This window comes from Cupriavidus sp. 05L310 (assembly GCF_056398185.1).
This window is the reverse complement of record NZ_JBFTOX010000012.1, coordinates 1-57671: the sequence shown is the minus strand read 5'-3', so window position 1 is coordinate 57671 and position 57671 is coordinate 1. Positions and strand designations below refer to the sequence as shown.

50 protein-coding genes and 2 pseudogenes (1 of these 52 running past the window's edge) are annotated in these 57671 nt (G+C 66.1%); 11 read left to right on the top strand and 41 right to left on the bottom strand.

Features of this window, described 5'->3' with window-relative positions; translation table 11 throughout:
• Positions 1-530: the 5' portion of a haloacid dehalogenase type II gene (locus AC1DS6_RS11050; RefSeq protein WP_045241533.1), read on the bottom strand. It extends 172 nt beyond the left edge of the window; the window shows 530 of its 702 coding nt (coding positions 1-530); the start codon lies at positions 528-530; the stop codon falls past the left edge of the window.
• 242 nt (positions 531-772) lie between these two features.
• Here AC1DS6_RS11050 and AC1DS6_RS11045 point away from each other — a divergent pair, with 242 nt between their 5' ends.
• Positions 773-1723, top strand: a complete 951-nt coding sequence (locus AC1DS6_RS11045) for a LysR family transcriptional regulator (protein WP_441634659.1) — start codon at positions 773-775, stop codon at positions 1721-1723.
• A gap of 111 nt (positions 1724-1834) precedes the next feature.
• Positions 1835-2269, top strand: coding sequence for a universal stress protein (locus AC1DS6_RS11040; protein WP_035864994.1), 435 nt, complete (start codon positions 1835-1837; stop codon positions 2267-2269).
• A 116-nt stretch (positions 2270-2385) separates the two neighbouring features.
• Here the strand turns inward: AC1DS6_RS11040 and loiP are convergent, their stop codons facing one another.
• From loiP to AC1DS6_RS10900, 28 genes and pseudogenes are all read right to left on the bottom strand, one after another.
• Positions 2386-3138, bottom strand: a complete 753-nt coding sequence (loiP, locus tag AC1DS6_RS11035; protein WP_441634656.1) for a metalloprotease LoiP — start codon at positions 3136-3138, stop codon at positions 2386-2388.
• A gap of 360 nt (positions 3139-3498) precedes the next feature.
• Positions 3499-4794, bottom strand: a complete 1296-nt coding sequence (gene aceA / locus AC1DS6_RS11030) for an isocitrate lyase (RefSeq protein WP_441634654.1) — start codon at positions 4792-4794, stop codon at positions 3499-3501.
• 430 nt (positions 4795-5224) lie between these two features.
• Complete coding sequence (locus AC1DS6_RS11025; protein WP_477102496.1) at positions 5225-5644, bottom strand: gamma-glutamylcyclotransferase family protein; 420 nt, start codon at positions 5642-5644, stop codon at positions 5225-5227.
• A 2-nt stretch (positions 5645-5646) separates the two neighbouring features.
• Positions 5647-6144: a ribonuclease E activity regulator RraA gene (gene rraA / locus AC1DS6_RS11020; RefSeq protein WP_477102495.1), complete on the bottom strand. Its 498-nt coding sequence runs from the start codon at positions 6142-6144 to the stop codon at positions 5647-5649.
• Positions 6145-6205: 61 nt separating this feature from the next.
• Positions 6206-7948, bottom strand: coding sequence for a thiamine pyrophosphate-binding protein (locus AC1DS6_RS11015; protein ID WP_477102494.1), 1743 nt, complete (start codon positions 7946-7948; stop codon positions 6206-6208).
• 91 nt (positions 7949-8039) lie between these two features.
• Positions 8040-9299 (bottom strand): MFS transporter, encoded by a 1260-nt coding sequence (locus AC1DS6_RS11010; protein ID WP_441634646.1) that lies wholly within the window; start codon positions 9297-9299, stop codon positions 8040-8042.
• 122 nt (positions 9300-9421) lie between these two features.
• Complete coding sequence (locus AC1DS6_RS11005; protein WP_441634644.1) at positions 9422-10252, bottom strand: LytR/AlgR family response regulator transcription factor; 831 nt, start codon at positions 10250-10252, stop codon at positions 9422-9424.
• Positions 10253-10324: 72 nt separating this feature from the next.
• Positions 10325-11512, bottom strand: coding sequence for a sensor histidine kinase (locus tag AC1DS6_RS11000; RefSeq protein WP_441634683.1), 1188 nt, complete (start codon positions 11510-11512; stop codon positions 10325-10327).
• 115 nt (positions 11513-11627) lie between these two features.
• A complete protein-coding gene (locus AC1DS6_RS10995) occupies positions 11628-12062 on the bottom strand; it encodes a terminase (RefSeq protein WP_441634642.1) in 435 nt (144 codons plus the stop codon).
• Complete coding sequence (locus AC1DS6_RS10990) at positions 12059-12265, bottom strand: LiaI-LiaF-like domain-containing protein (protein WP_441634641.1); 207 nt, start codon at positions 12263-12265, stop codon at positions 12059-12061. Before AC1DS6_RS10990 ends, AC1DS6_RS10995 begins: the two co-directional genes overlap by 4 nt.
• 208 nt (positions 12266-12473) lie before the next feature.
• Positions 12474-13421: a CysB family HTH-type transcriptional regulator gene (locus AC1DS6_RS10985; RefSeq protein WP_477102493.1), complete on the bottom strand. Its 948-nt coding sequence runs from the start codon at positions 13419-13421 to the stop codon at positions 12474-12476.
• Positions 13418-14566 (bottom strand): sulfate/molybdate ABC transporter ATP-binding protein, encoded by a 1149-nt coding sequence (locus AC1DS6_RS10980; RefSeq protein WP_477102492.1) that lies wholly within the window; start codon positions 14564-14566, stop codon positions 13418-13420. The genes AC1DS6_RS10985 and AC1DS6_RS10980 overlap by 4 nt, the downstream gene beginning before the upstream one ends.
• Complete coding sequence (cysW, locus tag AC1DS6_RS10975; protein WP_477102491.1) at positions 14563-15501, bottom strand: sulfate ABC transporter permease subunit CysW; 939 nt, start codon at positions 15499-15501, stop codon at positions 14563-14565. The genes AC1DS6_RS10980 and cysW overlap by 4 nt, the downstream gene beginning before the upstream one ends.
• A gap of 1 nt (position 15502) precedes the next feature.
• Positions 15503-16447, bottom strand: coding sequence for a sulfate ABC transporter permease subunit CysT (gene cysT, locus AC1DS6_RS10970; RefSeq protein ID WP_035865018.1), 945 nt, complete (start codon positions 16445-16447; stop codon positions 15503-15505).
• Between the two features lie 191 nt (positions 16448-16638).
• A complete protein-coding gene (locus AC1DS6_RS10965; RefSeq protein WP_441634633.1) occupies positions 16639-17349 on the bottom strand; it encodes an RBBP9/YdeN family alpha/beta hydrolase in 711 nt (236 codons plus the stop codon).
• Complete coding sequence (locus tag AC1DS6_RS10960; RefSeq protein ID WP_441634631.1) at positions 17346-18263, bottom strand: EAL domain-containing protein; 918 nt, start codon at positions 18261-18263, stop codon at positions 17346-17348. Before AC1DS6_RS10960 ends, AC1DS6_RS10965 begins: the two co-directional genes overlap by 4 nt.
• Before the next feature lie 41 nt (positions 18264-18304).
• On the bottom strand, positions 18305-18520 hold the full coding sequence (locus AC1DS6_RS10955) for a TOBE domain-containing protein (protein WP_006161487.1): 216 nt from the start codon (positions 18518-18520) through the stop codon (positions 18305-18307).
• A 241-nt stretch (positions 18521-18761) separates the two neighbouring features.
• Positions 18762-19637 (bottom strand): ATP-binding cassette domain-containing protein, encoded by an 876-nt coding sequence (locus AC1DS6_RS10950; protein WP_477102490.1) that lies wholly within the window; start codon positions 19635-19637, stop codon positions 18762-18764.
• 25 nt (positions 19638-19662) lie between these two features.
• Positions 19663-20472, bottom strand: coding sequence for an aliphatic sulfonate ABC transporter permease SsuC (gene ssuC, locus AC1DS6_RS10945; protein WP_276290180.1), 810 nt, complete (start codon positions 20470-20472; stop codon positions 19663-19665).
• 11 nt (positions 20473-20483) lie between these two features.
• Positions 20484-21647 carry an FMNH2-dependent alkanesulfonate monooxygenase gene (gene ssuD, locus AC1DS6_RS10940; RefSeq protein WP_441633767.1) on the bottom strand — a complete coding sequence of 388 codons (1164 nt, stop codon included), beginning with the start codon at positions 21645-21647 and terminating at the stop codon, positions 20484-20486.
• 12 nt (positions 21648-21659) lie between these two features.
• Complete coding sequence (locus AC1DS6_RS10935; protein WP_441633769.1) at positions 21660-21860, bottom strand: hypothetical protein; 201 nt, start codon at positions 21858-21860, stop codon at positions 21660-21662.
• 26 nt (positions 21861-21886) lie between these two features.
• Positions 21887-22114, bottom strand: coding sequence for a hypothetical protein (locus AC1DS6_RS10930; RefSeq protein WP_441633770.1), 228 nt, complete (start codon positions 22112-22114; stop codon positions 21887-21889).
• Between the two features lie 216 nt (positions 22115-22330).
• A pseudogene (locus AC1DS6_RS10925) lies at positions 22331-22609 on the bottom strand (NAD(P)H-dependent oxidoreductase); the annotation flags it as partial.
• Positions 22610-22670: 61 nt separating this feature from the next.
• Positions 22671-23678 carry a sulfate ABC transporter substrate-binding protein gene (locus tag AC1DS6_RS10920; protein WP_441633772.1) on the bottom strand — a complete coding sequence of 336 codons (1008 nt, stop codon included), beginning with the start codon at positions 23676-23678 and terminating at the stop codon, positions 22671-22673.
• 329 nt (positions 23679-24007) lie between these two features.
• On the bottom strand, positions 24008-24490 hold the full coding sequence (locus AC1DS6_RS10915; protein ID WP_441633774.1) for a hypothetical protein: 483 nt from the start codon (positions 24488-24490) through the stop codon (positions 24008-24010).
• Positions 24491-24653: 163 nt separating this feature from the next.
• Positions 24654-24941: a hypothetical protein gene (locus AC1DS6_RS10910; RefSeq protein WP_441633776.1), complete on the bottom strand. Its 288-nt coding sequence runs from the start codon at positions 24939-24941 to the stop codon at positions 24654-24656.
• 143 nt (positions 24942-25084) lie between these two features.
• Positions 25085-34027 carry a hemagglutinin repeat-containing protein gene (locus tag AC1DS6_RS10905; RefSeq protein WP_477102489.1) on the bottom strand — a complete coding sequence of 2981 codons (8943 nt, stop codon included), beginning with the start codon at positions 34025-34027 and terminating at the stop codon, positions 25085-25087.
• A gap of 54 nt (positions 34028-34081) precedes the next feature.
• Positions 34082-35797 (bottom strand): ShlB/FhaC/HecB family hemolysin secretion/activation protein, encoded by a 1716-nt coding sequence (locus AC1DS6_RS10900; RefSeq protein WP_477102488.1) that lies wholly within the window; start codon positions 35795-35797, stop codon positions 34082-34084.
• Positions 35798-36121: 324 nt separating this feature from the next.
• Here AC1DS6_RS10900 and AC1DS6_RS10895 point away from each other — a divergent pair.
• Positions 36122-36256 (top strand): annotated as a pseudogene (locus tag AC1DS6_RS10895) (IS4 family transposase); the annotation flags it as partial.
• 427 nt (positions 36257-36683) lie between these two features.
• Positions 36684-37079, top strand: a complete 396-nt coding sequence (locus AC1DS6_RS10890) for a cupin domain-containing protein (protein WP_428180459.1) — start codon at positions 36684-36686, stop codon at positions 37077-37079.
• 314 nt (positions 37080-37393) lie between these two features.
• Here AC1DS6_RS10890 and AC1DS6_RS10885 read toward each other — a convergent pair whose 3' ends face one another.
• From AC1DS6_RS10885 to AC1DS6_RS10830, 12 genes are all read right to left on the bottom strand, one after another.
• Positions 37394-38029: a glutathione S-transferase family protein gene (locus AC1DS6_RS10885; protein WP_441633781.1), complete on the bottom strand. Its 636-nt coding sequence runs from the start codon at positions 38027-38029 to the stop codon at positions 37394-37396.
• Positions 38030-38075: 46 nt separating this feature from the next.
• On the bottom strand, positions 38076-38705 hold the full coding sequence (locus AC1DS6_RS10880) for a glutathione S-transferase family protein (protein WP_477102487.1): 630 nt from the start codon (positions 38703-38705) through the stop codon (positions 38076-38078).
• A 119-nt stretch (positions 38706-38824) separates the two neighbouring features.
• Positions 38825-39664: a universal stress protein gene (locus AC1DS6_RS10875; RefSeq protein ID WP_441633784.1), complete on the bottom strand. Its 840-nt coding sequence runs from the start codon at positions 39662-39664 to the stop codon at positions 38825-38827.
• Between the two features lie 233 nt (positions 39665-39897).
• Complete coding sequence (locus AC1DS6_RS10870) at positions 39898-41247, bottom strand: phosphoribosyltransferase family protein (RefSeq protein WP_477102486.1); 1350 nt, start codon at positions 41245-41247, stop codon at positions 39898-39900.
• A 211-nt stretch (positions 41248-41458) separates the two neighbouring features.
• A complete protein-coding gene (locus AC1DS6_RS10865; RefSeq protein WP_441633787.1) occupies positions 41459-41614 on the bottom strand; it encodes a DUF3309 family protein in 156 nt (51 codons plus the stop codon).
• Between the two features lie 183 nt (positions 41615-41797).
• Positions 41798-42499, bottom strand: a complete 702-nt coding sequence (locus AC1DS6_RS10860) for a VIT1/CCC1 transporter family protein (protein WP_441633789.1) — start codon at positions 42497-42499, stop codon at positions 41798-41800.
• Between the two features lie 114 nt (positions 42500-42613).
• The gene (mgtA, locus tag AC1DS6_RS10855; protein ID WP_477102524.1) at positions 42614-45196 is read right to left on the bottom strand and encodes a magnesium-translocating P-type ATPase; all 2583 of its coding nucleotides are present in this window, start codon (positions 45194-45196) and stop codon (positions 42614-42616) included.
• A gap of 107 nt (positions 45197-45303) precedes the next feature.
• Positions 45304-46767: an efflux transporter outer membrane subunit gene (locus tag AC1DS6_RS10850; protein ID WP_441633791.1), complete on the bottom strand. Its 1464-nt coding sequence runs from the start codon at positions 46765-46767 to the stop codon at positions 45304-45306.
• Complete coding sequence (locus tag AC1DS6_RS10845; protein WP_441633793.1) at positions 46767-47864, bottom strand: HlyD family secretion protein; 1098 nt, start codon at positions 47862-47864, stop codon at positions 46767-46769. The genes AC1DS6_RS10850 and AC1DS6_RS10845 overlap by 1 nt, the downstream gene beginning before the upstream one ends.
• On the bottom strand, positions 47861-48559 hold the full coding sequence (locus tag AC1DS6_RS10840; RefSeq protein ID WP_477102485.1) for an ABC transporter ATP-binding protein: 699 nt from the start codon (positions 48557-48559) through the stop codon (positions 47861-47863). Before AC1DS6_RS10840 ends, AC1DS6_RS10845 begins: the two co-directional genes overlap by 4 nt.
• A gap of 2 nt (positions 48560-48561) precedes the next feature.
• Entirely contained in the window at positions 48562-49698 is a 1137-nt protein-coding gene (locus AC1DS6_RS10835; protein WP_441633811.1) for an ABC transporter permease, read from the bottom strand.
• A 160-nt stretch (positions 49699-49858) separates the two neighbouring features.
• Entirely contained in the window at positions 49859-50326 is a 468-nt protein-coding gene (locus AC1DS6_RS10830) for a CBS domain-containing protein (RefSeq protein WP_441633797.1), read from the bottom strand.
• A 343-nt stretch (positions 50327-50669) separates the two neighbouring features.
• On the opposite strand from AC1DS6_RS10830, the gene AC1DS6_RS10825 reads away from it, so the two are divergent.
• From AC1DS6_RS10825 to AC1DS6_RS10795, 7 genes are all read left to right on the top strand, one after another.
• Entirely contained in the window at positions 50670-51005 is a 336-nt protein-coding gene (locus AC1DS6_RS10825; RefSeq protein WP_045241564.1) for an ElaB/YgaM/YqjD family protein, read from the top strand.
• 27 nt (positions 51006-51032) lie between these two features.
• On the top strand, positions 51033-53333 hold the full coding sequence (locus tag AC1DS6_RS10820; RefSeq protein WP_477102484.1) for a heavy metal translocating P-type ATPase: 2301 nt from the start codon (positions 51033-51035) through the stop codon (positions 53331-53333).
• A gap of 136 nt (positions 53334-53469) precedes the next feature.
• Complete coding sequence (locus AC1DS6_RS10815; protein WP_441633801.1) at positions 53470-53967, top strand: hypothetical protein; 498 nt, start codon at positions 53470-53472, stop codon at positions 53965-53967.
• 169 nt (positions 53968-54136) lie between these two features.
• Complete coding sequence (locus AC1DS6_RS10810; RefSeq protein ID WP_441633803.1) at positions 54137-54340, top strand: YgaP family membrane protein; 204 nt, start codon at positions 54137-54139, stop codon at positions 54338-54340.
• Between the two features lie 31 nt (positions 54341-54371).
• On the top strand, positions 54372-54881 hold the full coding sequence (locus tag AC1DS6_RS10805) for a hypothetical protein (protein ID WP_477102483.1): 510 nt from the start codon (positions 54372-54374) through the stop codon (positions 54879-54881).
• Positions 54871-55653, top strand: a complete 783-nt coding sequence (gene phbB, locus AC1DS6_RS10800; protein WP_477102482.1) for an acetoacetyl-CoA reductase — start codon at positions 54871-54873, stop codon at positions 55651-55653. The genes AC1DS6_RS10805 and phbB overlap by 11 nt, the downstream gene beginning before the upstream one ends.
• On the top strand, positions 55650-57437 hold the full coding sequence (locus tag AC1DS6_RS10795; protein WP_441633807.1) for a PHA/PHB synthase family protein: 1788 nt from the start codon (positions 55650-55652) through the stop codon (positions 57435-57437). The genes phbB and AC1DS6_RS10795 overlap by 4 nt, the downstream gene beginning before the upstream one ends.
• Positions 57438-57671 lie beyond the last annotated feature (234 nt).

The following is a 57671-nucleotide window of genomic DNA, read 5'->3' as shown; positions in this document are numbered from 1 at the left end:
AAGAGGATTTCCCCGGCCGGTACGCCGAAGGCCTTGGGGCCCAGCGCGTAGGCGTCGGGCGCGGTCTTGTACATGCGCACCGCATCCACCGACAGCACGTGGTCGAACAGCCCGTGCATGCCGGCGCTCTTGACCGAGATGTCCAGCATCTCGGGATTGCCGTTGGACAGGATGCCCAGCGGCAGCCCGGCGGCCCGCAGGCGCTTGAGCGCCCCGAGATTCTCCGGGAAGGCAGACAGGCAGGCATATTCCTTGAGCAGCTGCGCCTCCGCGGCGGGGTTCAGCACCAGTTGCAGGCGCTCGGCGGCATAGCGCAGCGCGTCCACCGTGATCGCCCAGAACGGCTTGTAGTATGCGCCGTCGGGCGCGGCCAGCGAGCGGATGCGGGTGTAGTCGATCTGCCGCTCGCGCCACAGCAGCGCCAGCGCTTCGCCCTTGCCCGGAAACAATTGCTCCGCGCGCGCGGTGACGGAATACACGTCGAACAGCGTGCCGTAGGCATCGAAGACGACTGCGCGGATCTTTTGCATGAGCTGAAGCGGTTCCCCTGGGCAAACCCGGCAGGCCAGCGCATTGCGTGGGCCTGTACACCAATGAATGCATGCATTGTAGGGAGACGTTGCGGTGCGGCAAAGTCGGCCCGGGTCACTTGATCTTTTACTTTTACCCCACTAATCTTTGCGAACGCTGTAAAGAATAGGCACCAAATCCACCCCATTGCTTCAAGCCCCCCGATTTTTGGGCGGAATGAGGCACAAAACTGGCGAATACCGTGGATCATTTCAAGCAATTGGAGACGTTCGTCTCCGTGGCCGCGCGGGGCAGCCTGTCGGCGGCGGCGGCGGCGGAGGGCGTGGCGCCTGCCATCATCGGGCGCCGCATCGATGCGCTGGAAGAGCGCCTGGGCGTCAAGCTGCTGCTGCGCACCACCCGCAAGATCAGCCTGACCTTCGAGGGCTCGGCGTTCCTGGAGGACTGCCAGCGCATCCTCAACGACCTGCACAACGCCGAAGCCAGCGTCTCGGCCGGCGGCGTCAAGGCCAGCGGCCACCTGCGCGTGACCGCGCCGGCTGGCTACGGGCGCAAGCATGTGGCGCCGCTGGTGCCGCTGTTCATCGAGTCGCATCCGGATGTGACCATCACCCTGGACCTGTCCGACCGCGTGGTCGACCTGGTCAACGAGGGCTTCGACTGCGCCATCCGCCTGGGCGACCTGCCCGATTCCAGCCTGGTCTCGATCCGCCTGGCCGAGAACCGGCGCGTGGTGGTGGCCTCTCCCAATTACCTGTCGCGTCACGGCGTACCCGCCCTGCCCGAGGACCTGACCCGCCACAATTGCCTGGCCTTCGGCGCCAGCGCCAATGTGCAGCGCGGCTGGGCCTTCCAGCAGGAAGGACGCCCTCTCACCGTCAAGGTCGGCGGCACCATGGAATGTTCCGATGGCGCGGTGCTGCACGCCTGGTGCCTGCAAGGCCACGGGCTGGCCTGGCGATCATGGTGGGAGGTGGGGCAAGAGATCGCGAGTGGCCGGCTGGTCACCGTGCTGGATGAGTTCCAGGCGCCGCCGATCGGCATTCATGCGGTCTTTCCGCAGCGCAAGCACTTGCCGCTGCGCGTGCGGCTGTTTATCGACCATCTGAAGAACACCTACGGGAATCCGGCGTACTGGCGGCGCGCGGAACAAGCTTCCGCCGCCAGGCAGCAACTGGCGGTCAATCAGTAATTTGATATAAGGCAATGACGCATGAGCCACCCCTGCCTACAATGAAATCCGACAGGTGCCGTGCGGCCTGCCCCCCACCACCCGTTAAACCGCGTCCCTAAGGAGTCCAGCATGTTCAAGCACATCCTGCTACCCACCGACGGTTCGGAGCTGTCCAAGAAAGCCATCGACGGCGCGCTGGAACTGGCCAAGACAATCAATGCGCGGGTCACCGCCTATGTCTGCCTGGAGGAATATCCCTACACGCCCTTCAGCGAGATCGTGGTGGAAGCGCCCCAGGCCTTCAAGGACCGCATCGAAAGCCAGGCCAAGCTGTACCTGAAGGAAGTGGAAACCGCAGCCAGGGCCGACGGCATCAGTTTTGACGCCGACATGAGCACCTTTGCCGTGCCCTACCTGGGCATCATCGACGCGGCCGAGCGCCATGGCTGCGACGTGATCTTCATGGCATCGCATGGCAGGCGCGGTCTCTCCGGCCTGTTGCTGGGCAGCGAAACACAGAAGGTACTCACGCACACAGACATTCCGGTCATCGTGTATCGCTGAGCGCCGGCACGCGCCATGGCATGAGGCGGTGGAATTCAAAAAGGCTGGCTGCCCGTCGGGGCAGCCAGCCTTTTCATCCTTCCGTCCTTCCGTCTAACCGGCTGCGCCGGTTGAGATCAGCTGGCCGACTTGATGCGGTCTTCGATATGCTTGGCGCGGTCTTCCGAGCCAGGGTGCGACGAGAACATGCCCGACTTGCCGCCGTCCAGCTTGGCCAGCTTCTGGAACGCCGAGACCAGGCCGCGGGTATTGGCCTTATTCTTGGTCAGCAGGTCGTACGAGTAGTCGTCGGCGGCGCTCTCCTGCGTTTGCGAGAATTGCGCGTTGATCAGCTGCTCGCCCAGTTCGCCCAGTTGCGATGCCGACAAGGCAGCCACGGCGCCATTGCCGCTGGCGGCCAGCGCGCCGCGCGCCGCCATGGCGGCGTATGCCACCTGCATCTTGTTCTTGGTGTGGCCCAGGGCCACGTGACCCAGTTCGTGGCCAACCACGCCGCGCACTTCGTCGTCGGTCATCATGTCCATCAGGCCGCTGTACACGCGCACGCAGCCGTTTGCCATGGCCCAGGCGTTGACGTCCTTGGTCAGGTAGACCTTGGCATTGACGTTCGGCACGCCGGGCGACTGCAGGCCGGCCATGATCTTGGTCAGGCGCTTGGCGTAGTTGCTGCTGGGCGCAGCTATCTTGTTGGTGCTGTCGAGCTCGGCGCACGACTTGTCGGACATGGTCTTGACGTCGCCGTCGCTCAGGGAGGCCGCCTTGAACAGCGACGTGCCGGCACCCATCATGCCGTCGACATTGGTGCCGGCGCAGCCGACCAGAATGGCGGAAAGACCGGCGATGGCCGCCAGGGAGAGTTTGTGCTTCATGCTTGGTTTTCTTCTTGGAATGTGCACCGGCTGGATTGCCGCCAGTGATCTTTATGGATATGCGCCGGTGACTAACCGGCAACCCTGCTGTGTGCCTCTTTTGACACACGGGTGGAATCATATCGCTGAAATCATTCCAAGTGAACGACAAATGTCTGAATCGCTACAGTCACAATTTTTGACATTTCTCACTCATCGACCCCGACTCCCCTGCCGGTCCGGGCATCGGCCAGGCGCCAGAAAGCAAAAAACCGCGCCGTCCCTGAGAGAGACACGGCGCGGCGCCTAAATGAAGGGCGTGATGGTCGCACGCCCTCCAGGTGACCAGCTATTGATCTGCAGATCCGAAGATCCGAAACATCAGGCCACTTTCTTGTCGTCGAAGAACTGTTCGTCTTCGGTCGAACCCTTGAGCGCGGTAGTCGACGACTGGCCGCCTTCGATGGTCTGGGTCACTGCGTCGAAGTAGCCGGTGCCGACTTCGCGCTGGTGCTTGACGGCGGTGAAGCCCTTCTCGGCCGCCTTGAACTCGTTTTCCTGCAGTTCGACGAAGGCGGTCATCTGGTTGCGGGCATAGCCGTAGGCCAGGTTGAACATCGAGTAGTTCAGCGAGTGGAAGCCAGCCAGCGTGATGAACTGGAACTTGTAGCCCATGGCGCCCAGTTCCTTCTGGAACTTGGCGATGGTGGCGTCGTCCAGGTTCTTCTTCCAGTTGAACGACGGCGAGCAGTTGTAGGCCAGCAGCTTGCCAGGGAACTTGGCGTGGACGGCTTCGGCAAACTTCTTGGCGAATTCCAGGTCCGGCTTGCCGGTTTCGCACCACACCAGGTCGGCCACTTCCGCGTAGGCCAGGGCGCGGGAGATCGATTGCTCGATGCCGGGCTTGGTGCGGTAGAAGCCTTCCACCGTGCGCTCACCGGTGCAGAACGGGCGATCGCGCTCGTCCACGTCGGAAGTCAGCAGGTCGGCGGCTTCAGCGTCGGTACGGGCGATCACCAGGGTCGGCACGCCGGACACGTCGGCAGCCAGGCGCGCGGCGGTCAGCTTGGCGACAGCTTCACGCGTCGGCACCAGCACCTTGCCACCCATGTGGCCGCACTTCTTGACCGAAGCCAGCTGGTCTTCGAAGTGAACGCCGGCTGCGCCCGCGTCGATCATGGACTTCATCAGTTCGAAGGCGTTCAGCACGCCGCCGAAACCGGCTTCGGCATCGGCCACGATGGGCGCGAAGTAGTCAGTGTCGCCCTTGCCTTCGCTCCACTGGATCTGGTCGGCGCGCTGGAAGGTGTTGTTGATGCGGCGGACCACTTGCGGCACCGAGTTGGCCGGGTACAGCGACTGGTCGGGATACATTTCGCCGGCCAGGTTGGCGTCGCCAGCGACTTGCCAGCCCGACAGGTAGATGGCCTTGAGGCCAGCCTTGACCTGTTGCATGGCCTGGTTGCCCGTCAGCGCGCCCAGCGTATTGACGAACGGTTCGGTGTTAAGCAGGTGCCACAGCTTTTCGGCACCGCGGCGGGCCAGGGTATGCTCGATCTGCACGGAGCCGCGCAGGCGCACAACGTCATCGGCGGTGTAGTGACGCGCGACGCCCTTCCAGCGGGGGTTGGTATCCCATTCTGTTTGCAAGTTCTTTGCTTCGGTTTCGCGGGACATTTCACTCTCCTAGTGATGATGACGGGTATGGCATAAGCAACTTGCGACAGGCTTGCCGGACCACGGTGCCGAGCTTGCCGACCGGTGCGCTTAGGGGGACGGTTTGGAGGCCAGGTCCTGCTGCCTCGCCACCCCTGTTTTTCACGCCTCAGGTCATGTGTCTTATATAAGAGTGTAGGGAAACGTCCCGCGTCGCAACAGCACGGAATGCAGTCGCTGCTGAGTTTTTTTACTGTTTTAAATCAATAACTTACGAAACATATTTCACAATACGGCAAACGGTTCTCCATCATGAGAAACGGCAGTTGTGCTTCGCATCTACATTTTTTGCCGCGCAAAACATCTTTCCGCATTGTGAAAAACAAACGGCCGGCAGTGCCGGCCGCGATGCTGCTCAAGGAGGAACGCATCCAGCACCCCCCGTGCGGTCCTACGCAGGCGGATTTGCCTCGCGCTCACGCCGGTAGGCCACCCAGTCACCGGAGGCAATGCGCGGCAAACCCGTCACCGCGTCCTCCCCCACCGGGTACAGCAGGCAGCGTACGGCCTGGTCGCCAGCCGTCACCACCTGCTCCTCGCGAACGAACAGCGTGGCCTGGCCCGGATAAACCTCTTCGATTTCATCGAGCACCGGCACCAGGGCGGCATCCACCTCGTACAAATCGCCAGCCACGCCGGGGGCGCCGGCATCCAGCACCAGGCCGGGATAGGTGCCGAAGTCATAGAGCCGGCCCGGCACGGTGGCGCAGCCGAGCAGGCGCGGCGCGGCAATGCCGTGCTTGCGCGCGGCCGCGTTGAGGTCGTTGACTTCGCCCGCGCGCAGGGTGCCGTAGACAAATACCACCGGCATGCTCAGCCCTCCAGCTTGCTGTCCGCCACCAGCACGCCATCGGCGTCGGCATAGATCCAGTTGCCGGGCCGCACCACGGCGCCGGGCATCTGCACCGTGACCTCGCGCTCGCCCACATTGCGCTTCTGGCTTTTCTGCGGATGCAGTGCCAGGGCGCGCACGCCGATATCGCAGACCGCAAGCTCAGCGCTATCGCGCACGCAGCCATTGACGATGATGCCGGCCCAACCGTTTTTCTCGGCCAGCACGCCAAGGTTGCCGCCCACCAGCGCGCAGCGCAGCGAGCCGCCGCCATCCACCACCAGCACGCGGCCGTTGCCGGGCGACTCGACCGCTTCGCGCACCAGCGAATTGTCCTCGAACAGCTTCAGCGTGGCAGCCGGGCCGGAAAACGCGGCGCGTTTGCCGAAATGGTGGAATACCGGCGCCAGCACGCGCAGCGAACCGTCGGCCAGCCGTGCCTCATTGGCGTCGCAGAGATCGGTGGTAGCAAAGCTCATGAAGAACTCCCAAATCAGAAAGGTGGAAAGAACACGTTAGACGAGGCGATGGCGGCCTGCCTCAGGACGCGCCCCGCGCGGCCAGCGCCTGGTCGCGAATGGCCTGCAGCGTGGTGCGCGGCGTGATCTGTTCCGGATCGATGCGGATCTCGATCAGGCTGGCAACCGGTGCGGCCAGCGCCTCGCGCAATGCCGGCTCGAACGCTTCGTTGCGGGTCACGACGGCGCCACGCGCGCCATATGCCCGCGCCAGCGCGGCGAAATCCGGGTTGTGCAGTTCGGTGCCGCTCACATGGCCGGGATACTCACGCTCCTGGTGCATGCGGATGGTGCCGTACATGCCATTGTTGACGACGATGATGATCACGGCCGCCCCGTACTGCATCGCGGTGGCAAGTTCCTGGCCATTCATCAGGAAGCAGCCATCCCCGGCCAGCGCCACCACCGTGCGCCCTGGAAAGGCGATCTTGGCGCCCACTGCCGCGGGCACCCCGTAGCCCATGGCACCGCTGGTCGGCGCAAGCTGGCCGCGGCCGCCGCCGGCAAAAGGGCGATAGCGGAAATAGCGGTGCAGCCAGCTAGCGTAGTTGCCCGCGCCGTTGGTCACAACGGCATCGGCCGGCAGCACGGTATCCAGCGTGCGCACGATGGCGGCCATGTCCACGCCCTGCCCGGTATAGGTCGGCGGTGCCAGGTAGGCTTCGTAAACGGCGTGCGCTGCGGCGGTCCATGCCTGCCAGCGCGGCGTGGCGGGGGCATCGAGCTGGGCCAGCCGTTTCGCGATGGCCGGCATCGAGGCCTGCACCATCAGGTCGGCCTGGTAGACGCTGCCCAGTTCCTCGGCGCCCGCATGGACATGGATCAGGGCCTGCGCCGGCCGCGGCGCGGCCAGCAGCGCATAGCCCCCGGTGGTCATCTCGCCCAGCCTCGGGCCGATGGCAAGCACCAGGTCGGCAGCGCGGATGCGTTCGGCCAGTTGCGGGTTGATGCCGATACCGACATCGCCCGCATAGCTGGCGTGGCGGCTGTCGAACAGGTCCTGGAAGCGAAAGGCGCAGCCCACCGGCAACTGGAAGCGTCCGGCAAAATGCTGCAGGTCCTGGCAGGCCTCGGGCGTCCAGCCGCTGCCGCCGGCAATCACGAAAGGCCGCTCGGCGCTGCCCAGCATACTGGCAAGGCGGGCCAGATCGCCCTCGCCCGGCCAACTCATGACGCGCTGGTAGTGCGCCAGCTGCGTTACGGCAACCTGCTGGGTCAGCATGTCCTCCGGCAGCGCCAGGACCACGGGGCCGGGCCTGCCCGAGGTAGCGGTCTGGTAGGCGCGGGCGATGTATTCGGGAATCCGCTCGGCCCGCTCGATCTGCGCCACCCACTTGGCCATCTGGCCGAACATGCGGCGGTAGTCGATCTCCTGGAAGGCCTCGCGATCGGCAAAATCGCTGCCGACCTGGCCGATGAAGAGAATCATCGGCGTGGAATCCTGGTACGCCGTATGGACGCCGATGCTGGCATTGGTGGCGCCGGGGCCGCGCGTGCAGAACGCCAGGCCGGGCTGCCCGGTCAGCTTGCCGTAGGCTTCGGCCATGACCGCCGCGCCCCCTTCCTGCCGGCAGATCACGAAGCGCAGGCGGTCGCGCCGCGCGTGGAAGCCATCGAGCACCGCCAGATAGCTCTCGCCGGGAACGCCGAAGGCCAGTTCGGCGCCGTGCGCCAGCAGCGCATCGACCAGGATATGGCCGCCCGGCTGGAGCGGCGGTGCCCCGTCGGGGGCGGCATGGGACGGCGTGGCGGCAGGATTGACCATGGGCAGTGGACAAGTTGATGGTTCCGTGCGGAACCGTGGATCAGGAATTTGGTATCAGCACAGGGCGTGGGCAGTCCGGGCCGGCAGCGTGTCAGCTGGCGGCCGCGCGGTTGCCCCCCGCATCACGGCGCGAGCGGTTGCCATTGCCTACCGTGACGGCGGTGAAGATCGCCAGCATCTGGAAAGCGCCGATCATGAAGAAGACCCAGCTCGGCCAGTGCGCATCCATCAGCATGCCGAAGAACAGCGGTCCGCTGGCCAGCCCGATATCCAGCCCGGAGTAGACCACGCCATAGACTCGCCCGGTGGCCCCGGCCGGCGCGGCGGCGCGCACCAGCAGATCGCGCGAAGGCCCGGCCGTACCGGCGCCGAAGCCGATCACGCCCATCAGCACCGGCACCATCACGGCCGGCAGCACGCCCAGCCCCACCACGATGGCGACAAGGCCCGACAGCGTGAAGCTCATCGCAATCAGGCGGTCGTGGTTGCTGGTGCGTCCCGCGGCGAAGCCGCCCACGATCATGCCGCCGGCGCTGCACAGCATGTAGACGGTGTAGGACGCCGTGGCCAGCGTCAGCGGCATGCCGTAGAGCTGGGTCAGTGCGGTCGGCGCGAAACTCTGGATGCCGGAGAACGAAAAGGTAGTGACCAGGAAGAAGGCCCAGCAGATCCACACCTGCGGCAACTTGAGAAACGCCAGCATGCTGCCGCCCGCCTTGGCCGCGGCCGGCCTGGGCGCCGCGCCGGCGGTGCCGCGCGGGTCGAGCACGTGCCGGAAGGCCAGCAGCACCGCCAGCACGCCGAAGGCCACGGCCGAAGCGCAGGCGAGCGCGGTGCGCCAGGTGCTGAACTCGGCAATGGTCACCAGGAAGATCGGCGCGGCGGCCCAGCCAAGGTTGCCCGAGATGCCGTGCACCGAGAACGCATGGCCCAGCCGCGGCTGCGACACATGTTTATTGAGCAAGGTGAAATCGGCGGGATGGAACACGCCATTGCCGATCCCCGCCACGCCGGCGCCAAGCAGCAGCATCGCGTAGCTGGGGCTGACCGACAGCAGCAGGGCCGCCGTGCCCAGCAGCCCAAGGCCGCCGAACAGCACCGGCTTGGCACCGAAGCGGTCGACCACGAAGCCAGACGCCGTCTGCACCACGGCCGAGACGGCGAAGAACACCGTCATCAGCAAACCCAGTTCGGCATAGCTCAGGCCAAACTCGGCCTTGATCCATGGGAACAGGGGCGCCAGCAGCAGGTGGAAAAAGTGGGAAACGCCGTGGGCCAGCCCGACCAGGCCAATGACCTGGGCATCGTGGCGCAACGGATTGCGAATGGGATCGAGAGCGGCGGCAGTCATCGGGCGTATCGTGCTGAACCTGGCGCGCCGGCCACTGCTGCCTGGCCCGGTCACGGACCAGGGGCGCGCTGCGAATATCGCATCATAGAGTAAAACCGCCCTCGGCAGGGGTGCCCTGCCCGCTACATCTGCTTGAACAGGTAGGCGTACTGGCGCGCCACCGGCAAGGTCTCCGCGCGATTGCGCAGCTTGAGCGCGAGCCGGCCGAGCGACTGGTTCACGGCACTGGCCACGCAGTCGATATTCACCACCGTGCCGCGATGGATCTGCCAGAAGCGTTCCGGATCGAGTTGCTGCGACAGTTCGCGCAGGCTGGTGCGGATCAGCGCTTCCCCGCTGGCGGACACGACGTTGACGTACTTGTCGGTCGCCTCCAGGTAGATCACTTCATCCACCGGGATGATGCGGATTTCCTGCCCGACCAGCGCCTTGATGAACCGCAGGTAGCCATGCTGGGGCGAGCCCGCCGGGGCCTGCTGCGCTGGCGCGCCACCGGGCTCCAGGGTCTCGAGGCGGGCCAGCAACTGCGCCAGGCGATCGGTGTCGAGCGCGGAGCCGCCCTCCTCGCTCGCCTGCGCATGGGCCGCCAGCCTTGCCTTGAGGCGGTGCACAGTGGCCTCCAGCCGGTCGGGCTGCACGGGCTTGAGCACGTAGTCGACCGCCTCGCGCTCGAATGCTTCCAGCGCGAACTGGTCGTACGCCGTGACGAACACCACCAGGGGCGGCGGATCGAACGCCATCAGCTCGCGCGCCACGTCCATGCCGCTCATGCCCGGCATGCGGATATCGAGAAACGCAACCTGGGGCGCGTGCTGCCGGGCCGCCTCCAGCGCGGATACGCCGTCGTGCACCACGGAGACGATCTGCGCCTCGGGCCAGAGACTGGACAATTCGGCATGCAAGGCGCGCGCGAGCAGCGGCTCGTCGTCAGCGATCAACAAGGTCGGGGACATGGAAGCGGCAGTAATGAAGCGGATCGTTCGGAACGGCGGTTGAAACCGGGGCGGCTGTGGCAGTCAGCCGCCTCAGGGATGAGAAACGCCATGCGCGGCACGGGTAACGGGGGCCATCCCGAGTCCGGCAGGGGCGCTGGCCGGCGCCGGCGCTGGCGCCGGCACGGGCACTGGCGCCGCCAGCCGCACGACGGGCAAGGTCAGCCGGACGATCACGCCGCGCGGCGTGTTTTCTTCCATCTGCATGCTGGCCGACGCCCCGAAAATACGCGCCAGCCGCTCGCGCACATGGGTCAGGCCCAGGCCGGAGCCCTTGGTCACGGCATGCCCGAACCCCACCCCGGTATCCTGGATCACCACCTGTACCGCGTTCTCGCCCTGCGCGCGCGCCGACAGCACGATGCTGCCGCCACGCATGCATGGCTCGATGCCGTGGGTGACCGCGTTCTCCACCAGCGGCTGGATCAGCATGGGCGGGATCTCCACTTCCGCCAGCTCGGGCGGCAGTTCGATCTGATAGCTCAGGCGCGTGCCGAAACGCAGGGCCTGGATGTCGAGATAGCTGCGCAGCAACTCGAACTCCTGGCGCAGCGTGCATTGCTCGGCGCGCGTATGCGACAGCGACATGCGCAGGAAGCCGATCAGCCGCTGCAGCAGCCGCCGGGCGGCCTGCTGGTCGGTGGCGATCAGGCAATCCAGGTTGGCCAGGGAGTTGAACAGGAAGTGCGGCTCGATCTGTGCCTGCAAGGCCATGAGCTGCGCGCGCACCAGTTGCTTTTCCGCCTCCTCGCGCTGCAGGGCGTCGAGCGCGGCCTGCCGTTCCAGGTGGGCGAGCTTCTCCCGGGACCAGTAGAAATAGATCATGCTGGCCGAAGCGAGCATGCCGACCACCAGGCACATGCGCAGCGTGTCGGCGGCTTCCTCGAAGGACTTCGCCGGCTCGTTAAGGAGGATGCGCGTCGCCCAGCTGCCCATGATCACGCCAAGCGGCACGGCAATGGCGGTCAGGCACAGGAAGGGCCAGCGCCTGGGCCGCTCGTTCCACCAGATCAGCACGCGGGCGACATCGATCAGCAGCCAGATCGACAGGCCGATCAGGTGGCTATAGACGAAGTTGTGCCACAACGAGCCACCGGTACGGAAGCCATAGTTGAGGCTGACGGCGATCAAGGTGTTGATGCACAGCACGAACAACAGGTCGCGTGCGAGGATCGAGATCCGGGAAGGAATGGCGGCGGGGCAGCGATCTAGCCGATCCAGCGATTTCATGTGGGCAAGGCCTCCCTGCGCGACGGGGAAAATGGCGCCGGTCCTGCCGGCGCTACCGCAGCCGCAGGACAAGTCGGGGATGACTGATCGCTATTGTAATAGCCGCTCATAAGCTCTGGCACCCTTTGCCCGGCCCGCATGTACGCTGGGCCACCTTGCCGCCGGCTTCGCTACCGTCATCGCCGGCCGCACGGCCATGCAACGCGGCCCACCATTGGCCCGACAGGACAAAGCGCGGAAACGTGATCCACTGCTCGGCCAGGATGCGCAGCGCGATATCGAGCGGGCCGGCGAACGGTTCGGGCCTGACAGCCTCAAGCCGGTGGGCGCGGCCTTGCAGCATCATGGACAAGGCCATGCACAGCACGCCAAGCGCCACCGCCGGGACGGAAAGCGCCAGCGCGCCGTAGACGAACAGCACATTGCCGGCCATGAACATCGGCACGGCGACGATGTGCAGCAGCAAGCTGCGCGGGTGATTGTGATTGCGGGCGTAGCCGCGCCACTGCCAGCGCAGCAGCCCTTCCGGGCGCGCGCTCATTGCTCCGGCCCGCGCCGGTCGACACGGCGCCAGGCGAAACGGCGCACGAGCAGGATCGCACCTATGGCGATCAACAGCACCGGCCATCCTTCGCGCACGATATGGGCGGGCAGGATGCCGCTGTTCTGCGCCAGAAAGATCGCGCCCAGCGCAATCAGGATGATCGGGACAATCAGCCCCCTGCCGCTACGGCCTCGTTTCATTGCCCTCTCCTCGTGCGGGACTCGCGCACCGTCGATAGTGCGGTGCATCATCGCCATGTGACGGCATGTGTATTCCGCCACGGACTGTAGCGACTTTACGCCGACAAAGTACGCGACGGAAGTGGCGTGCGACGAATGGAGAGCGGACGGCGCGAAACGCGGGGATGCGGCGCCACCGGCACCGCGGGGCCCCGTGTCCCCGAGGTCTTCAGGCCTCGACCACCTGCACGCCCGCGGGTTCGGACAGGGCGCTGGTGAGGGTGTCGCGCGACAGATGCGGCGCGAACATGTTGATAAAGGCATGGGCGTAGCCACGCAGGTAGGCCCCGCGCCGCACCGCCACGCTGGTGGTATTCGGCTCGAACAGGTGGTCGGCCGCAATCCGCACCAGGCCGGCGTCCTTGCGCTCGTCGTAGGCCATCGAGGCAACGATGCCCACGCCCAGGTCCAGTTCCGCGTAGGTCTTGATCACGTCCGCGTCCATGGCGGTGAGCACGATCTCCGGCTGCAGGCCGGCGGCCGCAAAGGCGCCGTCGATCTTGCGGCGCCCGGTGAAGCCGGCGTCATAGGTAATGATCGGGAAGCCGGCGATATCCTCCAGCGTCGGCTCCGGCAGGTGCGTCAGCGGGTGGTCCGGCGATACCACCAGGACATGCCGCCAGGTATAAGCCTCGAAGGAAGTCAGGCCCGCCTCGCTGGCCACCGCCTCGGTGGCGATGCCGATATCGGCCTGGCCGGTCAGCAGCAATTCGACAATGTGCGCCGGCGAGGCTTCCTGCAACGCCAGCGTCACATGCGGATAGGCGCGGCGGAAGCTCTGCACCACCTTGGGCAAGGCGTAGCGGGCCTGGGTGTGGGTCGTGGCCACCGTCAGGCGGCCGGTATGCCGGCCGGCGAATTCGTCCCCGGCCTGGCGCAGGTTCTCCGCCTCGAGCAGCAGCCGCTCGACGATGCGCACGATTTCGCGGCCGGGCTCGGTCAGGCCGGTCAGGCGCTTGCCATAGCGCTCGAAGATCTCGACCCCGAGTTCTTCCTCCAGCTCGCGGATCTGGCGCGACACGCCGGGCTGCGAGGTGTAGAGGGCATTGGCAACCTCGGTCAGGTTGAACTGGCGGCGAACCGCCTCGCGGATCGAACGCAGTTGCTGGAAATTCATAGTGCGGCTCCCGCCGGGGCAGCATTGGCCCTGGCTTGTGATTGTGTTGGTGTATTTGCCTGTGCTGCGGGTTGAGGCTGGACGAAGACACGCAACTGGCGCGGCCGCACCGCCAGCAGCTCGCCTTCGCGGAAGCCCTGGTGGCGGAAGCGTTCGAGAGGCAGCGCCACTTCAATCACTTCCTGGGTGTCTTCGCGCTCCAGTTCGAGCTGGGCCACGGGGCCCAGCGTCAGCGCGCGGCGCAGCGTCACGGCGATGCCGTCGGCGCCGGGCGCGTAGCGTTCCAGGTCGAGATCGTGCGGGCGGACATAGGCCACGGCATCGCCGGCGGTTTCATGGCCGCTGCCGATGACAGGCAGGATCGAATCGCCGGTGTGCAGCAAGCCGCCCCGCTCGCCCACTTCCAGCCGGCCGTGGAACAGGTTGACGTTGCCGAGGAAGCCGAACACGAAGGGCGTGGCCGGATGGTTGTAGACCGCCTCCGGCGTGCCCGCCTGCTCGACGTGGCCGCGATTCATCAGCACGACCTGGTCGGCGACTTCCAGCGCCTCTTCCTGGTCGTGGGTGACGAATACGCTGGTCACGTGCAGTTCGTCATGCAGGCGCCGCAGCCAGCGGCGCAGTTCCTTGCGCACCTTGGCGTCGAGCGCACCGAAAGGCTCGTCGAGCAGCAGCACGCGCGGTTCCACGGCCAGCGCGCGGGCCAGCGCGATGCGCTGGCGCTGCCCGCCGGACAACTGCGGCGGATAGCGGTCGGCCAGCCAGTCGAGCTGCACCAGCTCCAGCAGCGAGCGCACCTTCTCCCGGATCTGCGCCTCGCTCGGCCGTTCGGCGCGCGGCTTCACGCGCAGGCCGAAGGCCACGTTCTCGAACACCGTCATATGCTTGAACAGTGCGTAGTGCTGGAACACAAAGCCGACCTGGCGCTGGCGCACATGCTGGTGCGAGGCATCGCGCCCTTCCAGCAGGATCTGGCCATCGTCCGCCCGTTCAAGACCTGCGATGATGCGCAGCAAGGTAGTCTTGCCGCAGCCAGAGGGCCCCAGCAGCGCCGTCAGCTGGCCTTCGTCGAAATCGAGCGTGACATCGTCCAGCGCGACGAAATTACCGAAGCGCTTCTGCACATTCTTGACCTGGATGCTCATGATGCCTGTCCTTGCAATTTGCCAGCGACCGGATTCTCGGGCGCAAAATTGTCGTCTTCCCTGTGCTCGCCGCGCGCCCGGTATTCCACCAGCGTCTTGATACCGAGCGTGACCAGGGCCAGCAGCGTCAGCAGCGACGCCACCGCGAAGGCTGCCGCGAAGTTGTACTCGTTGTAGAGGATCTCCACGTGCAGCGGCATGGTGTTGGTAAGCCCGCGGATATGGCCCGATACCACCGAGACCGCGCCGAACTCGCCCATGGCCCGCGCATTGCACAGGATCACGCCATACAGCAGGCCCCAGCGGATATTGGGCAGCGTGATGCGGCGGAAAGTCTGCCAGCCGGAGGCGCCCAGCACGATGGCGGCCTCTTCTTCCTCGCTGCCCTGCGCCTGCATCAGCGGAATCAGCTCGCGTGCGACAAAGGGAAAGGTGACGAAGATGGTGGCCAGCACGATGCCCGGCACCGCGAACATGATCTTGATATCGTGTGCCTCCAGCCACGGACCCAGCCAGCCCTGCGCGCCGAACAGCAGCACATAGACCAGGCCGGAGATCACCGGCGACACCGAGAACGGCAGGTCGATCAGCGTGATCAGCAGGTTCTTGCCGCGGAAATCGAACTTGGCGATGGCCCACGCCGCCGCCACGCCGAACACCACGTTGAGCGGCACTGCGATGGCCGCCACCAGCAGCGTGAGCTGGATCGCGGCCACGGCATCGGGCTCGACCAGCGAATCGAAATAAGTCTGCACGCCCTTGCGCAGCGCTTCGTAAAAGACCGAAGCCAGCGGAATAAACAGGAACAGCGCGAGGAACAGCACCGCAACGGTAATCAAGGTGTAACGCACCCACGGCGCTTCGCCCGTGGCATCCCGAAAACGCGCGGCGGGGGCGGAACGGCCGCCCAGGCCCTGGGTAACAACGCCGGCCATTTCAGTTCTCCTTGCCCGGCGCCACGGAGGCGCGCACGGCCTGATGGTGGCGGCGCGTCCACGCTTGCAGCAGGTTGATCAGCAGCAACAGGGCAAAGGAGATCACCAGCATCACCACCGCCACCGCGGTGGCGCCCGCGTAGTCGTATTGTTCCAGCTTGGAATAAATCATCAGCGGCGCGATCTCGGAGATCATCGGCATGTTGCCGGAGATAAACACCACCGAACCGTACTCGCCTGTGGCCCGTGCGAACGACAGCGCAAACCCGGTCAGCAGCGCCGGCAGGATGGTCGGCAGGATCACGCGGAGAAACGTCTGCAGACGGGTGGCGCCCAGGCTGGCGGCGGCCTCCTCCAGCTCCTGCTCGGCATCCTCCAGCACCGGCTGCACCGTGCGCACCACAAAGGGCAGCCCGATGAATGTCAACGCCACCACCACGCCCAGCGGCGTGAAGGCGACCTTGACGCCCAGCGGCTCCAGGTAGCGGCCGAGCCAGCCATTGCCGGCATACAGCGCGGTCAGCGCGATACCGGCCACCGCGGTGGGCAAGGCGAACGGCAGGTCCACCAGTGCGTCAACCAGGCGCTTGCCGGGAAAGCGGTAGCGCACCAGCACCCAGGCCACCACCAGTCCGAACACGGTATTCACGATGGCGGCGATCAGCGAGGCGCCAAAGCTGAGCTGCAGGGAAGCGACGACCCGCGGCGCGCTGATTGCGCTCCAGAAGGCCTCCCAGCTCATCGTAAAGGTCTTGAGGAAGGTGGCCGACAGCGGGATCAGAACGATCAGCGTCAGGTAGAACAGCGTGAACCCCAGCGAGAGGCCAAAGCCCGGCAGCACGGTAAAGCGCTGCTTGCTTGGCCTGGCGGGCGCGCGCTTGCGCGCCTGCGGGGCATCCGGCCTCGCCGGGGGCGGAGTGTCCGCCAGGGAAATCGAGGGTGGCATGTTGTCTCGTCTGTGCCGTCAGTGTCGCATTCACCACCCGGAGAAGGATTCAGGCGAAGGCTCGGGCCAGGAATCCGGGAAACGGGGGGGCTTCTTTATGACGCCGGCGCATAACGCACCGGCCTACGAGACAAATTCTGCAGATCCCGCCTTATAAACAGAACGAATCTTTACGTATGTTCTTAGGCGTTTTAGATATAAGGGAACGTCGACGACACCTCGACACCCGTTTCCCAAGGCTCCGAGCGGTCGTCAGACGGTCCGGCGCTGCCGTCTGCTTCAATGCGCTGTATCAATGTGGCAAGCAAGCCCAGCCCTTCGGGCCACTGGTCCAGCCCGGAATCGGCATTGATGTGGCCTGCCAGGCCCGCGTCGTGCAGTTCGCTCCCCCAAAGCGTGCCCCAGCTGAAGGCAGTGCGCTGCTGCATCCAGGGATCGTTGCGGCTGGCGATGAGGATGGTGGGAAACGGCAGCCGGCGGGCCGGCAGCAATGCCGCCACGCCGAACTTGTCGGGGTCGGCCGGCGCCACCAGGAGGGCGCCCGCAATGCCCTCGGCGTCCAGCGCCGCCTGGCGCAAGGTGGCCAGGCAGCCGAAGCTGTGCGCCACCAGGATGGCCCCGCGCGATGCCACGCGCTGCGCCCGCATCACGCTTTCCGAGACGCGCTCGGCCCACAGCGGCAGGCTGGGGCGCGACCAGTCGTGCTGCTCCACGCGCTGCCAGTCCGGAAAGCGCTGTTCCCAGCGGCTCTGCCAGTGGCCCGGCCCGCTGCCGTGCAAGCCCGGCACCGTCAGGATCTGCAATCCCTTGGGCACCTTCAGCCGCACGTCGGCGGCGCGCCCGCCGGCGCCCGCCTGCCCGCCGCGCTGGTGCGGCGCGGCAGGCCTCTTCGTCTGCGTCATATCGGCTCCTTGCTGAACGCCATCGGGACGCGGCCGGATCCGTTCCGGGCCGCCCCGCCCTCGAATTCCTCATTGCCCGCGTCACCGCCGCCAGGCCCCGCTTGCGGCACGCGCAGGTCGCGCGCGCTCACGGCCGCGCCGGTGAAACTGCCCTGCCCCAGCACGATGCCGGCCGCCTGCAGCCGCTCGGCGTTCTCGGCATTCTCCAGCCGGCGCCCGATCAGGGTCACGCCGGCGCTGTCCGCGCTGGCCTGCAACCCGGCAAGCTGCCGGTCGGTCCAGTTGCGGCGCATGTCCAGCTTGAGCCATTCGGGCAAGGCATGCGCCATCAGCGCACCCGCCTCGGCGGGGTCAGATGCCTGCAGGCTGACGGCAAAGCCGTTGCGGCGATAGTTGCCCACCACATGCAGCAGCAGCGGCAGATCGTCGTTGGCGCTGGCCGGTACCTGGATCACGAACCGTTCGAGCGGCAGTCCCAGCGATTGCAGCGCGCGCCGGAAGGCCGAGCCATGATCGTCGGCCACCGCCGCCAGCAGCCGGTTATGCACATTGAGCACCAGCTTGCGCTCGCCATCGGCGGCGAAATAATTGATGGCGTGCACCAGCCGCGAGAGGCGGTCCAGCGACACCAGCGAGGCATCGTCCGCCGCCATCGCGAACAGCTTCCACGCCGCCAGGCCGACACCGTCGCCGGCATAGGTGCGCAGCGTGCCCTCGTGCGCCACCACGTCGTGGCTGGACAAGGTAATGAGCGGCTCGAAGGCACTGGTCAGCGAACAGTTGTAGAACTGGCCCTGCACCTGCCCACGCTCGTCTCGCCAAAGCTGACGATCGCTCTCGGGCCGGCGAGGCAGCCCTTCCAGGTAATGGGTGAGTGCCGCCAGTCCCGCGCCTGTTTCGTTCGCGCTTGCCATTGCCATTTCCTTTGCGTTGCGCTTGCGCCTCGGGCGAGGCTTCAAAGCTTGGCCAGGGACACCTCGGTAGCCTTCACCAGGGCAACGACTTCGCTGCCGATGGTGAGACCGAGATCCTTGACCGAGCGGGTGGTGATGACCGAGGTGACGATGCCGGCCGGCGTCTCGACGTCGACCTCCGAGACCACCGGGCCTTCGATGATGGCGGCTACCTTGCCGCGGAACTGGTTGCGTACGTTGATCGCCTGAATGCTCATGATAGAAGTTCCTTTGCGTGAGTGAAAATGAAGATTGCGTAAAACTTTGATTCAGCGCCTTGCGTGGTGAACCGCGATGAGTGACGTTGCACGCTCAAACTTGCCGCGGCTACGCCGCGGGTTGCACCGGGTTCATGCAATTGCGCCGGCATGACTGTTGCCTCAAACTTGTTTGCAACCTGGTTTGCAGTCTTGCCTTCTGCGTGATCCGCCTGCCTGCACTCGCTGATCCGGCCACTGGCTAGATCGCCCAGCGCACCGAATCGGCCGTGCGCGCAACCGACCAGTCCACCGCGGGCGCCAGTGCCTGGCCATACCCGACGGCGTCGGCCGCCACTGCCTCGTCGCGTTGCATGACCCGCCGCAGCACCGCATCCTCCAGTTGCGCGAAAGCGGCCGAGCCTCGCTGGCGCGGTCGTGGCAACGCCACGCGCTGGTCCAGCGCAATGCGCCCGTCTTCGATCAGCACCACGCGGTCGGCCAGCGCTACCGCCTCGGAAACATCGTGCGTAACCAGCAGCGCCGTAAAGCCCAGGCGTTGCCACAGCGACTCGATCAGCCCCTGCATCTCGATGCGCGTCAGCGCGTCGAGCGCGCCCAGCGGTTCGTCCAGCAACAACAGCCGCGGGTGATGCACCAGCGCGCGCGCCAGAGCGACGCGCTGGCGCTGCCCGCCCGACAGGCGCGCCGGCCATTCGCCCGCGCGCTCGGCCAGGCCGACCTGGCCCAGCACCCTGGCGGCATCGGCCAGCCTTGAGCGAGGCAGGCCCAGCGCCACGTTGTCCAGCACCTTCTTCCACGGCAGCAAGCGTGCGTCCTGGAACATCACACGGACCGCCTCGCGCTGCTTGCGGCCCGGGCCATCGTCAAGCGTCACGGCGCCGCCGTCGCTGTCTTCCAGGCCCGCCACCAGCCGCAGCAAGGTGCTCTTGCCGCAGCCGCTGCGGCCCACGATGGCGAGGAACTCGCCGGGGGCGGCCTGCAGGTCGATGCCGTGCAGCACCTCGCGCCCGCCGTAGCGCTTCACTACCTGCTGCACGCGCAGCGACAGTCCGTTGCCGGCTTTGCTCGCTGGCACGTCCGCCAGCGCAGCCTGTTCGATCGGGTTGCTTTGCATTTCGTGTTCTCCTTGGGCCGCGGGCTCAGTGCGCCTGGTAGCCGGGGTGCCAGCGCAGCCAGAAACGTTCCAGCCCGCGCGACAGCAAGTCAGCCAGCTTGCCCAGCAGCGCGTAGAGCAGGATGCCCACCAGCACCACATCGGTCTGCAGGAACTCGCGCGCATTCATGGTCATGTAGCCGATGCCCGACTGGGCCGATATGGTCTCGGCGACGATCAGGATCACCCACATCAGGCCGAGCGAGAAACGCACGCCGACCAGGATGTTGGGCAAGGCCCCCGGCAGGATCACCTCGCGGTAAAGGCGCCAGCCCGACAGGCCGTAGCTCTTCGCCATCTCGATCAGGCCCGGGTCGACCGAACGGATGCCGTGGTAGGTGTTCAGGTAGATCGGGAAGAACACGCCCAGCGCGACCAGGAACAGCTTGGCTGTCTCGTCGATGCCGAACCACAGGATCACCAGTGGAATCAGGGCCAGCGTGGGAATGTTGCGCACCATCTGCAAGGTGCTGTCGAGCAGCGTCGCGGCCGGCCGGAACGTGCCGGTGAGCAGCCCCAGCAACAGCCCGAAGCCGCCACCGATGGTGAAACCAAGCACGGCGCGCCAGCTGCTGACCCACACATGGCGCCACAGCTCGCCCGTGATGGCCAGGCCCCAGGCAGCCTTCACCACATCGAAGGGCGCGGGCAGGATGCGATTGGACAGCCAGCCGTACTGTGAAGCCAGCTGCCACACCACGATCAGCAGCACTGGCACAGCCCAGGGCGCGGCCGGGCCAAGCACCTTGTTCAGCCAGTCGGCGCGGCGCGGCGGGAGCGTGAGGGGAGCGGACATGTCGGCCTCCTTCAGCGCTGCGCCGCGCGCGGCACGATGCCGGTCGCCATGACTTCCCCGAAGGGCCCCGACAACACCTTGCCCGGCAGCTTGTCGCGCACGGAACGCGGCAGCAGCGGGAACACCAGTTCGGCGAAGCGGTAGGCTTCCTCCAGGTGCGGGTAGCCGGACAGCACGAACGTATCGATGCCCAACTCCGCATACTCCTGCATGCGCGCCGCCACGGTGTGCGGATCTCCCACCAGCGCGGTGCCCGCGCCGCTTCGCACCAGGCCCACGCCGGCCCACAGGTTCGGGCTGATCTCCAGCTCCGCGCGGCTGCGCTCGCCGCCGCCGGCATGCAGCGCGGCCATGCGGCGCTGGCCTTCGGAATCCATCCTGGCGAACACGGCCTGCGCGCGCGCCACGGTATCGTCGTCGAGCTTGCTGATCAGCTTGCCGGCGGCGGCCCAGGCTTCGTCGTCGGTCTCGCGCACGATCACGTGCAGGCGGATGCCGAACCTGACCGAGCGCCCATGGCGCGCGGCGCGCTGGCGCACGTCGGCGATTTTCTTCGCCACCTCGGCGGGCGGTTCACCCCACGTCAGGTAGGTGTCCACCTGCTCGCCGGCCAGCTCATGCGCGGCATCCGAGGAGCCGCCGAAATACACCGGTGGATGCGGCCGTTGCAGCGGCGGGAACAGGACTTTGGCGCCCTTGACCCTGAGGTGCCTGCCTTCGTAGTCGAGTTCGGCGCTTTCATGGCTGGCGGCCAGCACCTCGCGCCAGATGCGGATGAACTCGGCCGAGGCTTCGTAGCGTTCGGCGTGGTTCAGGAACAGGCCGTCGCCCTCCAGTTCCGACGCGTCGCCACCGGTCACCAGGTTCACCAGCAAGCGGCCACCCGAGAGACGGTCGAAGGTCGCCGCCATGCGCGCGGCCAGCGTGGGCGCCATCAGGCCGGGGCGCACAGCCACCAGGAAGCGCAGGCGGCGGGTGACCGCGGCCAGCGTGGAGGCCACCACCCAGGGGTCCTCGCAGGAGCGCCCGGTGGGAATCAGCACACCTTCGTAGCCCAGCGTATCGGCGGCGGTGGCGATCTGCTTCAGGTAATCGAGATTGACCTCTCGCGCCCCTTCCGAGGTGCCGAGGTAGCGGCTGTCGCCGTGCGTTGGGATAAACCAGAAAACTTGCATGCCTTTGCCTCTTCAGCTTGTCTTGTTGATTTCGTCCATTCGGTATGACGGCATCGCGGGGTTCCGCGCAGGCACGGTGCCAGCCGTCGCGGCGTGCATGGCCGCCGCCCTGCCCCACTTCGCCGTGCCCAGGCCGAGCGCGAGCAAGGCGGCGCCCAATCCGCCAGTGAGCAAGGCCGCGATCAGCACGTGGCGCAGTCGAGCGCGGCGCACGGCGTGGCCCTGCTTGCCAGCCGCGTTCAACGCTGTGCCTGCCAGGCGGCATCCGCCGCATCGACCGGCTCCTCCGCCTGCGCGCGGCCGGGCAGCAGCGCATAGGCCAGACCCGTGGCTGCAACCAGCGCTGCCAGGACCAGGCGGCGCTTCAGGTTGCCGGTGCCCGCAACGCGCTGGCGTCGCGCGCCGTTGCCGGCTGGCGTTCCCTGAATATCGCGTTCGTCGGGATGCTTGAAAACTGCCGAGTTCATATCGATGTCCCTGTGCAAGATGCAAACGCGATCACGCCGGCAGCGTGCGGGTGCACGCTCCCCCGCCGGCCTGCAAGGAAGACGGCGCAGCAATCACGGATAAGGCTGGTTCTCCCCGGGCGGCGCTCGCGCCCCCGCATCAACTCAGGCGGAACATCGCTCGGCCGGCACAGGGCGCTGCGCGGCACGACCGAAGGTGCCAGGCAGTACGTCCGGCGGCAGCAGGTCCAGGGGCGTCTTGAGCAGGCCGCCATAGGCAGCCTTGTAGACCGGGGTGGCAAGGGTCACCACCTGGGCCTCGCCCACCGCGCGGATGGTGGCAGCGATATCGGGATCGTCCACCCTGGCCGCCAGCAGCGCCGCGGGCGGAAGCTCGCGCAGCGCCAGGTGACTGGTGCGTTCGCCGGCGACTTCGAGCCCGCTGCGCAGATGCGCCAGCAGGTGCCCGGAACGCGACGGGGCGGACGGACTGCCGGACAGGGTCAGGATGGACATCGGGCTTCCTTCTCAACTGAATGGCGCGGCGGACGCAGTTCGCGCCCGCCCATGCCGCTGATTACTTCTTGCCGGGCTGGTAGACCTGGTCGAACGAACCACCATCGGCGAAGTGCGCTTTCTGCGCCTTCTGCCAGCCGCCGAAGGCCTCGTCGATGGTGAACAGCTTGACCTTCGGGAAATTGGCCGCGTACTTGGCCGCAATCTTTTCCGAAATCGGTCGGTAGTAATTCTTCGCCGCGATTTCCTGGCCCTCGTCGGTGTACAGGAACTGCAGGTAGGCCTCGGCCACCTTGCGCGTGCCCTTCTTGTCCACCACCTTGTCGACCACCGCCACCGGCGGCTCGGCCAGGATCGAGATCGACGGCGCGACGATGTCGAACTTGTCCGGACCCAGTTCCTTGATTGCCAGGATCGCCTCGTTCTCCCAGGCAATCAGCACGTCGCCCAGGCCGCGCTCGACAAAGGTCGTGGTGGCGCCGCGGGCGCCGGAGTCCAGCACCGGCACGTTCTTCAGCAACTGGCCAACAAACTCCCTGGCCTTCTGCTCGTTGCCGCCCGGCTGGCGCAGCGCGTAGCCCCAGGCAGCCAGGTAGTTCCAGCGCGCGCCACCCGAGGTCTTCGGGTTCGGCGTGATCACCTGCACACCCGGCTTGACCAGGTCGTTCCAGTCCTTGATGCCCTTGGGGTTGCCCTTGCGCACCAGGAACACGATGGTCGAGGTATAGGGCGAGGCATTGTGCGGCAGGCGCTTCTGCCAGTCCGCCTTGAGCAGACCCTTCTCGGCAATGGCGTCGATGTCATAGCCCAGCGCCAGCGTGACCACATCCGCGTCCAGCCCGTCGATCACCGAACGCGCCTGCTTGCCCGAGCCGCCGTGCGACTGGCGGATGGTCAGCGCGTCGCCACCCTTGGCCTTCCAGGCCTTGGCGAAGGCGGCATTCACATCCACGTACAACTCCCGCGTCGGGTCGTACGAAACATTCAACAGGTTGGTGTTGGCCCAGGCGGTCTGGGTGGAACCGATCACGGCCAGTGCCGCCAATCCGATGGCCAGCTTGCGAATCATCTGTCTTGCTCCCGTCTTGTCGTCGTGAATTGGCGGCTGCGCGCCTCGTTTCATGGCCCTCCTTGTGTGGGAAGGCTGGTGTCAGGGAAGAAGACTACCGAGGGGGCTATGTGAAAGGAACGAATGGTTTCGCCGATCCTTGCACGTTTTCCGCATAAGATTCGGCGGAAATATGGACAAGCCGCAGGGAGTACCGTCGAAACCGTCAGTCTTCGACAACGAGAGGCTGCGGGGATGCCCGCGTGCTACAGGTTGTGCCGAAGGTTGGCTGCAGAAATGCAAATGAGTACAATTCGTATTTGAGAATCATCCGTTGGCGTGAAGACAGATCACCCCACGGTATGGCAACCAAGGAGCTTTCCGCGGGAAGGCCTTGGCATGGCGGAATGCCGTGGCTGCCATCCACGCGACCCCGCCGTTGTAGAGGAAGGGAAGCCGGTCTTGTCGGTGCGCTTGAAGTGGCTTTCGCTGCGGGTGTTGGTTGCGGCTTCTACCCTGAGGTCGTTCTTCGCCACGATGACGGTGCGCGCATCGGACACCACATTGCTGCCAGTGACCGTGACGTTTTGCCCCTGCACCGCCACGCTATTGCCGCTGAAGGTGATGGCCACCGCGTTGGTTTCTTCCAGGCTGTCGCGGCTGGTCCTGGTGCTGGAGCCGAGCAGGCCGCGGGATATGTGCTTGCGCCCTTCGCTCCAGTTGCTGCCGGCTTCACCGGCAACAATATTGACATCGCCCTGGGCCACGGCCATCAGCGCGCCTTGCTCGCTGGTGACGGTGGCGGCGCGGGCATTGAGATCGCCGCACTTCATCTTGACGCCTTCAAGAAAATGGAAATTGCCTTCCAGACTTGTGGCGGCAGGGCCTCAGACAACGCAAACGGTGTGTGGGCACCAGAACGACCGAGTTCCATATGTTGCAGAACAGTTTCCCCCCGCCGTTAGTCCGCGCTGGGTATTATTCTCAAGCTCGGCACTATTGAACCTTGCAGGCTGGATATGTGTGCCGTATCGAGCCTTCACAAGAACCGGTATAGCGATAGCCTTTTTTAAGCATACATTGCTGTATCTCCATATATTTCGCACCAGCTGCATCTCGCATCTCTTGAGCGTCAACTCCAGACTTTGGGCTACTGTATCCTCCATCCCGCATCCCCCCACATTCCACCCAGTCCAGATTTCTGTCTTCCACACCTCCAACCTTTTTTTCCCAATAATCACTGAGAGGCGTGATATTCATTCCCGCAGATGGATTTCCATTCATCCAAAACCCTCCTATCCCACACCCAAATAATAAGAGAGGGAGAAAAACAACTATAAAAAATTTAATCTTCATCAAAAACCATCAAAACATACAAAATGGATAAAAATATTTTATTTAAGGAGGTAAAGTTAATCTGGCAGCTCTTAAATTCCCGACTTTAGAAGAAGAGAAATAGCCTGCCAGACTTCGGGGGGCAATGCCTCGGCCATTGCGAAAGGCCCGGAAATAGGAATTGCCGCGATACTCCATGCCTCATGCCCGACTTTTACCGCAAGTGAGCGCTCTCGCTTCGCATTGCCTTCCTCGTCGTAGAGCCCCCCCAACTTTCCACCAATCATGTCATGAGTGCCGGCAAAGGATTCGATCAATCTATCTTGCCAACTACCAGTCCCGTAAGGCACACCGAATAAAGTGCCTCTTACACCCTGTATCCCACCGGTAAGGCCGCCCATTTCTTTACCTTTCTCTGTCCCCAAAAATTCAGCCAAACTCATCCCGACAGCCCCGTTATCAAACTGAACCTGTTTTTTGTCATCAAGATCCAGACTTCCATCGGTTTTCTTTAGACACCGCTCATTAGTTTTTCCGCATAGCTTTTCCAAATCAATTCGTGTGCCACCAAGTTTTACACCGTCCCCATTGGACCCCACACTTTCGCCAGATATATTATTGATAGTAGTTTGACCATCTGTTACTCCCGCAAACTTCGCAGAATCTTCAATCATCAATTCACGCATTTTACTGGCGGCAGCTGACAGAGTTTCCTTGGTAACCGCCGATGTGCCAGAGCCAGTGACAGCGCCAATTAGTACGTTCATCACGCGCTCTTGCAACTTAAGATCCTTCAGTTCAGCTTCGACAACCGCCTTCTCCTCCGTAGTCTTCACTTGCTTCAAGCGTGCTTGCAGTTCGGCACGTTCGGTTTTCACGTAGCTATCCACTGCCGTGTATGCTTGCTGCGAAAATGCTGCCGCGATCTCCGCCTGGGCCTGCACTTGCGCGACCAGCTTGCCGGCATCCCAGTCCTTGACAAGACCATTCGCGCTATCGCCAATGAGGATGTCTCGATTAATACTGGCAACCGTTTCTTCGACGGTCTTGCCTGTCATTGCCTTATGCTCAGTCTCGTTTCGAGCCTCGATAGCACCACCACTGATACCACTACGAGTGACGCTGCTGTCGCTGCCACTGATCCTGCTGTACCCGGGGGCCCCGGCACCGACGCTGTTGCCGAAGTTCTGCAGCGACCAGTCGCTGCCCTTGCCTGCGACATTAGTGGCTTTGGAGCTTTCCGATTGCTTGTCGGTCTCTTTTCCATCCGCCTTCTTGTCATCGCCGCTCACGCTGAAGCCACCCGATAGGCTCACACCAGTGGCCTTGTGCTTGCTGCGATTTTCGATATCGCTAACGGTCAAGGTGCCGGTGCTCACGCGGTTGAGACCATCCTTCACGGCCTGGTCTGTACTGGCGATGGCGGCCCCCTTGAGGTCGGTGTTGCCCTTGACCTTGACATCGAAACCGCCGTCGCCGGCCTGGATGCCGCTTTGCCCCCGGACGCTGGCGAAATCGCCGTCGACCTTGCTGTTGGAATAGCTGGCGCTGGCGGCAAAACCAACACCTACGGTGACGCTCCCACCAAGGCTTTGATCCTTGCTTTTAAAGGTACTGGTGTCTTGCAGGCTCTCGATATTGAGGTTGCCGCCGACATCGGCCACCACCTGTTTACCACTGGCCACCGCGCCGCGCAGGGTGGTGTCGCCGCCCGATTCCAGGGTCAGGCGTTCGCCCGCGTTGACATGGGCGTTGCTCCAGGTGACGTCCTTGCCTTCGCCCTTGCCTTTGGAGCCGCTGGCATTGGCTGTGACACCGAAGCCGACGCCATTGGAACCAACCGAGATGGCCACGCCGACGCCACCACTGGCGCTGCTGCTCTTGCGGTCGGTTTCGTTGGTGTTTTGAGCGGCCAGCAGGGTGAGGTCGCCGTCGGCCTTGAGGTGAGCGTTGCCACCGGCGCGGATGCGGCTGCCCTGGACAGTGAGGTCGGAATCCTGGCCGGCGCCAGTGGCACTGATACGCACGTCGCCGCCGGCAGCCACGGTGGAGCCGACGGCGGTGTCGCGGGTGCTGGTGGACTTGCTGTCGCTCTTGCTGCCGCCCACGGTGATTGAGATATTGAGGCCACCGGCCGCCTTGGGGTCGGCCTTGATGGTGTCGAGCGTATTCTTGGCCGTCAGCACGGTGGTTGCGGCGGCCAGTGCCTTCATCCGTGGATCCTCAGTCTTGCCAGCCGCACTCTTCATCTGCTCGGCAGCCTGCAAGGCCGAGATCACCGGTGCGGTCACCGCCACGGTCAGGCCGGACTGGCGGAATTTACTCTCCTCCGTGCTGCGCCCGCTTTCGCGAGTCTCGACGATATCCACCTTCCTGGCGTGGATATCGATATCCCCTTTGGGCGCCAGTACGTGGCTGCCGGTCTGCTGGTAGTGGTTGCCCGCGACCAGGGTAACGCTACCGCCGGTGGCGCCCACGGTGGAGGCCGCGGCGCTGGTGCTCATATCCTTCTTGCCTACGCTCTGCATCTGACTGCCGAGGGTGATTGCGACCCCGCCGTTGTAGAGGAAGCCGGTCTTGTCGGTGCGCTTGAAGTGGCTTTCGCTGCGGGTGTTGGTTGCGGCTTCTACCCTGAGGTCGTTCTTCGCCACGATGACGGTGCGCGCATCGGACACCACATTGCTGCCAGTGACCGTGACGTTCTGCCCCTGCACCGCCACGGTGTTGCCGCTGAAGGTGCTGGCTACGGCGTTGGTTTCCTCCACGCTGTTACGGCTGGTTTTGGTGGTGGAGCCGAACAGGCCGCTGCTCTTGTGCTTGCGGCCTTCGCTCCAGGTGCTTCCGGCCTCGCCGGCGACGATGTTGACGTCGCCTTGTGCCACGGCCACCAAAGCGCCTTTGTCGCTGGTGACGTTGGCGGCGCGGGCGTTGAGATCGCCGACGGCCTGCAGGCGAACGTCGCCTTCGGTTCGCACGGTGGTGCCAACATCCTGCCCATGGCCCTGTTTGAGGTAGTTGCTGGTGTTGCGGACGTTGTTTTCCTGCTCGGCGACCTGGACGGTGCCGAGGTTGAGGTCGCGCCCGGCGACGATGGCGGTCTTGCCGTCCTTGCCGGCATTGATGATTTGCGCGGCCATCAGGTTGGCGTCGCGCCCGGCCATGGCCACCAGGGTGCCGCCGGGGTTGCTGACGTACAGGCCGGCGGCGCGGTCGATGTGGGTGCGGCTGAAGTCGCTCAGGCCCGCCCGCTTGGCGTCGCTGTGGATGGTGGTGACCACATTGAGGTCGCGTCCGGCTGTCGCGGACAGCGCCTTGCCCGCATCCAGCGTACCGCCGATATTGTCCAGATCGTTGCGGGCCTTCAGGGCCACCGCGTCGCCTGTGATGCGGCCACCGAGGTTGCGCAGGTTCTCGCCGGTGAGCTTGACGGCGGTGCGCCCGGCGATGGTGCCGGAGTTGACCAGGTCGCCCTTCAACTCGAGGTCAATGCTGTCGGCGGCGATCAGCGTGCCATTGCCGTTGAGGTCGCCGGGCTTGACGCGCACGTAGACCTGCGGCACCAGGGCACGGCTGCGCGTGCCGTCGGCCAGGGTGACATCTTGCTCCACCAGCCAGACCATGTCGCTGGTGAGCTGGGCCATCTGCTCGGCGCTCAGCGCCACGCCGGGGCGCAGGCTCCAGGCCTTGGCATAGGTGCCGCCGGCTTCCAGCAGCGCGCGGTACTGCGCTTCGTCGCTGCCGTAGCCCTGGAGGAAGCGCCGGCCGGTGAACTGGCCGATCTGGTCGCGCACCAGGCCCTGTTCGTAGAAGCCGTCGCCCAGGCGCTTGTGCATGGCGGCCGGGTCGTAGCCCAACTGCGACAGCAGGTAGTCGGAGCTGAGCCAGTTGCGGTAGTTGGCAAAGCGCGGGTCGGTTTCGATCAGGTAGCTGCCGCTGTCCGGCTGGACGCGGAACAGGCTGTTGGTGGGGACCTGGGTGTCGACGCCCACGGTACGGATCACGGCGGGGTCGTTGCCACTGGCGGCACCGACGCTGCTGCTCGTGCTGGCGCCCGGGCCGTCCGCGGATGCCGCGTCTTGTCCCTGGAGGGTGCCAGGGCCGCTGACGCTTCCCACCGCGGCCGCCACTTCGATGATCTCGCGCGAGCTGGCGCCGCCGGAGGTACCGCTGCCACCGGCGATGGTGCCACCCACGCCGCCGGTGTTGCGCCCGCCGACGCTGTAGCCACTGCCGTTGCTGGCGGTGTGTTGCTGGGCCTTGGACACGTTCAGGGGGATGGTCTGGATCGTGTCGGCGGGGGTGTAGGCGATCCTGCCGTCCCACTTGCGCTCGTGATACCACTTGAAGCCGCCGCGCCAGCGGCTGTAGGTGTACTGGCTGGTGCCTTGCTCGCGCTGGATGTGCTCGCCGAACACCTGTTCGTTCTTCAGGTTGTGCAAGTCGCCCTGCAAGGCGCCGCCGGCGAAGATGTGGCTTCTATCATTGGTCAGTTCGTCGCCGCGCAGCGTCATGTTGCCGCCGGAGCGCATCAGCGCCGGCGCGCTTTGGGTGACCTGGGTTTCGTACTCGGTGCGGGTGATGTCGTACTGGGTCCAGGCCTTCACTTCGGCGCCGGTCTGCTTGTTGCGGTAGAGGCCCGCTTTGCTCCAACGCTCCCAGGCGAAATCGCCAATATCGTGTTTGTTCGGGTCACCGTTGGGCTGCAGGTACATGCCCTTGGTCGGCCCGCCAACCTGCACCACCTCGGCGCCGAAGTGCAGGTTGCCGTTGCGCAGGCGGCTGGCGTCGATGGTGAGGCCGCCGAGGGATTCGATGGTGGCGCTGTCGTTGAGCAGCAGGCCAGCGCGGCCGGTGGCATGCCCTTCGGCATCGAGCGCCCCGCCGATATTCATGGCGTCGCTGCCACCACCGGCGCTGAAGATCAGCGCCTGTTCGCGGTTGTTGACAACGCCGGCGCCGATGTCGAGGCGCTGGCGCGCGGCGATGGCGGCGGCCTTGGTCTGGCCGTTGGCGTGCTCCTCGCGGTTTAGCACGCTCCCCGCCTGGATGCCGACATGGTCGCCGTAGATGCGCCCGGTGCCGACGTTATCGAGGGTGCCGGCTTCGATGTGGGTCCGGCCGCCGTCGATCAGGCCGCGGTTGCCCAGTGTGCCGCCGGCCGCCACCAGGGTGCGCCCGCCGCTGATCTGGCCGCTGGCGGTGTTGTCCACATGGCTGCCGCGGACTTCCAGGTCGCCGGCCTGCAAGGTGCTGCGGTTGGTCAGGCGGCCAGCGGTACTGATGAGCGCGCGACCGTTGGCGGTGATTTCGCCGCTATTGTCGAAGGCCTGCTGCAAGGCAACGGTCAGGTCGCCCTTGGAAAGCACCCTGCCATCGCCGGCCATCCCCCCGGCCTCGATGGACTGGCGGGTGCCGGACAGCAGCGTGCCGGCACTGTTGACGATGCGGTTGGCGGTCACGGCGATGCTGCCCGCCGAAGAGACGCTGCCGCCGGTGTTGTCCAGGGTGTTACCCACGCCGGCGCCGGTAATGCCGATGTGACGGTCGGCGGCGATGGTGCCGGCGGTGTTGTCGATGCGGTTGCCGGCCAGGGCCACGGTGCCGCCCTGCAAACCCAGCGGCGCTTGGGGATCGGCGCTTTGGGTGTCGCGATTGAGGATGGTGTCGGCGTTCACGCCCAGATCGTCGCCGGCCGCCATCAGGCCGTTGTGGTTGTCGGCGGTACCGGTCAGCGTCACGGTCAGTTTTTTGCTGGCCTGGACCTTGCCGCCCTGGTTCTGCAGCGCGCTGCCGTCCAGGCACACGCCAGCGTTGCCGCTGAACTGGCCACCGTTGCGGTTGTCGAGGGTACCGACTTGTGCGGCCAGATCTCCCTGGCTGTGGAGCACGCCGGCACGATTGTCCAGGTCGCCGCCGCTCAAGCCGAGGGCGCCGGCCGATTGCAGCAGGCCTGCGGTGTTGTCGAATGCGCCGCTGCGGATGTCGAGCCTGCCCGCCGTGCTGGCGAGGGTGCCGTGGGCGTTGTCCAGCGCCGCCTGGCGGGTGTCGATGCGCAAATTGGCGCCAAGGACGGTGCCGGCAGCGTTGCCGAGCCCGGTGCTGTCCAGCGCCAGGCCACCGGCGGCCTGAAGCGTGCCACCGGCGTTATCGGTACGGCCACGGGAGTCCACGGTCACCCCGCCTTTGGTGGAGGCGACGAGGCCGCCATCGCGGTTGTCCAGGCTGCCGGTGGTCAGGCCCAGGTCGCCATGGCTGACGAGCTTGCCGGCGCGGTTGTCCAGCCCTTCGCTGGCACTGACGGTCAGGGTGCCACGGGCGTTGAGGGTACCACCGCGATTGTCGAGGGAACCTGCCGTGACCTGGCCCGCGCCGCCGCTGACAATGACGCCGCCGTCGCGGTTGTCGAGCCGGCCGTCGACCCGGACGTCCAGTCCGGCTTCTCCGGCCGCTTGCAGCGTGCCCCCCTGGTTGTGCAGCGTTCCAGCCTGGATGGCGGTGTCCCCCGCCGCTGCCAGGGTGCCGCCCGTGTTATCCAGCGTTTCGGCCACGGCAAGGCGGGTATCGGCAGCGCCGGCTGCCTGGATATTGCCGTCGCGGTTGCCCAGGGATTTCGCATTCAGGTCGAGGGCGCCGTTACCGGCGATGGTGCCGCCATGATTGTCCAGCGCCCCGCGCACCTTCACGTCGAGTGCGTCGGTGCCGCTGGCGCTCAGGCTGCCTGCGGCGCTGGTCAGCTTGCCGGTGTCAATGTCGATCTTGCGGGCCAGGGTGGTGCCGCCGAACAGGTCAGTGGTCTCGCCGGTAAGGGTGAGAGCGCCATTGCTGGCGAGCGTTCCGCCGGCACCGTTGAGTGTGCCGGCAGCGATATCCAGGCGACCGTTGCCGGCGTGTTGCACGGTACCGTCCGCGTTGCCGAACGTGCTGGCGCGGATGCTCAGGTCGCCATTGGTTGCAATCGTGCCTTGGCTGTTGTCGAGCGAGCCGGCCACGTGGAGCCGGTTGCCGTGCTCGCCACTGGCGACGATCTTGCCGCCGCGGTTGTCGAACGACTCGGCAGTGAGGTCGATCCGGGCCGCGCTCAGGCTGGCGTTGCGGTGGTCAGCGCTGCCGAGCTTGAAGGCCGCCGCGCCCGCCGTGGCGATCTGGCCGTCTTTGCCGTTGAGCGTGTCAACCTGCATCTTCAGGGCAGCATCGCCGGCGTGGTTGAGCTTGCCACTCTGGTTGATGAGCTGGCGGGACGACAGACTCAATTGCGACGCATTGCTCGCCAGGGTGCCATCGCTGTTGTCGAGCGTATCGGCCACCTGCAGATGGGTGGCATCCGTGCCGCTGTGCAGGAAAGCCCCCGCGCGGTTGGAGAGGTTGTCGGCCGTGAAGGTCAGCGCGCCGCCCAGTTGCAGGCGGCCATCGTCGTTGCTCACCTGGCCAGCGCGGATGCTGGCGGCGTCCGAGACATGCAGTTCGCCGCTGCGGTTGGCCAGGTCTCCCCCGCTGGCGCTGAGCTGGCGCACGCCCAGATGGCCGCCGTCGTTGTTCAGGCCGCCACTGGCGGCAAGGTCGATCGCGCCGCCGGCGAAGATGCGGCCGCCGTCGTTGTCGAGGGTCTTGGCAATATTGAGCGCACCGTCGGCCAGGCGGGCCGGAGGGTGCGGCGCGGGCGCGGTGCCAGCATCGACCTCCACAATGCCTCCGGTGCTTGTGCTGCCGCCTTCGCTACCGCTTCCCGGGACGCCTCCGTTACCCGAGCTGCCTGGGCCACCACCGCTGCTGGCTTCGACCAGGCCAATGCGCCCGCCATGGCGGTTGGAGGCGACCGTTACGCGCAAGGCCAGGTTCTGTACGCCGGTCTGCTCGATCGCGCCGTCACGATTGGCGAGCGATTGCGCATTGACCTCTACGCGCCGGCCGTTGAGGGTGCCGCCACGGTTGTCCACATCCTGCGGGGTGTTCACCACCAACTCGCGCCCGGCGCTGAGGGTGCCGGCATTGGCGACGCCGCCGCTGGCGTTCACCCGGGTATCGGTCCGCGCCTGCATGGCACCGCTATTCTCCAGGCGGCCATCGGCGGTCACGACCAGTTCGCCCGCCTGGGTGCCCAGGTTCCCGGCGTTGCGAACCCCGACGCCATGTTCCGTGCCCAATAAAACGATCTTCTGGCTATACATGCCGCCCAGGCTGCTCACGTCCACGGCGAAGGCCGGAGCCTTGCCGCCAGCGGCCTTGGCCGCCACCCGGGTGTGATCGGCGCTGACATCGTTGACGCCCGTCGTGACTTGCAGTTGGCTGGCCCAGATGCCGGCGTTGACCTCCATCGAGCGAGCGATCACGTCGGTGTAATCGGCACCGCTGGCGTCCAGGCCCTTGCCCTGGACCCGGAGGGCGCCGCCTTCGACACGATAGCCCTCCAGAGAGCCGCCGTTGACGACCGGCGTACCGGTGGTCAGGGTCAGCCGGTTGGCATTGATGAAGCCGCAGCCGTCGCAGGAAATCCCGGCCGGGTTGGCGATGACCAGTTGCGCCCGGCTACCGGCGATTTCGACGTAGCCGTTAAGCCGGCTGGGGTTGCTGGAATTGACTTCGTTGAGAATGACCTTGGCCGTCCCCTTGCCCAGCCATGGGTTGCCCTGCACCCAGCCGCCCAACTGCGTTTGTGTGTTCCCGCGGGAGTTGTTGAGGATCGCCCCCTGCTGGCCCACGTCAAATTGCTGGTAGGTGTTACGCGAAACACCGGCTGCACTTGGGGTCTGGATGTTGACCAAGGGAGTGCCATTCGGTGCTAGCAGCACGGTCGGACGCTGGTTGCCCGGCGCGCTGGGATCGGCCACCACCTGCGCAAGCGCCGTGCCGCCCAGGACGACGTGCCCCATGATGACCCACACGGCGAAATTCAATGGCCGCACCATCACGACGCAAGGTCTGCTGGCCGCTATGCCCCGCCCCCCGCCACCGCTGCTGTGGCCTCGGGCGATTTCGGCGACGACCTGGAGCATGCCGCGGGCACGGTTGAAAATGATGCGGTAGAGGTTCTTGTTCATGCGGCCATTCCCATTTATGCAGATACGAATGCGGGCGCACTCGCCCCAAGGAGATCAGTAAGACCAGCCCATGCTGAAGCCGGCGATGACAGAGTCGGTCCGGAACCCTTGGGGCTTGTACAGCGGCGTGCCTAAGAAGACGTCCCAGTAGCCGCCATGCATGCCGCCGCGCAAGCCGATGGCCGAACCCGCGAGGGTGCGGCCCGGTTGCCAGCGGGTGGCGGGACCGCCGACACGCCCCACATCGACGGCGACGTACACTTCCTGCCCGGCGCCCAGGGCCAGCCCCAGGTCGTTGCGCCATAGCCATCCGCGCTCGCCCATGAGCGTGAGTTCGCCGTCGAAGCCGCGCACGGTATAGCGCCCGCCGATGGCGAAACGGTCCTGCGGCACCAGCGGCGTGCGGTTCCATTGCGCCCGCCAGTTGGCGGTGTAGCGCAGGGATTGGTTGGCGATCCGGAATGGCACGGCGAACTGGGCGTCGGCGGTGATGACCTGCATGCGCGAAGTGCCTTCACCGAAGTCTTCCTCCGGCGCCGCCATCGCCCCGAAGGCGCCAGTGCCGCGCCGGTAGGCAAGCGTGGCATCGAGAATGGACGTGCCAAGGTACTCCCGATGCGTCAGCCCCAGCTCCCAGCCGCCGGTGCGGCGGCGCTGCACTTCGATCTCGGTGTCGTCGATGTAGTTGCCGGATTGGCGCAGCCAGCCGCGGACGTAGGCGCCGGTCTTGCGCGTCGCATCGCGATACAACAGGCGCGACAAGCGGACTTCGGCGTTTTCGCTGGTGCCGCGGTAGACATAGTTCTGCGAGTAGCCGGCCACGGTCTGGCGGTATTTGTAGCCACCGGCGGTGGCGCCCAGTTGCCAGTAGCCGAGCGGGACGCTGTAATGGACGGTGTAGCCCTGCGTGCCCTTGCCGCCGGGGCTGAACACGTCGTGGTTGAAGTTGGCGTAGAAGAGATCGTTCAGCATCAAGGTATCGTCCAGCGAGACCGTGGCGCTCGCCTGGTACTTGCCCGTCGCCCGGCTGCCGGAATCGTCCAGCGCGACGTTCAGCCGCATGGGCCGGCGCTGAGACCAGGCGATGACCAGGTCGCTTTCGCCAGGCCGTGCGTCCTCACCTTCCGCCGGCACGATCTGGATGTCGGCCTCCACGGTGGGGACGCGCTTGAAGTTCTCCAGCGCCTGTTCGATATCGCGCAGGTTGAGCAGATCGCCACGGCGGATCGGTACGGCGTTCCAGGCGGTGGCACGCGAGGAGGTATCCGCGGCGAAGCGGACCGCCCGTACCCGCCCCGGGACCACCGAGAGCGTCAGAACGCCGCTGCTCAGGTCCTGCGGGGCCGCCAGCACACGCGTGGTCACAAAGCCACGCGCGACGATGGCATTCTGGATGCGCTTCATCACCACGTTGATGCCTGCGGTGCCCAGGCAACGGCCGGTAGCGGGATCGGTGGCAGGGTCAGCCGCCTTCAGCGCCCACAGGAATTTGCCGGCATCCTCGCCAGTCAGCTGGATCTCGTGGATCGTGAAGCAGGGACTTTCTTCCCTCGGCAACTGATCGGGCGCCGCCAGGGCCGGCATCTGCATGCGCACATCCGGCGTGGTTTCCTGCTGCTCGCGCAAGACGCGTTCGCGCTCCTGCTGGCGCAGTAATTCCTGCGCCGGGCTTCCGGGTGCCTGCCCCTGCGAGGCGATCGGAAACACCAGCAGGCCGCAAGCCAGGCACCACGAGCGCATTACCGATGACCAGTACCTCCGTTGCTCCATGTTTGTTCTTCCCTGTATTGGCCCATGCCCCCTGCTGGCGGGCATCCAGTACCGCCTATGGCAGGCCAGAGAAGTTGCACTTGTCCGCTCACGCGACTGAGAGTGACTTGCAACCAAACCTAGAGTGTTCGCGCTGCGAAGTGCGGCGTGCTTAGGAAATTTCTTGAAATTGGGGAGATTCTTCCCAACCTTGCGCGGTTCTTTCGCACGGCTGCAGACCGCGCCTGCGGCTCCGCGTCAGCACCGCATGGGGTGATTCCGTGTCACAGGATCTGCTGGCCTGGCGAACCCCATCATGTCCTGGGGTCGAAGCGCTGCAGCTATCGCACATGCGCTTCCCTGGGTGGGTTTCCTGGGCGCAAGAGCGATGGTGAACCTGGCGCCAAGACAATCTGGATCGGCATGCAGCGAACCATGGACGGCGCACCCGCTATTCAGGCACTGCGGGAAGAACCATGACTTCCGCATAAGGGAATGGACATAAGGTCACTTGCCGAAACTGAGATACTGCAACTGGAAGGAGCCATGAACCTAGACGGCGACGCCATGTCCACCAACATCCCATCCTGGCGCGATCACATAGCGCGTGGGCATCGGCAGCGTCCGGCTTGTGTTGCCATTGAAGTCGGGCAGGTCATTCCTGAGTTGCTCGCGGAGCGTCACCAAGTAGTCCAAGCATGACGCTTGCCGATATAGGGCTGCGCCTTATTCCAAACACACTGGCGCATTTGCTAGCATCTGCCATCGTCTCGCCGGCCCGTTCCGGCCGGCCACCCGTCCCACCTGCAACTGGTTCCAGCAGTCACCTGAATGCCACGCTTTCCGGGCGACATGCCTTTTGAAGTGAAACGCAGCAAAACAAGACCAATTCGGGAGAAGACAGACCATGAACACCAGGACACTGAGCATGCTTGCGGGCGCCGGGCTATGGCTCGCCTCTGGCGCCGTGCTGGCGCAGGGCAGCGGCCTTACGCGTACCCTTGTCGGCAAGGAGGACGTTTCCGTGCCGGGGCGGGAGGCTGTGGTGGCACGGGTGGAGGTGGCGCCCGGCGCCTATGCGGGACGGCATACGCATCCGGGCGACGAGGTCAGCTACATATTGGCAGGCCAGGCCGAACTCCTGATCGACGGGCAACCGCCGCGGGTCGTCAAGGCGGGCGAGTCGTTCGTGGTTCCGGCCGGGGTCGTGCATGACGCGCACAATCCCGGCACCGCGCCGGTCAGCCTGGTCGGCGTGTATGTGGTCGAAAAGGGCAAGCCGCTCGCGACGCCCGCGCCCTGATATCGCTGTCGCTGCATCGGGGCACGTTTGTCGTTTGTCTCCGCCGCGATGCAGCGCACGGTCGATCCCGCGCATCCAGCATGAGGCTCGCCACAATAAAAAAGCCCGCCCCACTTGCGTGGCGCGGGCCAAGTTTCCGTATTCTGGAAACGGGTAGACAAGTCATGAAGAGCGCCCCCGCATCTCCATGACGGAAACCATCTTATCCGGACTGACCGTTGCGGCACTTGACCCATGTCAAACGGACCGCACGTGCCGGAGAACCCCCTCTGCAGGCACGATTTCCGTGGGCGCGGCCATCGACCGGAGATGGCCTACGCCGCATCGTCCAGCTTGACCGCAAAGCCGCGCTGTACCCCTGGCCGGGCAAACAAGGCGTCATACCAGCGCCGGATGTTGGGAAAACGATCGAGCGAAACCTGATGGCGCTCATGCCGCCATGCCCACCCGAGGATCGCGAAATCCGCCACGGATAGCTCGCCCGCGACGAATTCCACTTCCGCCAGCCGCCGGTCAAGCACGCCGTAAAGACGGTTGGTTTCCTCTGAATAGCGCTTGAGCCCATAGTGCCGGTCGGCCTCCGACTCCACAGTGCGGAAGTGATGGACTTGTCCCGGCATGGGCCCGAAGCCGCCCATCTGCCACATCAGCCACTCCAGCACCGGTACCCGTTCGCGCAGGGATGCTGGCAGGAATTTGCCGGTTTTCTCGCCGAGGTAGAGCAGGATCGCGCCGGATTCGAACACGCTGATCGGCTGGCCGCCGGGACCATCGGGATCGACGATGGCCGGAATCCGGTTGTTGGGGCTGATGCGCAGGAAGTCCGCCTGGTGCTGCTCGCCCTTGGTGATGTTCACCGTCTTGACGGTGTACGGCAAGGCCATTTCCTCGAGCGCGACGCTGATCTTGCGTCCGTTCGGCGTGTTCCATGTGTGCAGGATGATGGTCATGGGAATTGGTAGGTGATGAGGGACGGCACCCTGGCTTGCGCCTGGATCAGCTCAGCGGCACGCCAACATGCTGCCGGAAGCCGGCACGCCCGCCGATGCCCTGGTACCAGCGGTCCAGGTCCGGCGTTGCGGGGCGGTCGATCTGGGCGTCGAGGCCGTACCAGCGGCGCGCGTACGCACCCAGCACCAGGTCAGCCAGCGTGAACGTGCCGCACTCGAGAAAATCGCGGCCTTGCAACTGCCGGTCGATCATCCGCCACAGGCCCGCCACGGTGGCGGCGTCGGCATTCAGGCGCGCCACGTCGCGCTCTGCGGCCGACGTTCGCACATAACCCCAGAATACCGGCCTTTCCGCCGGCTGCAAGGTCGAAAGGGACCAGTCCAGCCAGCGGTCCACGCTTGCGCGCACCTTCGGCTCGGCCAGGTACAGCGTGGTGCCCTTCCCGTACTGCATGGCAAGGTAGCGCAGGATCGAATTCGACTCCCACAACACAAAGCCGTCATCGATGAGCGTAGGGACGCGCCCGTTCGGATTCATCGCAAGATACTCGGGCCGGTCGTTGCCGCCGAATTGCATGCCGGCGTCGATGCGCTCGAACGGCAGGCCGAGTTCGTCGCAACACCAAAGCACCTTCTGCACATTGACCGAATTCGCCCTGCCCCAAATCGTCAGCATTCCATGCGTCCCCAGTGAAAACACCTTGTTTGCGGAAGACGTCAACGATACACCAGGCAAGGCCGCGCTGCCGGGACGCCGGGCGATGGCCGCTGGGCTACCCGGTTTGGATATCGGACTCAGTGCGAGAACAGCACGGGAATCGTCATGGTTTCCAGCAACGTCCGGGTCACGCCACCCAGCATCACCTCACGGAACCTGTTGTGCCCATAGGCGCCGGCCACGATGAGATCGGCATCCAGGTCGGCGGCTTCCGACAGCAGCCGCTCGCCCGCGTCGGCCAGGTCGGTCACGGGGAGATTGCATACCGCCGCCGTCACGCCATGCGCCGCCAGCCAGGTCGCGGCGTACTGCGCAGGCGTGTTCCAGGGGTCGTCGGCCTTGCCCGCCACCGTGCAAGTGACAATGGTCACGGCCTCGGCCTGGCGCAGAAATGGCAGCGCATCGTGGATGGCGCGTGCCGCCTCGCGCCCGCCGTCCCAGGCGATCAGCACGCGGCTGCCAACGGTGTTGAACCGGCCCGCCCTGGGAATCGCCAGTACCGGCCGGCCACTGGCAAGCACGATGGATTCGACAAACCCCTCGGCCACGAAGGCCGTCGGATCCGCCGGGTCGGCCTGGCCGACCACCAGCAAGTCCGCCAGGCGCGCTTCGCGCTGGCCGATGGCCAGGGGAAGCCCGTCGAAAGCCTGCCATTGCGCAGTGATCGGCAGCTCTTCCGTCGCGCCCTCGAAGCTGCGCCGCACGATCTCGCCATCCTCCTCGTAACGTGCCTGAAGGGCATCGAGGTAACCGGCGCCGTCGGGCAGCCGGTACACCCACGCGGGTTCGGGTCGATGGCAGGCGAACATGCCGACCAGCGTGGCATTGTGCCTGGCGGCAAGCTGCGCGGCGATTTCGATGCGATGGTATGACCGCCGGCTGGGATCGAGAATCACCATGATGGTGGCGTAGGACATAAGGAGGCTCCCGCCCGTCGGCCGGGCTCGTGATCGGGTCAGAATGCACTGTAGCGCCTGCGCCGCGCAGCGCAAGCGCGGACTGTCCGGTCGTTGCGCCAGGTCAATATGGCCGGGCCGGGGCCATCGGGCAACGCTGTACATGGGAATCCGCGGCAGTGCGAGCCGCGCTTCGATGCCTTCGCGATGCGCGCAACGGATGTTGGCATTCTGTGAACACCCGGCAGGCACGCCTACATGACGGCCATCCGCCCGTCGGCAAGCAATTGCGAGAACCAGCCGCCTGCCAGCGTGGCCAGGTCCTCGATCGCGGCGGGCTCCTCGAATACCCGGCCCTCGCCCGCCACCAGCCGCAGTTGCCGCGGACAGCGAAGGCTGGCGAACGCCAAGTCATTGATCCGGATGCCTTCCGGATCGCCGGCACCCACCACAAGAAGCGTGGGTACGGCCACCTTGCCCAGGGTATCGGCGTCGGCCAGGTCCACTCGCCCCGCGGCGAGCACGAGCGTGCGCAAATCCGCGCCCGCGTCTCCCGCCAGCTTCAACGCGGCGGCGGCGGCGGTGCCGGTGCCAAAGCAGCCGACGGGCAGCGCCGGCAAGCGCAGCCGCGTGCGAACGTAGCCCGGCACCGCTTGCATCACCGCTCGCAGCCGTCCGGCCAGCATGGCAATATCCTGGCGCTTTTCCGCCCGCATGGGCTCCCTGGGCCCGATCAGGTCCACCAGCAGCGTAGCCAGTCCCCTGGCGTTCAGTTTCCTCGCGACATACTGGTTTCGCACAGCGTGGTCGCCGCCCCCGTTGGCATGGACCATCAGCACCAGCCCGACCGGATTGCCGGGGGCGTCGAGCACGCCGTGAAGCCTGGTGCCGTCGCACGCGATGCCAACCGGCAAGCCATCGGCCAGGGCTCTTGCTCCGATGGCCCCGGCGTTGCGCGATTCGATGTCGCGCCACAACAGCGCACGGACCTCCGCGTCGTCCACCAGCGGAAAGCGCTGGTAGGCGTGGTGGATATCGGGATCCGTCCCGGCTGCCCGCAGGCACACGACCTCGTCGGCGCAGGCGCGGACCACCGCCAGGCCTTTTGGTGCGCCGATGGGAACGGCGCAAACCAGCCTGGCCGGCTGCTGCCTGCGCACGGTATGGATCGCCGCCATCATGGTGGCGCCAGTGCAGATACCGTCGTCCACCAGGATCACAACACGGCCACGCGGGTCCAGCCGCGCGCGATGCGACGTGTAGATCGCGCATTGTTGCCGCAGCAGATCGAGCTTTGCCAGCCGCTCCTGCGCAAAATGGACGGGATCGGGCTGTCCCCCCGCCGGGCACTCGACGGCGTAGGTCCAGCCGTTCTCCGTCACGGCGCCAATCGCGGCGACGGCGTTGTCCGGGCCGGCAAGCTTGCTGACCAGCATCACATCGAGATCGCCCTCCAGGGCGTCGGCAAGTCCGCGCCCGACAGCTACTCCGCCCTTCGGAACGGCAAGGATCAGGGGATGCTGGCCACGATAGGCGCGCAGCGCTTCGGCTAGCTGCGCCGCGGCGTCCTCGCGGCTCTCAAAGCGGGCAACTAGCGGACTCACGATCTGCTCCTCTGCTGTGTGCCACGGCAGCGCGGCGCGGCTAGCGCCCAGAATAGACCCCCAGCGGCGATACCACTTGCGCTATGTCAAGGATTGGCAACAGCCGGTCTCAACGTGAAGCGCACCCTACTCACGTGCCCCCCCGGATACCAGAGCGTGTTCCATATCAGGCACTGCCAGTTCACCGGTGGTGCGTCTGGCGCCGGGAACGCTAGATTCGGCCCATTACCAGCAATACGATGACGATCAGCAATACCAGTCCCAACAAGCCGCTGGGCGCGTAACCCCAGCTCCGGCTGTGCGGCCAGGCTGGCATTGCGCCGATCAGAACCAGTATCAGGAGAATTAACAGAATAGTCCCCAGCATTTCGCGTCCTCCTTGACTTCCAGCCGCTGCTTGTCAGGTCACTATATGCGGTAATGAAGCCTGGCAGTTGTCGTGTATCAAGCCGCGCGCGGGCGGGACGGGTGGCGTGCGATAGCAGCGCTGGCCCTGTCTTGCGCGGAGCATCCCGATCAGGACATCGCGTCCATGACGCAAGCCGATGCCCTAAAGGACGGCGCCAGACAGTACACCGACGCCGGCGGTGATGGCCATGGCGAGCGCGCCCCAGAAGGTGACGCGTCCCGCGCCCGAGATTCTGCTGGCACCGCCGACCTGCGCAGCGACGGCGCCTAGCGCGGCGAGAAAGATGAGCGACATTCCCGATACCCATGGCATCAGCCCGCGGCCAGGCGCCAGCCAGGCCACCACCAGCGGAAGGAGCGCGCCGACGGCAAAGCTGGCGGCCGATGCCATGGCAGCCTGGATGGGTTGTGCGCTCAGCGCCTGCGAAATGCCGAGCTCATCGCGTGCATGGGCCGCCAGGCTGTCGTGTGCCATGAGTTGCGCCGCTACCTCCCTGGCAAGACCCGGCTCAAGCCCCCGCTCCACATAAATCGTCGCGAGTTCGTGCTGCTCGGCGGCGGGATCGGCATCCAGCTCTCCACGCTCCCGCCTCAGGTCGGCCTTCTCGGTGTCCGCCTGCGAATGGACCGAGATATATTCCCCCGCGGCCATCGACATGGCTCCGGCCACCAGGCCCGCGATGCCGGTCATCAGGATGTTCGCCTGGCTCGCGCTGGCGGCGGCGACGCCCAGCACCAGGCTGGCGGTGGAGACAATGCCATCATTGGCACCGAGCACCGCGGCGCGCAGCCAGCCTGTGCGATCAACCCGGTGACGTTCACTGTGGCGGGATAAGGACCTCATGGTGCAGCGGCCTCCGATGTGGACTGCAGATGACCTGATGATGCTACCTGCGAGGCCTCCCGGTTGCAACGAAGGCACCCGTTTGCCCGGCCGTGCCTGTGCGTGGATACGCGTTCAGTCGATGGCAAAACGCCGCACCAGCCAGCCCCGCAGCACATAGGTCAGGCAGCAATAGCCAACGAGGATCGGCAACAGCAGCACCCAGAACACGCCGGGCGGCGCCACCAGCCCCAACGGCGCCGCCAGCGGCGAGTATGGCAGCCAGATGCCGGTCAGGCAGATCGCTACGCCGGTGGTGATCAGCGCGGTACTGCCACGGCTTTGTATGAACGGGATCTTGCGGGTGCGAATCACATGGACGATCAGGGTCTGCGACAGCAGCGACTCCAGGAACCAGCCGGTCTGGAACAGGTGCTGCTGCGCAGGCGTACTCGCACCCAGCAGCCAATAAAGCGTGGCAAAGGTGACATAGTCGAACAGCGAACTGATCGGACCGATGCACAGGATGTAGCGGCCGATCTTGCCGATCTCCCAGCGGCGCGGACGGCTGATGGCATCTTCGTCGACGTTGTCCGTCGGCAGCGCGGTCTGCGAGAAATCGTAGAGCAGGTTGTTCGTCAGCACCTGGATCGGCGCCATCGGCAGGAACGGCAGCCAGGCGCTCGCGCCGAGCACGCTGAACATATTGCCGAAATTCGAGCTGGCGCCCATGCGCAGGTACTTGAGCAGGTTGGCAAAGACCTTGCGGCCTTCGATCACGCCGTCGTGCAGCACCAGCAGGCTCTTTTCCAGCAGGATGATGCTGGCCGATTCCTTCGCGATATCGGCGCCACTGTCCACCGAGATGCCCACGTCGGCCGCCTTGAGCGCCGGTCCGTCGTTGATGCCGTCGCCCAGCACGCCCACCACCCGTCCGCGCGCCCGCAGGGCCTTGACGATGGCCGCCTTGTGCGCCGGCGCCAGCTTGGCGAAGAGCTGCGTGCGTTCGGCCAGTTCCCCCAGGGCTTGCGGCGAGAGCCCGTCGAGTTCGTGGCCGAGAACCGCGCGGTCCACGTCGATGCCGACTTCCCGGCAGATCTTGCGCGCGATCACCGGGCTGTCGCCGGTCAGCACCTTGACCTCGATGCCGCTGCCGCGCAGTGCCGCCAGCGCCGGCGCCGCGCTATCCTTGGGCGGGTCGATGAAAGCGATATAGCCGAGCAGGATCAGCCCGGATTCGTCCGCCACCGAGTAGGGCTGCGTATCGGGCGCCGGCGGCAAGGGCTTGTAGGCGATCGCGATCACCCGGAAGCCATCTTCGTTGAGCGCATTGCAGACCGTCATCAGGGCGTGGCGATGCGAATCATCCAGCGCAATGGCCTGCCCCCCAAGTTCGGCGCTGGCGCAGACTGCGTAGACCTCCTCCACCGCGCCCTTGCAGACCAGCAGCCTGCCCTGCGGCCCATCCACCACCACCGACATGCGGCGCCGCTCGAAATCGAACGGCACCTCGTCGATCTTGCGATAGCCGCCCTGTTGCCGCAGCATTTCGCCCACCTCGTCATGGAAGAGCACCGCCTTGTCCAGCAGGTTGTGCAAACCCGACTGGTGGTAGCTGTTCAGGTAGGCGAACTCCAGCACGCGCGCGGTCTCCCGGCCAGCCAGGTCCACATGCTTTTTCAGGATGATGCGGTCCTGCGTCAGCGTGCCGGTCTTGTCGGTGCACAGCACATCCATCGCCCCCAGGTTCTGGATGGCGCTGAGATGTTTCACGATCACCTTGCGGCGCGACATGGCAAGCGCGCCCTTCGCCAGGTTCACGGTCACCAGCATGGGCAACATCTCGGGGGTCAGCCCCACGGCGACGGCCACCGCAAACAGCAACGCCTCCAGCCAGTCGCCCTTGGTCAGTCCGTTGATCAGGAACACCAGCGGCGCAAGGATCACGATCAGGCCGATCATCAACCGGGCGAAGCGCTGCAGGCCTTGCTCGAATACCGTGCCGGACGTCTCCTCCGACAGCGAGCGGGCGATGCCGCCGAACATGGCGCGCGGCCCGGTCAGCACCACCACCACGGTCGCGCTGCCGCTGACCACGGCCGTGCCCATCAGCACGATGTTCTCCAGCGTGCCGGGTTCGTCGCCGCTGGCGCTCTCGCGCGCGAATTTCTCCACAGGCAGCGATTCCCCGGTGAGGGCCGACTGGTTGACAAACAGATCCTTCGACGCCAGCAGCCTGGCATCCGCGGGGACAAGATCGCCCGCCGCCAGGTGGACGATGTCGCCCGGCACCAGCGCGCCGATCGGCAGTTCGCTGATGGCGGGCGATGTCCCCGGCCCGGCCCTGCGCTGCGTGGCGGCGGTGGTATGGACCATGGCGCGCAGCGCTGCCGCCGCGCGTCCGGAGCGGCGCTCCTGCACCGTGGCCACGCCAACGCTGAGCATCACCATCACCGCGATCACAGCCGCGGCGTCGTAATCGCGGATGGCCGCCGATACCGCCGCCAGCGTCAGCAGCAGCACATTGAGCGGATTGAGCAGGCGGCGCAGCAGGTCGATCACCGCCGGACGCGGGCGCTCGTGCGCCACCAGGTTGGGGCCATGGCTTCGCAGCCGCAGTTCGGCCTCGGCATGGGTCAGGCCGTCCGGGCTGGCGTCCAGTTGCTTGAGCAAGGCCGCCAGCGGCGTGTTGGCAGCCCGCAGCAACGCATCCGGCATGCCGCAGGACGCGGGCTCCGGGCCGGCCGGACCGCCGGACGATGCGGGATGCCGGCGGTGCATCCGGCTCACCCTCTCGCCAAGCCACCGGATGGCCCGGACGATCATCACGGCCGCCTTGCCTGCGCTTGCGCGGCACCGGCGTCCCAGCCCCCGCCCAGCGCCAGGAACAATGCCACGGTGTCCTGCAACCGCTGGGTCCTGGCCTGCAGGTAGCCGATATCGGCCTGGTGGTACTGCGCGTTTGCCACCAGCACCTGCAGGTAGCCGGCGGTGCCGGCCTGGAAGTTGGCCTGCAACTCCTGCAGGGCCTCGTAGGCGACGTCCCGTGCCTGGCGCGTGGCGGCGACCAGTTCGCCATCGTGCTCCAGGGCACGCAGCGCATCGGCTACCTGCCCGAAGGCAGCCAGCACAACCTGCCGGTAACCGGCCTGCGCGGCATCCCACTGGGCCACGGCGGCTTGCCGCCGGTAATACAGTCCGCCACCGTGGAACAGCGGAGCCGTGATGCCCGCCCCGAGGCTCCAGACCGCGCTATTGCCACCGAACAGGGAACCGATCTGCAAGCTGTCGCGGCCGTAGCCTGCGCTCAGGGTAATGGCAGGGAACATGGCGGCGGTGGCCACCCCCACTTCGGCACTGGCAGCGTGAAGCTGCGCTTCGGCCAGCAGCACATCCGGACGGCGCCGGACCAGTTCCGCCGGCAGCACCCGCGGAATGTCAGCCGGCAAGCGCAAGGTCTCCAGCGTCACGGCAACGGGCTCGCCCTCGGCCGGGTAACGGCCCGACAGGGTCGCCGCCAGGTGATCCGCCTGCTCCAGCCGCTGCCGCAGCGGCGGCAGCGTCGCCTCCAGCGAGGCAAGCTGCACCGCCAGGCTTAGCTCGCTGACGTGCGCGGCCGTCCCGGCCCGCACTTGCGCGCGCGTGATCTCCACCTGCTCGCGCACCAGTGCCGCCAGCTCGGTGGTGGCCTGGATCTGGGCGGCATAGCCGGCCTGCGCGACCACGGTGTTGACCAGGTTGCCGGTCAGCGCCAGGTAGGTGGCGCCCAGCGTCTGCCGCTGCAGGTCGACCTGCGCGGACAGCGCCTCGACCGCGCGCCGGTTCAGGCCGAACAGGTCGAGCGTGTAGCTGACGGTGGCGGTCAGCGAGAACAGGTTGAAGACGCTGGACGGAACGGACTGGCCAAAGCGGACCGGCGTGGCCGCCTGCCGCGTCGCCCCGGCGGTGGCGTCCAACTGTGGATAGAACACGCCGGCACCGGCGCGCATGGCGGCCTCGCTCTGCCGCAGGTTGGCCTGCGCTACCTGCAGCGTGGGGTTGCCAGCCAGTGCCGCGTCCATGGCGCTGTCCAGCGCGGTGCTGCCGAACATGCGCCACCAGTCCGCTGGCAGCGCGGACGCGTCGGTGAAGCGCTGCGAAACGCCATCGCCAGCCGGCGTCCGCGCCGCGTCTCCCCCACGCGTGAAGCTGGCCGGCACAGCCGGGTCGGGGCGCACGAAATCCGGCCCCACGGCGCAACCGCCCAGCAAGGCAAGGACCGCCGCGATCCAGGGCAGCGCATGGCGCATCACGATGCGCCGCTCACGTAGACATCGACCAGCTGGCCCGGATAGACATTGACGTCGGGCGGCGGGCTGAACTTGAACAGCAAGGGCAGCACGCGCACGTCCACGCGCTCGGTGCGCTGGTCGGAAAGCTGGATCTTGGGCGTGACGTAAGGCTGCATGCGCAAGAACTCGAGCGGGATGCTGGTGTTGGTGCCACGCACGAACATCCTCGCCTGGATGCCCTTGCCCGCCTTGGCGCCGGGCAAGCGCTGCAGCAGGATCTCGTCGACATACACGCGCACCGCCAGCGTGCCCGGCACGCTGCCCATGACGATCACGGGCGTGTAGCCCTGCGTGTAGGTGCCATAAGTGCCCAGCGAGGACACGAAGGCGCCCACCGCCGTATTGACCGACATCACCACGCCGTCCACCGGCGCGCGGATCACGAACTTGCCGAGCAATGCCGCCGAGGCGGCAGCGGCCTTGCGCAAGGCGTCCACCTGCCGTTCCTGGTTACGGATATCGTAGACCCAGGCGCCAGCGCGCGTCAGTTCCAGCTGGCGGCGCGCAACGTCGACGTTGCCGCGCGCCACGCGCACCGCGTTGGCTGCGTTGTCCATGGCGTCCTGGCTGACGGAGCGAGCGTTGAGCGCATACGATCGCTGCAGTTTGTCAAACTGATCCTGAACTGTCCTCAGGCCCGCCGCACTCGCCTCCACCTGCGCGCGCGCCACATCCAGCGTCTCCTTGCGCGGCAGCGCCTTCAGTTGCGCCAGTACGGCCTCGGCGGCCTCCGCCTGCGCCTGTTGCTGCGCCGCCAGCGCGCGCTGGACCGAATCTTCGATCACCAGCAGTTCCTCGCCCCGCCGTACCTCCTGTCCCTCGCGCACGGGGATGCGCACCACCGTGCCCGCGACTTCGGGATAGAGGTTGATGTTGGCGCCGTTCTCCTGGTAGCTCTCGATGATGCCGTTGGCGTAGATGCCAGTCTTGTAGGGATTGGCGGCCGGCTCGAATGCCGGCGGCAGCGGCGGTCTTTGCTGGGCGTAGAAGATGGCGGCCACCACGCCGGTGGCGGCTCCTGCCACGGAGAGGATGAACAACCACCTGATCTTCATCCGGCCACTCCCCGCTCGATGCATTTGAGCTTGCCATCTTCCATGTCGAGGATGCGCGTGGCCATGTCGAAGATGCGGGCGTCGTGGGTGACGATGACGATGCAGCGACGGTCGTTGAGGATATGCGTCTTGACGAAGGCCATGATGGCGTGGCCGGTATCGCCGTCCAGCGAGGCCGTGGGCTCGTCAAGGATCAGGATATCCGGCTGGCTGACGATGGCCCGCGCGATGGCCACGCGCTGCTGCTCGCCGCCGCTGAGCTTGATCGGCGGCAGCTGGGCGCGGTTGGCCAGGCCTACGATTTCCAGGTAACGCTTGGCCTCGTTCAACGCATCGTTCCAGTCGCGGCCCTTGAGGATCAGCGGGATCGCCACGTTCTCCAGCGTGGTCAGGCGCGGAAACAGGTGGAAGTCCTGGAACACGAAGCCGATCCTGGCGAGCCGGAATGCGGCCAGCGCATCGTTATCGAGCGTCCAGATGCTGGTGCCGTCGATCATCACCTCGCCGCCGTCCGGGCGCAGGATGCCGGAGATGACGCTCAGCAGCGTGGTCTTGCCGCTGCCAGACGGGCCCACGATAAACAGGATCTCGCCGAAGTACGCCTCGAAGCTGACCTGCCGCAGCGCATTGGTCCGGGCCTCGCCTTCGCCGAACCATTTGTCCAGCGCCTTCGCGGCAATGGCAACGCGCGGCATGCTCACCCCCGGAAAATATCGAAGGGCTCGATGCGCAGCACCTTGCGCACGCCGATATAACCCGACACCCCGGCGATCACGATCACCATGACCAGCGCCAGGCCCAGGTTGTGGAAGGTGATCATGGCGGCGTAGTTGGGAAGGCGCAGCCGCGCCAGGCTGATCAGGATGGCGCACAGGCCAATGCCCAGGCCGTATCCCGTCAGCGCCGTGAAGGTTGCCTGGAACACGATCATCGCCACCAGTTCGTGCCCCTTGGCGCCGATCGCCTTGAGCGCGCCGAACTTTTCCAGGTTTTCCAGGATAAAGGTGTAGAAAGTCTGCCCCGAGATCGACAGCCCGACGATAAAGCTGATCACGGTCATCAGCAGGATATTGGTGCCGAGCCCGGTCTGGTACTTGTAGAAGTCGGAGATGCGCTGGATGAACTGGTCCTTGGTCAGCGCGCGGTAGCCCAGCTTCTGCACCTCTCGCTGAATCCGCGTCACATCGGCCGCGGACTTCGGTTCGACCAGGATGTAGGAGATCGTATAGCGCGCGGTCGGCAGATACTGGATGGCGCGCTGGTAGGTCGTATAGAGCGTCGGCACGCCGAACAGCCCGCTGGTGGAGACCTGCGCAATGCCGACCACCACGCCGCGATGGTCGTTGATCTCGAAATCCGTGCCGACCACGGGGTTTTCCAGCTTGCGGAATTCGGCATCCTTGACGACCAGGAAAGCATTCTCGGCATAGATGTCCTCTACCCTGCCCTGGAGCACATCCGGCCGCCCGAACAGGCTGGCATCGTCGATGCCGACCACCGTCACGGGCTGGTAGGTGCCGCTCTTCAGACGCACCAGCGCGCCGCCCGAGTAAAGCGGCACCGCGAATTTGACGCCCTCGATGCTGCGCACGGCATTGAGCATGTAGTCCGGCATGCCGATGGTATTGGCCACGGTATTGACCGCCGGGTCCATGACCCAGATGCTCGCGCCGATGTTGTACACGGTCGACGACGAGCGGTTGAGCACGCCGGCGAACAGCGACGTCATCTCGATCATCAGGAACACCGCGAACGTGATCCCGACCAGCAGGCCGGTGAACTTGGCCCGGTCGTTGACCAGCAGCTTGTAGGCGAGCTTGAGAATGCCGGGCACCATACTTTTTCTTTCTTGTCAGCGTGCCGCATTGGCCGCATTGGCCGCGCCACCTACAGCTACCTACCGCCAGCGACCACCATCGCCCACTCCGGGCGGGATCCGGGAGGGCATCTGGGGTAGGGGGCGAGCCGCGCAGCAAACCTCGCGTTCCCGCCGTTCAGGTGTGCAGCGGCGACTGCACGCTGCCTGAGCGCTCGCGCTCACGCTCGTTGTGCAGCACGCTGGCGAGCATGTTCCATTGGGAGCCGAGGGCGTCCACCAGATCATCCAGGGACAGCACGCCAACCACCGTCTCGGCATCCGTTACCGCGAGCCGGCGCACGCCGTGCGCCAGCATCGCTTGCAGCGCGTCGTCCATGCCGGCATCCTTGCCGATCGCAACCACGCCGCGCGTCATCACGTCGGCCACGGTCGCCTGCCCGGGCGCGATGCCCGCGGCGGTGCTCTCCAGCACGATGTCCCGGTCCGTCACGATGCCGATCGCGCGCTGGCCCCCGCCGAAGGGCTCGGTGACCACCAGCGCGCCGACGTGGCGGTCGCGCATCTGCACGGCGGCGTCGCGCAGCGTGCACGTATGCGGGATATGAACGGCGGACAGCGAGCAAATCTCTTCGATCCTCATCATGATTCTCCTGGCGTGGCGTGGCGTAGCCGGCCTACACGCGCCCATCAAGCTTCGCGTGCGGTACATCGGCGATGCACAGTGGCTTGCAAGGCGCGCCGGACCTGAACTCAGTCTAGCGCCGGGCGCGCGGCCGCCATTGATGCAAATCAACCCGCTTGCCGGCTTTTGCCGCGCCTGGAAGGCGGGATCGCTCCCCGCCACGGCGCCAGGCATTGATAAGGATCAACCGGCGCGCGGGCCCGCTGCCTATAGTGGGAAGTGCCTTTGCGCTATCCGCCATTGCGGATACGTCACGCTTCATGCCCCCCGTATCCACTTCGACCGAACCAGCCAGGAGAATGCCGTGAACGACCTCAGATCCGCCCTGTCCGCGCACCGTGCCACGCTACAGCACGACATCAACGTCTTGCTGGCCGATGTGCAGGCATTGCTACGCGACACCGCCGCCCTGACCGGCGAGCAAGCCGGCCAGGCCCGTGAGCAGTTCAAGGCACAGCTGGAGGCGCTTCAGCTACGCCTGCGGGATCTGCAGGCGCAAGGCCGCGACCAGGTCCGCGACTGGGCCGACGCCGGCGAGGAGTACGTGCATGCGCACCCATGGCGCACCCTTGGCGCCACCGCGGCCGTTGCCGCCGCCTGCGGGGCGCTGTTCGCCCTGGCGCTCGCCCGCCGGAACTGAGCACGGATCGCCGGGGCTGATCGCAGCATGGCGCTTTTGGAGCCCCGCCATCACCGCTGGCTCGATATCGGGCTCCTCTCGCTCTCCGCAGTCACGCTGAGCGCGGGTTCGCTGCTGTACTGGTTCGAATCGGTCGCGCACGCGCGCGCCGTGTGGCTGACAGGCGTCGTGCCGGTGCTGATCTCGCTGGCAGCCAGCACCATCCTGGCGGCATGGCGCCGCCAGGCCGGCGTGGACATCCTTGCGCTGCTGGCGATCGGCTTCGCATGGTGGCTCGGCGAGCACTTTGCCGCGGCTGTGATCAGCCTGATGCTGGCCAGCGGGCGCGCGCTGGAGAGCTACGCGGAAACGCGCGCCGCAAGCGAGATGAGCGCGCTGCTGCGCCACGCCCCGCGCGAGGCCAGCCGTTACGAAAACGGGGAATGGCGGCCGGTGCCGCTGGACCTCGTGCGTCCGGGCGACCGCTTGCTGGTACGCGCCGGCGAAGTGGCGCCTGCCGACGGGACGCTGATCCAGTCCGCCGACCTGGACGAATCCACCCTCACCGGCGAGGCCATGCCGCAGCGCCGCGCGCCGGGCGAGCCCCTGCGCAGCGGCGTGGTCAACGCCGGCGCGCCGTTCGAGATGCTCGCGGGCGCCACGGCGGCGCAAAGCACCTATTCGGGCATCGTCCGCCTTGTCATGGAGGCCCGGCAAAGCCGCAGCCCGTCGACGCGCATGGCCGACCGCTATGCCCTGCTGCTGGTGCCGCTGGCGCTGGCCGTGGCGGGCGCCGCCTGGTTCTTGACCGGCGATGCGCGCCGGGCCCTCGCGGTGCTGGTGGTGGCGACGCCCTGCCCGCTGATCCTGGCAGTGCCGGTGGCCATCGTCTGCGGCATGTCGCGCAGCGCCAGCCGCGGCATCCTGGTCAAGAGCGGCGCCGCGCTCGAAAGGCTGGCGCAGTGCCGCGTATTGTTCTTCGACAAGACGGGCACGCTGACCGCCGGCCAGGCCCGCGTCTCGGCCATTGAGGCAGCGCCGGGAGACGCGCCCGATGAAGTACTTCGCCTGGCTGCCTCGCTGGCACAGGCATCGGTGCATGTGAGTTCGCGCGCACTGGTCGCCGCAGCCCGCGAACGCGGGCTGGCACTGGCGCTGCCGGCCAAGGTCGGCGAGGAACCCGGCGCCGGACTGAGCGGCATCGTCGACGGCCACGCCGTCACCCTGGGCTCGCTGGCACATGTGGCCAGGGCAACCGTGCCCAAGCCGTGGAGCACGGCCTTGCTGCGGCGCCTGAGCCATGAAGGTGCGTCGGCCGTCTTCCTTGGCGTCGATGGCGCCATGCGCGGCGCGCTGCAACTCGCGGACCAGATCCGGCTCGACACGCCCCGCGCGCTCAGGCTGCTCAGGCAGGCCGGCATCCGGCGCATGGTGATGCTGACCGGCGATCGCGACGACGTTGCGCAGATGACCGGCGCGATGCTGGGCGTGACGGAAGTGCGCGCCCAGCAAACGCCGGCGCAAAAGCTCGAGGCGATCCGCGAGGCGCAGCGCCACGACACGGTCATCATGATCGGCGACGGCGTCAACGACGCCCCCGCGCTGGCTGCCGCCGACGTCGGCGTGGCAATGGGCGCCGCGGGCGCCGCCGCGTCGGCGCAGGCGGCTGACATCGTCCTGCTGGTCGACCGCCTGGACCGCCTGGCTGAAGCCATCCAGATCGCCAGGCGCGCGCGCCGTATCGCCGTGCAGAGCGTAGTGGCAGGCATGGCGCTTTCCCTGGCGGCCATGATCGCAGCCGCCTTCGGCTACCTGCCGCCGCTTGCGGGGGCGCTGCTGCAGGAGGCGATCGACGTCGCCGTGATTCTGAACGCACTGCGGGCCCGCAAGGCGGGACCGGACTGGCTGCCCGCGCAGCTCTCCCGGGCCGAAACCGCGAAACTGAAGACCGAGCACGCCGAACTGGGGCAGGTGCTCGACCAGGTGAGATCGATGGCGGATCGCGTTGCCAGCCTCCCCGGTGGCGTCGCCGCCCTGGAACTCGCGCATCTCAACCAGGCACTGCGCCAGCAATTGCTCGCGCATGAGCGGCATGACGACGCCGACCTCTATCCGGAACTGGCGCAACGGCTTGGCGGCAGGGACCCGCTGGCCGCGCTGAGCGGCGGGCACCGCGAGATCTTCCGCCTGGTGGGCCTGCTGGAACGCATCGCCGCCGACCAGCCCGCGGACGGGATCGACCTGGAAAGCGCGCAGGAAGTCCGGCGCCTGTTGTATGAGCTGAATGCGATCCTGCGCCTGCATTTCGCGCAGGAGGACGAGTTGTATCACGCGCTGGGCGACGCCTGACGGACTGCCCGCCGGCGCGCCCAGCCTTGCGCGTCATTGCGCTGGATCAAGCGGCAAGCCGCGCCACCGGCAATACTGGAGACACCGGCCCGCGCTTGACATAGGCGGGCAGACTCAGACACGGACCGACTCCATCATGGCTGGCAAACTTATCCCCGGCTCGCTCGCGGCAGCGGCGCTGGCTGGGCTCATCGGTACCGCACTGCCCGTGCATGCGGCGCAGCCGAATCCTGAAGCCCTGCCCCAGGTACTGCAGATCAATGGGATCGCCTATGTGTCCGGCGGTGTCGGCGAGGACGAGGCAAAGGCCATGCGCGCGGTGGCCGGCCGCTTCAATGTGCGGCTTGGCTTCTACAACGCGAAGGGCGGCGAGGCATTGTCCGACGTCACGGTATCGCTCGTGGATGGCGACGGCAAGCGGCTCCTGCGGGTCGTTTCCAGCGGCCCCCTGCTTTATATGCAGGTACCGGCGGGTGCCTATACCGTGCGTGCCCAATATCAGGCCGACAGCCAGGCGCGCCGGTTCACGGCCGGACGGAATGCGGTCAGCTACACCTTCCGCCTGCGCATCAATGAAATGGAAGATGACTGGGTCTATTGCGAGTCGCGGTGTCCGCGGCCCAGCCTGCGATGAGACCGGCAGCATCGCGGTGTGCGCTCCTTGCGTCGATTGCGCGCGGCGGTTGCCGCAGATCAAAGCCGGCGCCAGCCATCTGGCTATATTGGAATCGTGCACTCGCCGGATCGCGCAGCCGCCTCGGCGAATCACATCTACCCTGCCGGGCTATCGAAAGGAGTTCACCGTGCAAGCCAATATCGGAACCGTTGACCGGACCCTCAGGATTGTCGCCGGCCTGGCCTTGATCGGCCTTGCCGTCACCGGCACGATCGGCGCGTGGGGATGGATCGGCGTGATTCCCGTCCTGACCGGACTCGTTCGCATCTGCCCGCTCTACAGCATGCTCGGCGTCAGGACCTGTCCGTCCGCGTGCGGAAAGCCCAACTGACGTGGCCACCAATCCCAATACGGAGACTCACATGACAGACCAGACCGACGCCCCCTTCGCGTTCTTCAGCGCCAATTGCGAAGCAGGCCTGCGCGCGCTGACATTGATGCAAGAGAGCCGCGAGCGTTTCCTTGAGATCCAGCTCGACGCCATCCGCCGGGACATCGAGACCACGCGCGAAGTCGGCGAGCAGCTTGCCAATGCCAGCAACTTCGCCGCCTTCGCCACGCTGCCCGTCACCATCCTGCGTAATGAAGCCGAACACTGCGCGCAGCTGATGCAGGCGTGGATGCGTCTCGCCATCCACAACCAGACCGCCATGGTGGAACAGATGCGCGAAGCCGGCGAATCCTGGCAGCGCTGCCAGGCGACAGGCTTGCAGCAGGCGGGGAATACCGCCTCGATGATGGCGCCGGTGCAGGCTTTGTTCGAGAAATTCAGCCAGGCCGCGGCGTTGAAACCCGCGTTGAACGGCACAGGCGCGGAGCCGGCAGACGGCGCCCTGGCCGCGACGCGCAAGAATGTCATCCATGCCAGCTGACCGCCCCGCCGGCATGCCCGCCAGTCCGCCTTCAGGCCGGATCGCACTGGTGACGGGCGGCCTGGGCGGACTGGGTGAAGCCATCGCGATGCGCCTGCACGACGCCGGCCATCGCGTGGCCGTCACCCATTCGATGGGCAATGACCATGTCGAAGCCTGGCTAACGCGCCAGCGGGCAGCGGGACGCGAGTTCAGCGCCTTTGCCACCGACGTGGCCGATTTCGAAGCATGCCAGTACTGCGCCGCGCAGGTCCTTGCCGAAATGGGCCAGGTCGATATTCTGGTCAACAACGCGGGCGTCACCCGCGACATGACCTTCAGGCGCATGACCAAAGCCGACTGGGACATCGTACTCAGGACGGACCTGGACTCCATCTTCAACATGACCAAGCCCTTGTGCGACGGCATGGTCAGCCGCGGCTGGGGCCGCATCATCAACATCGCCTCGGTGAATGGCTCCAAGGGCGCCTTCGGCCAGACCAACTATTGCGCCGCCAAGGCCGGGATACACGGGTTCACCAAGGCGCTGGCGCTGGAAGTGGCAGCCGGCGGCGTGACCGTCAACACAGTCTCGCCCGGCTACCTGGCCACGCACATGGTCACCGACATGCCTGCCGACATCCTCCAGGCCAGGATCCTGCCGCAGATCCCGGTTGGCAGACTCGGGCGGCCGGAAGAAGTCGCCGCGCTGATTACCTACCTGTGCTCCGATGACGCGGCGTTTGTCACCGGCGCCAATATCGCCATCAATGGCGGACAGCACATGCAATGAACGCACCCGCTCCGACCAGTGAAATCGCCGCAGCGCCCGAGGCGGAATGCGGCTGCGGCCCCATGGAAGCCGAACGGCACCAGCTCGACGAGCAGGTACGCTCCACCCTGGCCAGCGCCACGCAAGGCATGTCGCTGGCCTCGTTCTGGCTGGCCGGGCTGGACTGGGCATTGCACCTGGCGATCTCCCCCGGCAAGGTCGACGCCGCCGTGGGAGAGTGGATGAGCGCAACGATTGCCACTGCCGCCGGCATGTGGCCGGGGCCGTCGAGCGCGCAGCCAACGCCCGGCATGCCGGCGCGGCCGTCCGACCTGCGCTTCGCCGACCCTGCCTGGTCGCAGTGGCCCTACCATTTCTGGCGCGACGTCTTTCACAACAACGAAGCGCTATGGGAGTCGCTGACGCACGGGCTGCGTGGCGTGTCTCCCCACCATGAGCGGATCGTATCGTTCTGCGCGCGGCAGATGATCGATATCTGCTCACCCGGCAATGCCTGGTGGCTCAACCCCGTGGTGCTGCAGGCCACGGCCGCCAGCGGCGGCACCAACCTCCTGCACGGCGCCCGGCACTGGCTGCACGATATGCAGGACGTGGTGGCCGACCTGTCGCGCGATCCCAGCCTGCGCCGCCCGCCCACCTTCAAGGTCGGGCGGGACGTCGCGGTCACACCCGGCAAGGTGGTGTACCGCAATGCGCTGATGGAACTGATCCAGTACTCGCCGGCCGGTGCCGAGGTATGGCGGGAGCCGGTGCTGATCGTACCGTCCTGGATCATGAAGTACTACATCCTGGATCTCCAGCCGCGGGATTCGCTGGTGCGCTACCTGGTCGGGCAAGGCCACACGGTCTTCATGATCTCGTGGAAGAACCCGGATGCCGAAGCGGCCGGCATGGGCCTCGACGACTACCTGCAACTGGGGATACGGGCCGCCTTGCGCGTGGTCGGCGAACGCTGCCCCGACGCGCGCATCCACGCCGCCGGCTATTGCCTGGGCGGCACCCTGCTGGCCGTCTGCGCCGCGGCGCTGAGCCGCGACGACAATGGCGCGCCGCTGCAAACCCTGACCTTGCTCGCCAGCGAGACGGACTTCACCGAGCCGGGAGAACTCGGCCTGTTCATCGACAGCAGCGCCTTGTCCACGCTGGACGCGATGATGCACCAGCAGGGCTACCTGGATGGCCCGCAGATGGCCGCCGCCTTCCAGATGCTGCACTCACGCGACCTGGTCTGGTCCCGCATGATGAGCGAGTACCTGCTCGGCAAGCGGCTGCGCCCGAGCGACCTGGTGTCGTGGAACCGCGATCTCACCCGATTGCCGTACCGCATGCATTCGGAATGCCTGCACAAACTGTTCCTCTCCAACGAACTCGCCACCGGGCGCTACTGCGTGGACGGGCGGCCCGTTGCCTTGTCCGACCTGCGGTTTCCGGTGTTTGCGGTGGGCACCGAGCATGACCACGTGTCGCCGTGGCGCTCGGTCTACAAGCTGCATCTGCTCACCCCTGCCCCGCTGACCTTCCTGCTTACATCTGGGGGGCACAATGCCGGCATTGTTTCCGAACCTTCGCACCCTGGCCGGCGATATCGGGTGGAAACCCGTGACGCCAATGCGCCTTATGGGAGTCCGGAGCGGTTTCTTGCCAGGGCTGAGCGGCATGAAGGGTCGTGGTGGCCATGCTGGCAAGCGTGGCTGGCGGCGCGTTCGACCGGGCGGGTTGGTGCGCGGGATGTGGGGTCTGGTGCGCTTGCGGATGCGCCTGGGGGTTATGTGTTGGAGCGGTAGTGGGTGGATTTGATGGGGGAATCGGCGGGGGGGTGAGTGCTCGTGCATAACTTCAACTTCAACTTCAACTTCAACTTCAAAGGCCTAAAGTCAAAGGCGGTTTCACCCCCCTGCGGGGGGCGACCTACTTTCTTGTCTTGCCAAGAAAGTAGGCAAAGAAGGCGCGCCGGATGGGGCGACACCCCCTCGGGATCCGGCGAAAAGAGCGGCCGGGACCCAAACTCGCATCGCCTT

What these genes read in the sequence shown, in the direction of transcription:
- AC1DS6_RS10985 (WP_477102493.1), bottom strand. Translation starts at nt 13,421, where the DNA reads ATGAATTTCCAGCAACTGCGTTCGATCCGCGAGGCGGTTCGCCGCCAG.
- AC1DS6_RS10960 (WP_441634631.1), bottom strand. Translation starts at nt 18,263, where the DNA reads ATGGCAAGCGCGAACGAAACAGGCGCGGGACTGGCGGCACTCACCCAT.
- AC1DS6_RS10965 (WP_441634633.1), bottom strand. Translation starts at nt 17,349, where the DNA reads ATGACGCAGACGAAGAGGCCTGCCGCGCCGCACCAGCGCGGCGGGCAG.
- AC1DS6_RS10990 (WP_441634641.1), bottom strand. Translation starts at nt 12,265, where the DNA reads ATGAAACGAGGCCGTAGCGGCAGGGGGCTGATTGTCCCGATCATCCTG.
- loiP (WP_441634656.1), bottom strand. Translation starts at nt 3,138, where the DNA reads ATGAAGCACAAACTCTCCCTGGCGGCCATCGCCGGTCTTTCCGCCATT.
- AC1DS6_RS10820 (WP_477102484.1), top strand. Translation starts at nt 51,033, where the DNA reads ATGGCGCTTTTGGAGCCCCGCCATCACCGCTGGCTCGATATCGGGCTC.
- AC1DS6_RS10900 (WP_477102488.1), bottom strand. Translation starts at nt 35,797, where the DNA reads ATGGAGCAACGGAGGTACTGGTCATCGGTAATGCGCTCGTGGTGCCTG.
- ssuD (WP_441633767.1), bottom strand. Translation starts at nt 21,647, where the DNA reads ATGCAAGTTTTCTGGTTTATCCCAACGCACGGCGACAGCCGCTACCTC.
- AC1DS6_RS10905 (WP_477102489.1), bottom strand. Translation starts at nt 34,027, where the DNA reads ATGAACAAGAACCTCTACCGCATCATTTTCAACCGTGCCCGCGGCATG.
- AC1DS6_RS11040 (WP_035864994.1), top strand. Translation starts at nt 1,835, where the DNA reads ATGTTCAAGCACATCCTGCTACCCACCGACGGTTCGGAGCTGTCCAAG.
- AC1DS6_RS10980 (WP_477102492.1), bottom strand. Translation starts at nt 14,566, where the DNA reads ATGAGCATCCAGGTCAAGAATGTGCAGAAGCGCTTCGGTAATTTCGTC.
- cysT (WP_035865018.1), bottom strand. Translation starts at nt 16,447, where the DNA reads ATGCCACCCTCGATTTCCCTGGCGGACACTCCGCCCCCGGCGAGGCCG.
- aceA (WP_441634654.1), bottom strand. Translation starts at nt 4,794, where the DNA reads ATGTCCCGCGAAACCGAAGCAAAGAACTTGCAAACAGAATGGGATACC.
- AC1DS6_RS11005 (WP_441634644.1), bottom strand. Translation starts at nt 10,252, where the DNA reads ATGTCCCCGACCTTGTTGATCGCTGACGACGAGCCGCTGCTCGCGCGC.
- AC1DS6_RS10930 (WP_441633770.1), bottom strand. Translation starts at nt 22,114, where the DNA reads ATGAACTCGGCAGTTTTCAAGCATCCCGACGAACGCGATATTCAGGGA.
- phbB (WP_477102482.1), top strand. Translation starts at nt 54,871, where the DNA reads ATGCCAGCTGACCGCCCCGCCGGCATGCCCGCCAGTCCGCCTTCAGGC.
- AC1DS6_RS11015 (WP_477102494.1), bottom strand. Translation starts at nt 7,948, where the DNA reads ATGGTCAATCCTGCCGCCACGCCGTCCCATGCCGCCCCCGACGGGGCA.
- cysW (WP_477102491.1), bottom strand. Translation starts at nt 15,501, where the DNA reads ATGGCCGGCGTTGTTACCCAGGGCCTGGGCGGCCGTTCCGCCCCCGCC.
- AC1DS6_RS10920 (WP_441633772.1), bottom strand. Translation starts at nt 23,678, where the DNA reads ATGATTCGCAAGCTGGCCATCGGATTGGCGGCACTGGCCGTGATCGGT.
- AC1DS6_RS10805 (WP_477102483.1), top strand. Translation starts at nt 54,372, where the DNA reads ATGACAGACCAGACCGACGCCCCCTTCGCGTTCTTCAGCGCCAATTGC.
- AC1DS6_RS10890 (WP_428180459.1), top strand. Translation starts at nt 36,684, where the DNA reads ATGAACACCAGGACACTGAGCATGCTTGCGGGCGCCGGGCTATGGCTC.
- AC1DS6_RS11025 (WP_477102496.1), bottom strand. Translation starts at nt 5,644, where the DNA reads ATGCCGGTGGTATTTGTCTACGGCACCCTGCGCGCGGGCGAAGTCAAC.
- AC1DS6_RS10830 (WP_441633797.1), bottom strand. Translation starts at nt 50,326, where the DNA reads ATGATGAGGATCGAAGAGATTTGCTCGCTGTCCGCCGTTCATATCCCG.
- AC1DS6_RS10950 (WP_477102490.1), bottom strand. Translation starts at nt 19,637, where the DNA reads ATGCAAAGCAACCCGATCGAACAGGCTGCGCTGGCGGACGTGCCAGCG.
- AC1DS6_RS10850 (WP_441633791.1), bottom strand. Translation starts at nt 46,767, where the DNA reads ATGCGCCATGCGCTGCCCTGGATCGCGGCGGTCCTTGCCTTGCTGGGC.
- AC1DS6_RS10860 (WP_441633789.1), bottom strand. Translation starts at nt 42,499, where the DNA reads ATGAGGTCCTTATCCCGCCACAGTGAACGTCACCGGGTTGATCGCACA.
- AC1DS6_RS10955 (WP_006161487.1), bottom strand. Translation starts at nt 18,520, where the DNA reads ATGAGCATTCAGGCGATCAACGTACGCAACCAGTTCCGCGGCAAGGTA.
- AC1DS6_RS10840 (WP_477102485.1), bottom strand. Translation starts at nt 48,559, where the DNA reads ATGCCGCGCGTTGCCATTGCCGCGAAGGCGCTGGACAAATGGTTCGGC.
- AC1DS6_RS10815 (WP_441633801.1), top strand. Translation starts at nt 53,470, where the DNA reads ATGGCTGGCAAACTTATCCCCGGCTCGCTCGCGGCAGCGGCGCTGGCT.
- AC1DS6_RS10845 (WP_441633793.1), bottom strand. Translation starts at nt 47,864, where the DNA reads ATGAAGATCAGGTGGTTGTTCATCCTCTCCGTGGCAGGAGCCGCCACC.
- AC1DS6_RS10910 (WP_441633776.1), bottom strand. Translation starts at nt 24,941, where the DNA reads ATGAATGGAAATCCATCTGCGGGAATGAATATCACGCCTCTCAGTGAT.
- AC1DS6_RS10880 (WP_477102487.1), bottom strand. Translation starts at nt 38,705, where the DNA reads ATGCTGACGATTTGGGGCAGGGCGAATTCGGTCAATGTGCAGAAGGTG.
- ssuC (WP_276290180.1), bottom strand. Translation starts at nt 20,472, where the DNA reads ATGTCCGCTCCCCTCACGCTCCCGCCGCGCCGCGCCGACTGGCTGAAC.
- AC1DS6_RS10885 (WP_441633781.1), bottom strand. Translation starts at nt 38,029, where the DNA reads ATGACCATCATCCTGCACACATGGAACACGCCGAACGGACGCAAGATC.
- rraA (WP_477102495.1), bottom strand. Translation starts at nt 6,144, where the DNA reads ATGAGCTTTGCTACCACCGATCTCTGCGACGCCAATGAGGCACGGCTG.
- AC1DS6_RS10865 (WP_441633787.1), bottom strand. Translation starts at nt 41,614, where the DNA reads ATGCTGGGGACTATTCTGTTAATTCTCCTGATACTGGTTCTGATCGGC.
- AC1DS6_RS11010 (WP_441634646.1), bottom strand. Translation starts at nt 9,299, where the DNA reads ATGACTGCCGCCGCTCTCGATCCCATTCGCAATCCGTTGCGCCACGAT.
- AC1DS6_RS10795 (WP_441633807.1), top strand. Translation starts at nt 55,650, where the DNA reads ATGAACGCACCCGCTCCGACCAGTGAAATCGCCGCAGCGCCCGAGGCG.
- AC1DS6_RS10995 (WP_441634642.1), bottom strand. Translation starts at nt 12,062, where the DNA reads ATGAGCGCGCGCCCGGAAGGGCTGCTGCGCTGGCAGTGGCGCGGCTAC.
- mgtA (WP_477102524.1), bottom strand. Translation starts at nt 45,196, where the DNA reads ATGCCGGATGCGTTGCTGCGGGCTGCCAACACGCCGCTGGCGGCCTTG.
- AC1DS6_RS10915 (WP_441633774.1), bottom strand. Translation starts at nt 24,490, where the DNA reads ATGAAGTGCGGCGATCTCAATGCCCGCGCCGCCACCGTCACCAGCGAG.
- AC1DS6_RS10875 (WP_441633784.1), bottom strand. Translation starts at nt 39,664, where the DNA reads ATGTCCTACGCCACCATCATGGTGATTCTCGATCCCAGCCGGCGGTCA.